Genomic DNA, 54,177 nt, shown 5'->3' with positions numbered 1-54,177 from the left:
GATCACGGCGCTCGGGACGGGCGTCGGCGACGAGTTCGACGCGGACGACGTGCGTTACGAGAAGATCATCTTCATGTGCGACGCCGACGTCGACGGCGCGCACATCCGGACGCTGCTCCTGACGCTGTTCTATCGCTACATGCGGCCGCTCGTCGAAGCGGGCTACGTGTACGCGGCGCAGCCGCCGCTGTACCGCATCCGGTACAACGGGAACACGTACGACGTGATGACCGAAGCGGAGCGCGAGCAGGTCGTCGAGGAGAAGTGTAACGGGAACCCGACGCAGGTCCAGCGGTTCAAGGGCCTCGGCGAGATGAACCCCAAGCAGCTCTGGGAGACGACGATGAACCCCGAGAACCGCGTGCTGAAGCAGATCACGATCGAGGACGCGGCGGCGGCGGACAAGATGTTCTCGGTGCTGATGGGTGACGCGGTCGGGCCGCGCAAGCAGTTCATCAAGGACCACGCGACCGAGGCGGAGTGGGTGGACATATGAGTTCCGAACCAGCAGACGACCCCGACATCGGTGCGGACCGCGTGAAGCACGTCCGCATCGAGGACGAGATGGAGCAGAGCTACATCGACTACGCGATGAGCGTCATCGCGGGCCGCGCGCTCCCGGACGTCCGCGACGGCCTGAAGCCCGTTCACAGGCGCATCCTGTACGCGATGCACGAGATGGGCGTCTCCAGCCGCTCCTCGCACCGGAAGAGTTCGAGCATCGTCGGGGAGACGATGGGTGACTATCACCCCCACGGCGACCAGGCGATCTACGACACCCTGGTGGGGATGGCCCAGGACTTCTCGATGCGGTATCCGCTCGTCGACGGTCAGGGGAACTTCGGGTCGATGGACGGCGACCCGGCGGCGGCGATGCGGTACACGGAGGCGCGGATGGCGCCGATCAGCGAGGAGCTCCTCGAGGACATCGAGAAGGACACCGTGGACTTCTCGTCGAACTACGACGACCGCCTGACGGAGCCGAGCGTGCTGCCGTCGGCGTACCCGAACCTCCTCGTGAACGGGAGTACGGGTATCGCGGTCGGGATGTCGACGAAGATCCCACCCCATAATCTCGGTGAGGTCATCGACGCGACGATCGAGCTCATCGAGAACCCCGACGCGGACGTGTCGGACCTCGTGGAGCACGTGAAGGGCCCGGACTTCCCGACGGGTGCGAACATCGTCGGGAAGAACGCGGTCCGGAAGGCGTACGCGACCGGCCGCGGCCGTCTTCGCGTTCGCGCGGAGTACGAGGTCGAGGAGTGGCAGAACGGCCGGGAGCGCATCATCGTCACCGAGCTGCCGTTCCAGGAGAACAAGGCGCGGATGGTCGAGCGCATCGCGAACGACGTCAACGACGGGAAGCTCGAGGGCATCACGGACCTCCGCGACGAGTCCGACCGGAACGGCGTCCGGGTCGTCATCGAACTGAAGCGCGGCGCGAACGCGGACGTCGTCGAGAACAAGCTCCTCGAGCATCACCTCGAGAAGACGTTCGGCGTCATCAACCTCGCGCTCGTCGACGGCCAACCGCAGGTATTGACGCTCAAGGAGACGCTCGAGCACTACGTCGAGCACCGCAAGGAGGTCGTGACGCGGCGCTCGCAGTTCGAGCTCGACGAGGCCGAGGACCGCGCGCACATCCTCGAAGGCCGCCTGAAGGCCCTGGAGAACGTGGACGACGTCGTCGACCGCATCCAGGACAGCGAGGACCGCGACAGCGCGAAGGCGAACCTCCGGGAGGCCTACGACTTCAGTGAAGCGCAGGCCGAGCACATCGTCCGGATGCAGCTCGGGTCGCTCACGTCGATGGAGCGCGCCGAGATCGAGGACGAGTACGAGGGCGTGATGGAGACCATCGAGTACCTCGAATCCGTCCTGGGGAGCGAGGAGAAGCTCCTCGAGGTCATCACCGACGAGCTCCGCGAGGTAAAGGACGAGTACGACGACGACCGGCGGACGAGCTTCGTCGAGGACACCGGGACGGTCACGCACGAGGACCTCATCCCGGAGGAGGAGGTCGTCGTGGTCGTCACGGAGGACGACTACGTCAAGCGGATGCCCGTCGACCAGTTCGACGCGCAGAACCGCGGCGGGAAGGGCATCATCGGCGCGGACGTCAAGGAGGGCGACCGCGTGTCGAAGGTGTTCCGGGCGAACACGCACGATTACGTGCTCGCGTTCACCAACCACGGTCAGGTCTACCGCCTCAAGACCTACGAGATTCCGGAGGTCTCCCGCACCGCACGTGGGAAGTCCGCGGTGAACCTCCTGAAGCTCGACGACGGCGAGGAGATCACCGCCGTCGTGACGACGGACGAGTTCGAGGACGACGAGTGCGTGACGATGGTCACGCGGAACGGGTACTGCAAGCGCACGACGGGCGAGGACTTCTCGAACATCCTCTCGACGGGTATCATCGCCGCGGACCTCGACGAGGACGACGCGCTCGTCGACGTGGAGGTCACGGACGGGTCGAAGGACCTCGTCATCGCGACCGAGGGCGGGATGACGATCCGGTTCGACGAGCAGGAGGTGCGGACGATGGGTCGGAACGCCCGCGGCGTGCGCGGCATCGACCTCGAGGACGACGACAAGGTCGCGGGCCTGGTCGCGACCGACCACGAGGACGACAAGAGCCTCCTGACCGTCACGGAGAACGGGTACGGGAAGCGCACGCGACTCGCGAACTACCGCCAGCAGGGCCGGTACGGGAAGGGCCTCATCGACATCAAGACGAACGACCGGAACGGTCGCGTGACGAGCGTGAAGGCGGTCGAAGACGACGACGACCTGGTCGTGATGAGCGACCAGGGCCAGATCATGATAACGCACGCGAGCGACGTGAGCCTCGTCGGTCGGAACACGATGGGCGTCACCATCATGGACCTCGACGACGGCGACAACGTCGCGAGCGTCGACGTCCTCCCGGCCGCGACCGGTGCGGCCGACGCCGTGGACGCTGCAGACGACTGACCGACCGGGAGTCCTCCCGGTGTCTTTTCGTGAACGCCTCGAGTAGGCAGCGGCATGGACGTACCCGAGCACCTCGGGCATCACGAGGCCGCGGAGGCCCTGCCGCTCGTGACGGAGTCGGCGGTGGTGACGGAGGTGGCGGCGATGGACGAGAACCGAACCGAAGCCGTCGAGGACGCGCTCGCGGCGCTGTTCGAGCGCAACGGCGTCGGCGACTGGTATCGGGACGCGACGCGCGACGACGACGAGGGCCTGCAGGGGTCGGACGTGGACTGGGACGGCGTCGAGGAGCGGGCCGCCGACGCCGGGTTCGCTGACGCGGATCTGGACGCGCTCGGGGACCTCGTCGCGCGCCACGAGCGCCCGTACCCGTCGCTGCTTCGGGTTCGCGTGCGCGTCGACGACGACGTCGAGTTCTCGTTCGCGCCCGGCCAGTACGCGACCGTGACGTTCGACGGGCACCCGCGGCCGTACTCCATCGCGAGCTCGCCGACCGCCGACGAACTCGAGTTCTGCATCCGCAGGGTCCCCGGCGGGACGCTCACGAGCGACGTCTTCCAGTACCTCGAGGTCGGCGATACTGTCACGGTTCGGGGCCCGAACGGCGAGATGGTACTCGACGACCCGAGCGAGCGCGACGTCGCGTTCCTCGCCACCGGCACGGGCGTCGCGCCGTTCAAGTCGATGGTGGACTACCTCTACGAGACCGGGCGGCACGTCGTCGACGGGCACGAGCGCGACGTCTGGCTGTTCCTCGGCGCCGCCTACGAGGACGACCTCGCGTACCGCGACGCGTTCCGCGCGCTCGACCGCGAGCACGACGGCTTCCACTTCGTGCCGACGCTCACGCGCGAACGCCACCTCGGCGAGTGGCGTGGCGAGACCGAGTACGTCCAGCGCGTCCTCCTCAAGTACGTCGCCGACGACGCCGTGGACGCGAGCGCGCTCCCCGACGGCCTGCGCGAGTACGCGACCGGGGAACCCGCGCTCGACGTCGACGCGCGTATCGACCCCGAGAACGTCGACGTGTACGCCTGTGGCGTCACCGCGATGGTCGAGCAACTCGTCGACGCGACGCGCGCAATCGGCGTCCCCGACGACCGAACGCAGTTCGAGGGGTTCGGGTAGCGCCAGCGCGACTCCGCCGGTGCGTCAGGCGCTTTCGTGTCACCCGAGTAGGGCTCCGGAGAGGACGTAAAGCGGTATCGCCGAGAACAGCGCGCCGAAGAGGAGCGACCCGACCCCGAGCTTGAGGTGCCGCCACTCGGCCTCGCCTTCGCCGGCGTCCGCGACGACGAACGGCGCGCCGAACAGGCTCCCGAATCGACCGCCGTCGTTCGCGTCCACGACCGTCGGCGACTCGCCGTCGACGGCCGTCGTCGGCTCCGCGCGTCCCGCCGCGTACGCGCTCTCGCCGGGGTCGAGGCGGCGCTCGGTGAACCGATGCCGGTCGCCGCCGATGGAGATGCCCGCGACGTCGAACGACGCGGTGTCGTGGTCGAGGTCGTCCTCCCGTGCGAGGAACGCCCGGACGCGCGCCGGCGGCTGCTCGTCGTTCCCGACGACGATCCGGTAGTCGCGGTCCACGGACAGGCCGGCTTCGGTCGGTTTCACGCCGACGGTCCCGGTCTCGTCGGTGACGAGGAACGGGACGGTCCGCGTTCCACTGGCTTTCGTCTGCCAGTTCGACCCGTCGTCGTCGGCGTGGTAGCGCTCCACCTCGAACTCGTAGGCGAGGCACTCCTCGCCGGAGAACGGCGCCTCGAGCGTCCGCGGCCCCGGCGCGGCCTCGCCCTCGACCTCGACGAGTCCGGAGCCGACGGCGTGCGCGTCCGTCGGCGTCATCGACTTCAACTGGACGTACGTCCGGAGGTTCGCGACGCCGTACGCGGCGACGCCGAGGCCGACGAGGAGGAACATGCTCAGGAACGCCAGCGGCAGCAGGTTCCCGCCCCCGAGCTGAACGAGCGGTGCGAACATACCACTACACTCACACGTCCCGTGGAAATATGTTGGGGCGGACCGACGACCGCCGACGCCAGCGCCCCCGTCGGGAACCACCACTACCGGTCGAATCCCGTCACTCCCGGCCGAGGATGCGCTTCCCGAGCGCGCTCGCGGCGAGCTCCGTCGCGAGGTGCGCGGTCTCGTTGTGCTCGTCGAGGATGGGGTTCACCTCGACGGCCTCCATCGACCGCAGCGAGTCGTGCTCGCGGTCGTGCTCCGCGACGATCTCCATCGCGCGATGCGCCTCGCGGTACGTGACGCCGCCGCGGACGGGCGTCCCGACGCCCGGCGCCTCGTTCGGGTCGAGCCAGTCCAGGTCGAGGCTGACGTGGACGCCATCGACGCCGTCGCTCGCGATCGCCATCGCGCGCTCGGTGATCTCGTCGATGCCGTGCTCGTCGATGTCGCTCATCGTGAACGCCGTCCCCGCCGAATCGCGGACGTCCGCAGCCTCCTGGTCGTCGACGCTCCGCAATCCGACCCAGACGACGTTCTCCGGGTTCAGGCGCGGGGCGGTCGCCCAGTCCACGCCCGCGAAGTCGCGGTGCCCGAGCGCCGCCGCGAGCGGCATCCCGTGGACGTTCCCGCTCGGGGACGTCGACGGCGCGTTCAGGTCCGCGTGCGCGTCGAACCACACCGTCCCGATGTCGGCGTCAGCCGCCGCACCGCGCAGCGACCCGATGGCGACGGAGTGGTCGCCGCCGACGACCAGCGGCGTCGCACCGCCCGCGATGGTCGCCTCGACCTCCTCGGCGAGCTCGTGACTCACGGCCTCGATCTCCTCGACGAACTTCGCGTTCCCCTCCTCTGGCACGCGCTTGTCCGCGTCCTGGGTCTCCGCCGGCGGCGCGGTCACGTCGCCGACGTCGGTACAGGACACGCCGGCGTCCTCCAGTTGGTCGGCCAGCCCAGCGTACCGGATCGCGGACGGCCCCATGTCCACGCCCCGTCGGTTCGCGCCGTAGTCCGTCGGTGCTCCGATGATACGCGCCTGCTTCGTCATGTCCAGCCGTACTCGCGGTCCCCGTATCAAACCCCTCGTTCCGCCCGGCCGACCAGCTAGGACTCGGGCTCCGACTCGAAGCCCGCGGGTGACGAAAACGCGCGTTTGACGTACCGAGCGTTTTTACCCACTCTCCGTGGTACGTGGCGGCATGACGACGGCAGGTCGCTACGAGGGGTGGGCGTACGCGCCGCTTCGGTTCGCGGTCTGGGTGCTCGCCGCCATCTACCTCGGACGCATCGGCTACGACAACACGCTCTACGACCTCGAACAGCTCACGGCGCTCCACGTCGTCGTGCGAACGCTCTCCATCGCGATCACGCTCGCGTTCGTCTACTGGAACGTGTTCATCGTCCCCGCGCAACTCCGCGGCATCATCTGGGCGACCGTCGCGCTCCTCGCCGGCGCCGTCCTCGTCTGGAAGTCCGTCATCGAGACCGGCGTCGAGTACCACGACGCCCGCGACCCCCTCAAGCGCCGAGCAGCACGCGACCAGGACGCCGACCCGCTCGACCTCGGCGGCCGCGTCGCCGGGAGACGACTCGGCGACACCACGGACGACGACTGACACGGTGGCCCCACGCCGTACGACAGGTCGACGACGCCACGACTAGCCAGTACGGCAGGTCGACGACCCCACCACTAGCCAGTACGGCACGTGTTTTTAGGGTCCGGGCGCGAACGCTCCCGTAGATGCCGCGCACGCACCAGTACGGCGGGTGGGAGTACGCACCGCTCCGACTCGCGGTGTGGATACTCGCCGCCGTCTACCTCGGTCGCGTCCACTACAACAACACGCTCTGGGACCTCAGACAGCTCTCCGCGGTCGAGTTCGCCGCCAAGACCCTCGCCATCGCGGTCGTCCTCGCGTTCGCGTACTGGAACGTCGCGCTCGCCGACCCCGACATGATGGCGATGATCTGGGGTGTCTCCTTGTTCTTCGCCGCGAAGGTCCTCCTCGTCGCCGGCGTCATCAGACTCGGCGGCGCGCTCGCGGACTACGAGGAACGAAAGGAACGACGCCGGTTCGAAGCCGCGACCGTCTCCAACGCCGACGACGATTGAGCGTCACGCGACGCCCACACCGAGACCTTCCGCGGTCAGTTCTCGAGATACGGCTCGCACACTAGCTCCATGCCCTCGCGGAACGACACCTCGGGCTCCCAGCCGGTCGCCTCGTGCATCTTCGAGTAGTCCGCCATCGTGTGCTGGACGAACACGCTCTCGTCGATGGGGTTCTCGACGTGCTCGGGTTCGACGTCCGCGCCGAGGACGTCGTTCAGCGCGTCGACGACCTCGTTCGCGGTGTACTGCTCGCCCGTCCCGAGGTTGTAGATGCCCGTGAGTTCGTGGTCGGCCGCCAGCTCGCAGCCACGGACGATGTCGGAGACGTGCGTGAGGTCACGCGAGTGCGTGCCGTCACCGTAGATGACGGGGGACTCGCCGTTCGCGATGTCGTCCGCGAACTGCGCGACGATGTTCGCGAACTCGCCCTTGTGCGCCTCCGCGCCCCGGTAGCCCTGGTACACCGAGAAGAACCGCATGCCGGCGCAGGACATCCCGTGGTAGTTCGAGAAGTACTCGGCGTACCGCTCGCGAGCGAGCTTCGACGCCTCGTAGCCCGTGTTCGCTTCGACGGCCATCGTCTCCGGGGACGGCTCCGTCCGGTTCCCGTAGATGGACGACGTCGTCGCGTACACGACCGTGTCACAGCCCGCCTGCCGGCACTGCTCGACCGTGTTCGCGAACCCCTCGACGTTCACGCGCAGCCCGCGGATGAGGTTCTCGCGGGAGTCCTCGTGCATCTTCAGCGACGACAACGCCGCGAGGTGGAAGCAGACGTCGACGTCCTCGACCGGGAGGTCGTCGTCGAGCACGCTCCGCTCGACGTACTCGACGTCGTCGTCGAGGTTCTCCGGCGTCCCGAGGTAGCCGTCGTCGAGCGCGACGACGTCGTTGTCCGCCGCGAGGTGATTCGCGAGGTTCGATCCGATGAAGCCTCCGCCGCCCGTCACGAGGACTCGTTTGTCTTGCATACCGGGAACCCCATTACGAACGGACAAATCATTGTCGTTCCGCGTGCACCGACGTGGGCCGCAAGCCGGCGTCGGGGTCCCCACGGTTTTAAGGCCGGACGTGACCTACGCGACGCTATGTCGTCGATCGAACTCACCCCGAGTCAGAAGAACATCCTGCAGGCGCTCATCAACCTGCACAGAGAGAAAGAAGACGCCATCAAGGGCGAGGACATCGCCACGCAGGTCGACCGGAACGCGGGCACCATCCGCAATCAGATGCAGTCCCTGAAAGCACTCCAGCTCGTCGAGGGCGTCCCCGGCCCCAAGGGCGGGTACAAGCCGACCGCGGCCGCCTACGAGGCCCTCGAGATCCAGCAGATGGACGAACCCGCGACGGTCCCGCTCACGCACGAAGGCGAGTCCATCGAGGACGTCATCGTCGACGAGATCGACCTGTCGTCGGTCCACCACCCCGAGCTGTGTCGCGCCGAGATCCACCTCCAGGGGTCGGTCCGGGACATCCACGAAGGCGACGCGGTGACGGTCGGCCCGACGCCGCTCTCGAAGCTCGTCATCGAGGGGACCGTCGACGGGAAGGACGACACGAACAACATCATCATCCTCCGCATCGACAACATGGTCGCGCCCGCGGAGGACCCCGAGCACTGACCGAGCCGTCGCTCGGCCGCGACGACACGAACCGCCCATAATCGGGGTGACAACGTATCGCACGACGACTCGCGTTTCAACACCTTTGTACCGGAGGGTTACTGACGAGACGATATGGCTACGAACGTCACCGTGCTCGGCGCCGGCTACGCAGGCGCTGGCGCGGTCAAGGAACTCCAGAAACGCGCCGGCTCCGACGTCTCCATCACGTGGGTCGCTGACGTCGACTATCACCTCGTTCTGCACGAGTCCCACCGTATCATCCGGGAGCCGTCGGTCGCGGAGAAGATCAAGATTCCCGTGCGCGAGATCGCCGACCACAGCACGGAGTTCGTTCGCGGCGAGGTCGTCGGCCTCGACGAGGACGCGCGCGAGGTCGAACTCGACGACGGTGACGTCATCGAGTACGACTACTGTCTCGTCGCACTCGGCAGCCAGACGGCGTTCTTCGGTATCGAGGGCCTCGAAGAGCACTCGCTCACGCTGAAGTCCGCGGACGACGCGCTCGCCATCCACGACGCCGTCAGCGACGCCGCGGCGGACGCGACGCGGAGCGACCCGGCGGACGTCATCGTCGGCGGCGCCGGGCTCTCGGGCATCCAGACCGCGGCGGAGATCGCGAAGTTCCGCGACGAGAAGCGCGCACCCATCGACATCCACCTCGTCGAAGGGCTGGACTCGATCTTCCCCGGGAACGACCCCGAGGTCCAGGGCGCACTGAAGAAGCGCCTCGAGGCACTCGACATCAACATCCTCACGGGCGAGTTCATCGGCGAGGTCGACGAGGAGACGGTCTACATCGGCGAGGACGCCGAGATGGAGTACGACGTCCTCCTCTGGACCGGTGGCATCACGGGCCGCGACGCGCTCGACGAGACCGACGTCGACAAGGAACACAACCGGTTCCAGACCGGACAGGACTTCCAGACGACCGACGACCGCGTGTTCGCCGTCGGCGACTCCGCGCTCATCGAGCAGCCCGGCGACGACCCGGCACCGCCGACCGCGCAGGCCGCGTGGGGCGCCGCCGACGTCGCCGCCGAGAACGTCGTTCGCGCCATCGAAGGCCGCCGCTTGACGTCGTGGGTGCACGAGGACAAGGGGACCGTCATCAGCGTCGGCGACAAGGCCGTCGCGCACGACGTCAAGGCGTTCGGCGTGAGCGCGCCGGTGACGACGTTCGGTGGCTTCCCCGCGAAGAACCTGAAGAAGGCGATCGCTGCACGCTGGATCGCGGACGTCGCCGGCTACGGCCGCGCCGCCTCCGCCTGGAGCATGCTCTAACGGACAGTCGAACGACGCTTCTTTCGCTTCTCTCTCGGACCGAGCGTTCAAGTACGGAGCCGCGGCCACGGTCGGCGTGCACTAGCCGTTCGCGACGCGAGGGCCGAGGCCGGAGCGCGACGACCCCTCGCGGCGACTCCCACGAGTAGAATCCGTCGACGACCACGATACTGTCGACGACCGTCGCCTGTTCGCCAAAAGACCCGCACTCGAATGGCGGTCAGTCGACCCGCACTCGAATGGCTGTCAGTCGACCCGCACTCGAATGGCTGTCAGTCGACCCGCACTCGAATGGCTGTCAGTCGACCCGCACTCGAATGGCCGTCAGTCGAGCGAGAGGCCGGGATGCCAGTGGTCGACGCCCGCCTCGGCCTTCGCTTCGTCCATCTTCCGGAGGAGCTTCACCGCGAGACTCGCGGTCTCCGCGGCGCGCGACTCGCCTTCCGTCCGGAACTCGCCGGTGACGCGGTTCGCGTACACCGAGCAGACCGCGCCTGCCCGGAGCCCGTACACGTTCGCGAGCGTGAGGATGGCGGCGGCCTCCATCTCGATGTTCTTCACGTTCGCGTCCTGGAGCTCCTCGACGAGCGAGTCCGCGCCCGCGGCCTCGAACCCCTCGAACCCCGGGCGGCCCTGGCCCGCGTAGAAGCTGTCCGCGCTCATCGTGAGCCCCGTATGGTAGTCGTAGTCGAGGCGTTCGGCGGCGGCGACGAGCGCCGCGACGACCTCGTGGTCCGCGACCGCCGGGTAGTCCTCGCGGACGTACTCGTCGCTCGTCCCCTCCTGGCGGACCGCGCCCGTCGTGATGACGAGGTCGCCGACGTCCATCTCCGGCTGGATAGCGCCACACGACCCGACGCGGATGTACGTCTCCACGCCGACGCGAGCGAGCTCCTCGACCGCGATAGCGGCGCTCGGCGACCCGATACCCGTCGACGTCACCGAAATCTCGGCGCCGTCGTAGTGCCCGGTTGCGGTCCGGTACTCGCGGTGGTACGCTCGCTCCTCGTGGTCGTCCCAGAGCGCGGTGATCTTGTCGACGCGCTCGGGGTTCCCCGGGAGGAGGACGGCGTCGCTCACGTCCTCCGGGCCGACCTCGACGTGGTACTGTACGTCCGCGTTCGGGTCCTCGCTGTCGCCAGTCATACCCTGCTCGTAGCGCGAGCCAGCGTAAAAGGCTACTGCGTCGGGCTGACCGGGACGTCGCCGTCTCCGGCGGCTTTCGAGGCAGCCACGGTTCGTCGGCGACTACTTGCCGAGGGTCTCCGGTCCGATGGTCTCCGGGAGCAGGTCGCCGAGGCGGTGCTCGCGGATGCCGTCCTCGCCGGCGTCACAGAGCACGCGGAAGTCCTCGTCGCAGAACTCGGCGAGCGTCTGCCGGCACATCCCGCACGGCGTCACCGCGTCGCGGTTCCCCGAGGACACCGCGACCACCGCGAACTCGCGGTGGCCGTCCTTGAGCGCTTCCGCGACGGCGACCTCCTCGGCGTGCAGACTGTTCGAGTAGTTCGCGTTCTCCAGGTTGCAGCCGACGTACACCTCGCCGTCGGCGGTCTCCAGTGCCGCGCCGACGCGGTACTCCGAGTACGGTACGTACGCCTCCGACTGAACGTCCCTGGCGGCTTCAATGAGTTCCTCGTCGTCCATGTCTCCATGGATTCCGTCCACGGGCAAGTAACCCATCGGTGTCCTGTGGCCGATTGGTGTCACGTTACCGCGGCCGACCCGTCGAAGTCGCTGGGTTTTCTGGCCGCGAAAACACCGACCGGGATTTAGGGGGTTCCTGGTACGAGTGTGGTGTATGCGCGAGAACTGGTATCGGCAAGTGCTGTTCGCCAGTATGGGGTTGTGGATCGGTGGCGTTGGCGTGCTCGCAGGTGGCGTCGGCGCGGTCAGCCTCGCGCTCGGCCCGTGGTGGGCGGGTGCCGCCATCGGACTCGGGTCCGGTGTCCTCGGCGGGTACCTCGGTGCCCGAGCGGCGTATCACCCCTCGCTCCACGAGCGGTTCCACGGACCGGTCGGGCTCGTCCTCTTCGCTGGGGTCCCGATAGCACTGCTCGTGGCCGTCCTCGCCGTCCTCGTTCTCGGGTCGACGCCGAGCGAGGGCGTGACGGCGGCGTTACTCGGGGGTGCCATCGTTGCGACCGTCGGCGGGTTCGTCGCGCTCCTCGCGAACCTCCCGCTGTGGAAGGCGAGGGTGCAGGAATCGTCGACGGTGTACGCGTCGTGGTCGGCGCGACAGCCGCCGACGCAGCGTCGGCGCACGAAGTACATGACAGGTGGATTCGCGGTGGTCGCGGTCGCCGCTGGTGCGGTCGCGTTCGTCGTCGGCGTCGAGTTCGAGACGATGTGGTGGACGGTGTTCGCGCCACTGACCGCGGTGCTCGCGAGCGTCGACAGCGAGCGAACCGTCGAGGTCAGGGACGCCGGTGTGCTCGTGGACTCGTCGCTGGTCGCGTGGGCGGATTTCGAGAGCTTCGAACTCACCGACGAGGCGCTCGTCCTCCATCGCGCGAGCCGCTACGTGGACCGCGCGCAGCGCTTCGACCGCGAGGACGTCGGCGACCTGGACGAGGCCGTCCGAGCGCTCGACCGGTTCCTCGACCGACGCGAGTCATGACGGGGGTCGACGAGTCGCGGCGCGAGCGCGTCGTCGGCGGACTCCTCGTTGCCTTCGCGGTCTGCGTGACCGCACCGCTCCCGGCGGTCGTCGGCGCGCCGCGGGATGGAACCGCACTCACCGCGGGTGTGGGCGTGGCGGTCGGCGTCGGGCTCGTCGTCGCCGCCGCCGTCCGACAGAGCGACGCACTCCTCGCGGCGCTCGCGGCACCGCGGTACCTCCTCATCCCCGGCGGGACGGTCGTCGCGTGGACTCTCAGGGCGTTCCTGCAGACGCCGCCCCTTCGAGCGACCGCGCTGGCGCCGTACGCGGTCGCGTTCGCGGGGTGCGCGCTCGGCGTGGCCGCGTGGGTGCTCGCCCGCGACGTCCACGACCGGCGGCGTCGCGAGACCGCCACGACCGCGGTGTCGTTCGAGGCACCGCTCGCGCCGCGCTCGCGGCGAGCGATGCGTCTCGGCGGCGTAGCCACCGTCTTCGGTGGTGCCGTCGCCGCCGTCGGCCTGAGCGTCGGCGACGACCCGACGTTCGCGTTCACGTACCTCCCGCTCTCGGCGACCGGCGTCGTGTTCTTCGCGCTCTCGCGGACCGACCGCGAGGTCCACGTCGCCGACGAGGCCCTGTTCGTGAACCGGAGTCGTCGCTCGTGGACTGACTTCGAGTCGGTGCGCGTCGAGGACGACGTGCTCGTCGTCGACGGCCGAGGCAGATGGACGGGGACGCTCCGGTTCGACGCGACCGAGATCGAAGACATCGACGGCGTCGTCGCCGCCATCCGCGAACGCGTCGACGCGTCCGGAACGCCACGAAACGGAGTCGGTGCTCAGTCGTCGCCCGATTCGTAGTGGTCGCCTGCGGCGTCGGGGATGCGGGTCTTCCCGACGAGTGCGAGGACGACGATGACGGCGACGAACGGCACCATCTGGACGAGCGACGGGGCGATGTTCAGTTCGCTGATCTGCTGGACGCGGAACTGGAGTGCGTTCAGGCCCGCGAACAGGAACGACGAGGCGAACGCGCCGATGGGGTTGTAGTTCCCCATGAGGTACGCGGTGATGCCGATCCAGCCGCGGCCGGAGACCATCGTCTGGCCGCTCCCGATGAACTGCCCGACCTGCCCGAGTGCGAGGCCGGCGCCGCCGACGCCCGAGAAGACGCCGGAGAGGAGGACGCTCGCGTACCGGACGCGAGTGACGTTCACGCCGGCGGTGTCGAGCGCTTTCGGGTTCTCGCCGCTCGCGCGCACCCACCGACCGAACGCGGTGCGGTTGAGGACGTACCACGACACGGGCACTGCGAGCAGCATCAGGTACACGGTCGGGTTCGAGTCGAACACGGCCGGCCCGAGGACGGGGATGTCGACGAGACCGGGGACGACCCAGTTGTTCAGGGTCGGCACTGCGGGAGAGTTCACGGAGTCCCAGACGATCTGGCTCGCGAACGGCGCGAACCCGAGTGCGACCAGCCAGACCGCGAGGCCGGCGATGATCTGGTCGGCCTCGTAGCGGATGGTGACGACCGCGAACAGGAGCGCGAGTAGCGTGCTCGCGAGCACGGCCGCGCCGAATCCGGCCCACGCGGCGGTCGACGGCTCGACCGACCCCTGGAGCGCCCACGCGACCGCGATGCTCGTGAACGCGGACGCGATGAGCAGTCCCTCGAGCCCGATGTTGATGACGCCGGACTTCTCCGCGAAGATACCGCCGAGTGCGGCGAACGCGATGGGGACCGACAGCCGGAGTGCGGCCGACAGCAGGCTCGTGTCGAGTTGGTCGACGAGCGCGACCACCCAGTCGACCGGGAACACGAACGCGAACACGACCAGCGCGAGCACGGTGACCGCTGCGCCGGCGGCACCCGCGACGTACACGTTCCGGTCAACCATCGTCCTCACCTCCGTCGGTCGCGACTGTTCTGTCGGCGTCGGGGCCGTACGGCGTGTAGCGGGCGAGCATCCGGAAGAACTCCGGCATCGCCACGAAGAGGATGACGAGCCCGCGGAGGACGCCGACGAGTTGCTTCGGGACGCCGAGACTGAAGTCGATGGAGAGACTCCCGGCCTTCATCACGCCGAACAACAGTGCCGCGGGGATGACTCCGAGCGGGTTGTTCCCGGCGAGGATGGAGACCGTGATGCCGTCGAACCCGAGCGCGGGCACGCCGGTCCGGTAGCGCGCCATCACCATCATGACGTAGACGGCGCCGCCGACGCCGGCGAGCGCGCCCGACAGCGTCATGCTGGAGACGACGAGGCGCTTCGGGTCGACGCCCGCGTAGTCCGCGGCCGCGGCCTGCAGGCCGCTCGTCCGGACGTCGTACCCGAACGCGGTGTTCGCGAGGACGTAGAACGTCCCGGCGACGAGCGCGAGGCCGAGCAGGAGGGCGATGATCGAGAACTGCGCGCCCTCGAAGAACGGCACGATGGGTTTCAGGCGGGCGGCCTCCGGGATGGCGACCGTCTGCACGCTCCCGCTCTCCGGGTCCTGATAGTACGTCGAGATGAGGAAGAACGCGAGATTTGTCGCGACGAAGTTCAGCATGATGGTCGTGATGACCTCGTTCGCCTCCGCGTACGCCTTGAGCGCGCCTGGGATGGCGGCGTAGAGGCCGCCGAAGACGGCGCCGACGAGCAGCGCGAACGGCACGAGGACGAGCGTCCCGAGAACGCCACCGGGTGCGAGCGGCGCGACGAAGACGAGCGCGAGCGCCGTCGCGAGCCCGCCGAGCACGAGCTGGCCCTGCGAGCCGATGTTGAACAGGCCCGCGCGGAACGCCACCGCGACAGACAGCCCCGTGAACAGCAGGAGCACGGTCTCCTTCATCACGAGCGCGACGTTGAACCCGCCGATGAACGGGTCGACGAACAGGAAGTAGTAGACGAGGAACGGGTTGTAGCACGACCCGAGGAACCCGCCGCTCGGACAGTCGACGACGAGCCCCGACAGGTAGACGAGGACGCTCCCGACGAGCACGCTCGCGAGGAACGCGGCGACGCTGATGAACACGCGCTCCTTCGCGCTCGCCGTGACGATCTTCGACGCCGCGGACTCCGACCACGACGGGATGTCGCCGTCGTCGACCTCGGTCGTCGTCGAGTCGGTCGTCTTCTCGCTGCCCGCGTCCGACTGGTCGTCGGTCATGCGTCGTCACCTCGCGCAGGCGCCGCGTCGACCGTGTCGACGCTCTCGCCACCCATGAGCAGCCCGAGCTCTTCCTCGGTCGTCGACTCGGGGTCGACGACGTCGACGAACTCGCCGTCGTGCACGACCGCGAGTCGGTCCGAGAGCGACTGGACCTCGTCGAGCTTCGAGGACACGAGGAGGATCGCCTTCCCGCGAGCGCGGAGGTCGAGCAGTTGCTCGTGGATGAACTCCACGCTCCCGATGTCGACGCCGCGCGTCGGATGCGAGGCGACGACGACCTCGGGATCCTGACTGAACTCGCGCCCGACGATGAACTTCTGCTGGTTCCCACCGGAGAGGCTCTTCGCGCTCGCACTCGGGTCCGGTGGTCGGACGTCGTACTCCTCGATGACGTCCGTGACGTGCCCGTACGTGCCCTCCCAGTCGATGCGACCGTTCGGCGCGAACGCCGGGTCGTGTTGCTTGCCCAGCAAGCCGTTCTCGACGAGGTCGTAGTCCATCACGAGCCCGCGCTCCTGGCGGTCCTCGGGGACGTACGCCATCCCGCGAGCGATGCGACTCCGTCGGGACGCGTGCGTGATGTCCTCGCCGTCGAACGCCACCGACCCCGCGGCTGGGGTTCTGAGTCCCGTGACGGCTTCGACGAGCTCCGACTGTCCGTTCCCGTCCACGCCAGCGATACCGAACACCTCGCCCTCGCGGACGTCGAAACTCACGCCGTCGACCGCGACGACGTCGCGCTCGTCACGCACCGTCAACTCGGACACCGCCAGCGCGGGCGACCCGGTCGACACCGACGGCTTGTCGACGTCGAGCAGGACTTCGCGACCGACCATCAGCTCCGCGAGCTCCTCGCGGTTCGTCGCGTTCGCGTCCACCGTCCCGACGTTCACGCCGTCCCGGAGGACGGTGATGTCGTCGGCCGCGTTCATCGCCTCGTCGAGCTTGTGCGAGATGAAGATGATCGTCTTCCCCTGCGACGTCAACTCCTCGAACACCGCGAACAGCTCCTCGACCTCCTGGGGCGTGAGGACCGCCGTCGGTTCGTCGAGGATGAGGACGTCCGCGCCACGGTACAGCGCCTTCAGTATCTCCACGCGCTGCTGCTCGCCGACGCTGATGTCCTCGATTGCCGCATCAGGGTCCACGTCGAACCCGTACTTCTCCGCGAGGTCGACGACCGCCTTCCGCGAGGCCAAGCGGTCGACCGCGAGCCCACCCCACTTCCGGGGTTCGTTCCCGAGGACGACGTTCTCCGTCACCGTCATCGGGTCGACGAGCATGAAGTGCTGGTGTATCATGCCGACGCCCGCGTCGATCGCGTCCCGCGGCGAATCGAAGTCCATCGCCTCGCCGTTCAATCGCACGACGCCCTCCGTCGGCTCGTAGAGCCCGTAGAGGACGTTCATCAGCGTGGTCTTCCCGGCGCCGTTCTCGCCGAGGAGCGCGTGCACCGAGCCCTCCTCGACGCGGAGGTCGACGTCGTCGTTCGCGACCACGCCCGGGAAGCGCTTCGTGATACTGTCGAGGTGGACCGCGAGCGAGCTCACGGCCGCCCACCTCCCGGGACCGCGCGCCCGTCACTACCCGGCCTGCCCGTCGTCGTGGATTCGGTCATGAAGAAATCGGTGAGAGCTAACCGCTCAGGCGTTTTCGGGGTCGGTCGGCACCGAGATGTCGCCGTTGACGATACCGGACTTGGACTCCTCGAGTGCGCTCTTGACCTCGCTCGGAATCTCCGAGCCGAGCGTCTGCCCGAGCACGGCTTCGACGCCGCCTTTCTCGAGACCGAGTGCACTCACTTCCCCGCCCGCGTGCTCGTCGTTCACGACGTTCTCGACGCTCGTGAGGACCGCGGTGTCGACGTGCTTGACCATGCTCGCGAGGATGACGTCCTTGTACTCCTTCGCGGACTTGGACTGGTCGGAGTCGACGCCGATCGCGTACCGGCCGCGTTCCTGCGCCGCGCCGAAGACGCCCGTGCCGGTCCCACCCGCGGCGTGGTAGACGACGTCCGCGCCGTTGTCGTACATCGAGAGCGCGATCTCCTTGCCCTTCGCGGGGTCGCTCCACGAGCCGGCGTACGCCGAGCGGACCTCGACGTCGCCCGCGTGCTTCGCACCCGCGATGAATCCGGCCTCGAACTTCTTGATGAGCGAGTTCTCCTTCCCGCCGACGAACCCGACCGTCGCCGCGTCCGTGTTCGTCGACGCGTCGGTCATCCCGTCACCGCTCGTCGAGAAGTCGCGCTGCGTGAGCAGGCCCGCGAGGTGCCCGACCTGGAACGACCCGAGCTGCTCCTTGAACACGTAGCTCGCGACGTTGTCCTTCTCGACGACGGAGTCGACGATCATGAACTGCTGGTCGGAGTACTGCTCGGCGTTCTCCGTGAGCGCTTCGGCCTGCGCGAACCCGATGGTGCAGATGAGGTCGTAGTTCGGGTTGTTCGAGTCGGCGAACTTCTTCTGGAGCGTCGGGAACTCGCTGTTCCCCGAGGGCTCGGCGCCCTGATAGTTGATGTCGTACTCTTCGATGGCCTGGTCGATGCCCTGCTTGGCCATGTCGTTGAACGCCTTGTCGCCGAGCCCGCCGAGGGCGTAGACGACGCCGACGTTCGTGCCACTACTTCCGGAGCCGCCGAGACTGGAGAGACAGCCAGCGGTTGTCGCAGCACCGATGCCAGCCGCACTCGCCAGGAACTTCCGCCTGTTCGAAGGCATTACGTCCAATTCATGCAGGATGCCGAATTAAACCCGTCGGAACGCAAGTCAATGGTTGCAACCCCTAACTATATATCCAACATGGCCGTAAGAACTTAATCCAATATGGATTAGAGCGTAAGTATATTAGGTTTCTGCGGTCTCGACCGCAGATTCGACGACTGCGCGTGCGCGTTCGACGAGTGCGTCGACGTCGTCGGCCTCCGCGTAGATGCGGACGTACGGCTCGGTCCCACTCGGCCGGACGAGCACCCACGACGCGTCCGGGCGGTCGACGCGAACGCCGTAGTCCGTGTCGACGTCGCCCTCTGGGAACGTCTCCGGGAGCGCGTCCGCGAGCGTTTCCATCGCAGCCTCCTTCGCTTCGTCGGGACAGGACACGCTGACCTTCCGGTACGGACGCTCCGTGATCGGGGCGCGAAGCGCATCCAGTCCACCCTCGGTGGCGACGAGCGCCGACAACACGCCCGCGCTCGTCACGCCGTCTATCCATCCACCGAACGCGGTGTGCACGTGCTTCCAGGGTTCCGCCGCGAACGCCACCTCGGTGTCCGAACCCCCAGCCTGACGTTCGCGAGCGATGCCCTCGTGGAGCGCGCCCAGTCGAACGCGCTCGGTGCGGCCACCCGCTGCCTCGACGCGCTCGTCGATCCGGCCGGACGCGTTCGGCGTCGTCACGACCACCGGGTCCGCGGCGTCGCTCGCCCGGACGTAATGCTCGGCGAGCATCGCCAGCACCGTATCCTCGTGTACCACGTCGCCCTCGGGCGTCAACACGACGATGCGGTCCGCGTCCCCGTCGTGCGCGAGCCCCAGGTCGACCTCGGACTCCGCGAGGAACGCGGAGAACTCCGTGAGCGTCTCCGGCGTCGGCTTCGACGGTCGCGCCGGGAAGTGCCCGTCGACGTTCGCGTTCGTCGCCCGGACGTCCGCACCCAGCGCCTCCAGGACCTGCGGCGTCCCGACGCTCGCCATCCCCGTCCCGCAATCCACGGCGACAGTCAACCCGTCCAGGGGCTCGGTCGCACCAGCAGCGACGGACTCCCGAACGAACTCGACCACCGCCTCCCGGTACGCTTCGAGGACGCTGCCCTCGCGTCCCGACCCGAACGCGTCCCAGTCGGCGAGCGCGGGGCCGTCCGCGACGCGCTCCTCGACGCGTTCCTCGGCCGCCCGGTCGTACTCCTCGCCGTCGACGAACAGCTTGATGCCGTTGTCCTCGGGCGGATTGTGACTCGCCGTCACCATCACGCCACGACGTCCCTGCGAGGCGAACGCGAGCGCCGGCGTCGGCACCTGCCCGACGCGTTCGACGTCCGCCCCCGCGCTCTCCAGGCCCGCCTCGATGGCGGCGGCGAGCGCCTCGCCGGTCTCCCGGCCGTCGCGACCGACGACGAACTCCGCGCCGTCGACCCCTGCTGCCTGCCCAACTCGCAGCGCCAGCTCAGGCGTGACCCGTGTCGCCACCGGGCCGCGGATACCAGCCGTCCCGAACAGTGTCATACCACTCGATTCCCGTCGCCAGCACTTAGATGATGGCATACGCACGTCGGACGACTCCCGTGGGTTTATACAGACGTACGCGCAAATCACCATCAATGCAACCGGCCGTGGGAGCGAGTTCGGGGGTCGTATGTACGCGGTAGCGGACGCGCTCCCGGTCTCCGAGGTTCGACCGGGCACGAACCTCCTCGTCATGGGGCCGCCGATGACCGGGAAGTACGACCTCCTCTGCGAGGTGCTCGCAGACGGACTCGAACAGGGGAACGCGGGACTGGTCGTCACCACCCAGCACAGCGCGGATCGACTCCGCGAGGACATCGGCAACCGCCTCCCCGAGGACGCCGACCCGCAGCTCGGTATCGTCGACTGCGTCTCCCAGGAACGCGGGATGGGCCAGGAGGAGCATCCGCTCACGCGGTACGTCTCCTCGCCCGGCGACTTCACGGGCATCGGGATGGCGTCCTCGAAGCTCCTCGAGCAGTTCGCGAACCAGGGCTACCAGACCCGGGTCGCGCTCGACTCCATCAGCCAGCTCCTGATGTACGCGGACGTCAAGACCGTGTTCCGGTTCCTCCACATCCTCACGGGCCGCATCAGTGCAGCGGACGCGCTCGGGTTCGGGACGCTCGACGCGGACGCGCACGACGACCAGACCGTCAACACCATCCGCCAGCTGTTCGACGGCCTCGTGGAGACGCGGACCGGCGAGCACGGCCGGGAACGCCGCGTGCTCGGCCTCCCGGACTCGCCGAGCGACTGGGAAGAGTTCTGACGGCGACCGCAGCCGCCCGGCGAACCTGTCTGCGCCGGTCGACCGGGATTCGGGGAATCGATTCGCTTTAGACGATGGCTCGGCGAATGCGAGGCATGCCTGTGGTCGCTACCGCGATCGACCGCATCGCCGTCGAACGGGCTCGTGGTTCGACGCGGCGATGCTGTCGCACCCCGCCCACCGTCGTCGACGAGACCGCCGGGGTCGTGAGCGTGCGCGACGGCGACCGCGCGTCGCGTGATGCGACGTGATTCGACGACTCCTCCGGCGCGTCCGCGCTGACGTGACCGCCGTTCACGACGCGGACCCGGCGGCGAAGTCGCAACTCGAGGTCCTCCTCTGTTACCCCGGCCTGCACGCTGTCTGGGCGCACGCCGTCACGAACGCGGTCTGGCGAGCGGGCTTCCGGCTGTCCGCACGCGCGCTCTCCCAGCTCGTCCGGTTCCTCACGGGCGTCGAGATCCATCCCGCGGCAACGGTCGGGCGACAGGTCGTCGTCGACCACGGGATGGGCGTCGTCGTCGGCGAGACCGCCGAAATCGGCGACCGCGTCCACATGTACCACGGCGTGACGCTCGGCGGGAACTCGCCCGACCCCGTCAAACGACACCCGACCGTCGAGGACGACGTCACCATCGGCGCGAACGCCACCATCCTCGGCGACGTCACCGTCGGCGAACGCGCGCGCGTCGGCGCCGGCGCCGTCGTCACCGACGACGTCCCACCCGGCGCAACGGTCGTCGGCGTTCCCGCCAAGCGCGTCGACGCTACTGACTCCTCGGATCACGACGGTACTGACTCCCGGGATAACGACGGTACCGGGAGCGAGGACGCGGGGAGCGACGACGAGACGACTCCCGACGACCGCGCCCCTGCCGACGACGACTGACCGAGTCGCAGCGAACGCCGTCGTGTACTGACCGACTCGCACCGCACGTCGTCTCGAACGCGCCGCTGACAGGGCCTCGATAGTCGAAGCGAAAAGGGTTCGTGGCTGCAGTCAGTCGTCGAGCAGGTGGCGTGCGATGATCTTCTTCTGTATCTCGCTGGTGCCCTCGTAGATGGTGAGGATCTTCGCGTCGCGGTAGAGGCGTTCGACCGGGAAGTCCGTCGTGTACCCGTAGCCGCCGTGGATCTGGACGGCCTCGTTCGCGACCTCGATGGCGTTCTCGCTCGAGAAGAGCTTCGCTTGGGACGCCGCCATCGCCGTCTCCTGGGGGTCGCCGCTCGCCTTCTTGCGCGCGGCGTCGTACGTGAGGAGGCGGCCGGCCTGGACCTTCGTCTGCATGTCCGCGAGCTTGTGGCGGATGGTCTGGATGTCGCTGATGGGTTGGTCGAACTGCTCGCGCTCCTGGCTGTACTCGAGCGCGGCGTCGAGTGCGGACTGGGCGAGCCCGACGGATTGCGCGCCGATGGCGATGCGGCCGCCCGTCAGGATGGAGAACGCGGCCGACAGTCCGCGACCCTCCTCGGTGAGCTGGTACTCCGCGGGGATGCGCGCGCCGTCGAACTCGAGGCTCGTCGTGTCGCTCGCCCGGAGCCCGAGTTTGTCCTCCTTCTTCCCGACGCTCACGCCGTCGACGTCCTTCGGGACGAGGAACTGCGTGACGCTCCCGGGGTCGTCGCGGTCGGTCTTCGCGAACAGGATGACGACGTCGCTGCGCTTCCCGTTCGTGATCCATTGCTTCGTGCCGTCGATGACGAACTCGTCACCGTCCCTGCGGGCGACCGTCGACATCTCCGCCGGATTCGAGCCCGCCTGCGGTTCGCTGAGCGCGAACGCGCCCACCGGACGGCCGGTCGCCATGTCCGGGAGCCACTCGTCCTTGACGTCCTCGCTCCCGAACTCCGCGATACACGACGTCGCGAGCCCGTGCACGGAGAGCGCGGTCGCGACCGACAGCATCCCGTACGCCAGCTCCTCGTTGATGAGCGCGTACGTCACCGGGTCAGCGTCGTACCCACCGTACTCCTCGGGGACGGTGAGGCCCGTGAGGTCCATGTCCGCGAGGTCGTCCCAGACGTCCTCCGGGAACGACTGCTCGGCGTCGCACTCCGCGGCGACCGGCCGGAGCTCCTCGACGGCGAACTCGCGGACGACGTCCCGCACCGCCTCCTGCTCGCTCGTGAAATCCATACGCTTCCTACGGACGGTCCCCGAAAAAATTGCCCGGTTCCGACGAGCGCGAGTCGGTCGCACGACCCGGTCGAGTCACTCGTCCCGGAACCACTCCACGACCCCCTCGGGGTCGACCGACAGGCCACCGCCCTGCGCGAACCGCGGACTCCCACCGCCGCCGCCACCGAACTCCTCGGTGACGCGTTCGACGACCCCACCCGCGTTCGACGACGCCGACTCGCTCGCGGCCGCGACGACGAACGTACTCCCGGCACGTCCGACGAGCACCACGACCGCCGCACGGTCGCCCGCCGCCTCGCGAACCATCGGCTCCACGTCGTTCGCGTCCACGCCCTCGACGGTCCCGACGAGCCACCGCTCGTCGTCGCGCTCCACGACCGGGAACTGCGAGAGTCGGGATTCGAGCAAGCGCCGTTGCGCCGCCGTGGCTTCCTCGCGGAGCGACGCCACCTCGTCCTGGAGCCGCGCGACCGCCTCGGGCACCTCGCCGGGGCCGACGTCGAGCGCACGGCCCGCCGCGAGCAACGCCGCCTTCTCGCTCCCGCGGCGCTCGATACCGCGCGGCCCGACCGCGAACTCGACCCTGGTCATCCCCTCGCCGGGATTCGACCGGCCGAGGACCGTGATGGGCCCTATCTCGCGCGTGTTCCGGACGTGCGTCCCCCCGCACGCCGCGACGTCGAACGGACGCCCTGACGGTTCGCCGGCCGCCGCCTCCGCCCCGCCGACCGTGACGACGCGCACCTCCGCGTCCTCGCCGAACACGCCCTCTTCGGTCTTCTCGTTGAACACGATACCGTCGCGTTCGCGCGCCGCGTCGGCCGACAGCGTCTCCCACGTCACGTCCCGGGACTCCCAGACCGCCTGGTTCGCGCGTCGCTCCAACGTCACCAGGACGTCGTCGTCGACGTCCGTCGACGTCTCGAAGTCAACGCGAACCCGGTCCGCGTCGCTCGAATCGACTCCCTCACTCCCGTCGACGCTCCCACGCCAGCCGACCGCCTCCGCGCTCGACCGGTCCGCGGCCGCCCGGATGTCGAACCCACCGTACCCGAGGTCCGCCATGCACGTCCGCGCCGCCCCGTACAGGACGTGACTCGCGGTGTGCGCTCGCATACAGTACATCCGTCGCTGCCAGTCCACGCGACACAGCACCGACCGACCGGCGTCGAACGCAGGCGATTCGTCGAGCGAATGCACGACCACCCCCTCGTCGTCGACCTGGACGTCCACGACGCGACTGTCACCGATACGCCCGCGGTCCGCCGGCTGCCCGCCGCTCTCCGCGTAAAAGTACGTCTCCTCGAGTACCACGTCTCGTCCGTCGACGCGCTCGACCGTCGCCTCGAAACTCGTCGTGTACGGTTGCGCAGCAGCACGCTGTACGGTCATCACCGATAACAGACTCCCGGCGCCAGCAAAAGCACTTCGCCGGCACCCCCCGATGGTCGCGCCTACTGCTCGGAGATCTCGACGTCGAGGTAGTCCTCGATGGCGGCGATGAGGCCACCGCCGATACCGGCCTGGGTCGCGCGACCCTGCTCGATGGCGATGATGTCCGCCTCCGTCGCACCGAGCTCCTCGGCGAACTCCTCGCGCTGGAGGCCGCGTTCCTGGCGCGCCTCCGTCACGGTCTTCCCGTAGTCGTTGTGGAGGTACGGCAACTGGTCGTCGTCGTAGTTCGTGCCCTCCTCCTCCCAGTGTCCGGAGTCACCGTCCCAGACGTCGTTGGCTTTCGCGGCGTTCTGGACCGCGCGACGCTTCCGGTCGCGGTCACCACCGCCACCACTGCCGCCAGCGCCGCTACTGGAGCCGTCGTTCGAGGATCGCTTCGTCTCGGTGTCGTCGTGGGGGGCACAGGACGCGCACACGTTCAGTCGCGCGCCAGCGACGTTCGCCATGCTGAGGTTCTCGCTCGCCGCGCCGCAGAGCTCGCACGTGTCGCCGTCGCCGCCACCCGACGAACCACCCGTCGAGTACTTCGCCATACCTCTCTCTTCCACACCACACCATTTCAACCCCGCGCTTCGCGCGACCACCGTCACGCCGCGAGCGCGCCCCGTGCACCGTCGCGTTGCCCTTCCGGCGGCGAGCCCGCCGGCGGCGTGCGAACCCCAGTCACTGCCGGTGGAAAAGAAAGGGCTTTTATTGGTCCCCCGGGAACGAAGGAGTGCAGCAAGATACCGCGAGCGTGGGTAGCCAAGCCAGGCCAACGGCGCAGCGTTGAGGGCGCTGTCCTGTAGAGGTCCGCCGGTTCAAATCCGGTCCCACGCATCGCACCACGCGGCCACAACCGGCCGCACCTCGAATGCGATGCGGGTGCTCTCCCTCGTGGACAGCACCCACGCACATTCCTTTCCGACGCAACGCTCGACCAGCGAAGCGTCGACGGTTCGTGTAGTCGTCGGAGGTCCGAGGAGTGCTGCGTGCCGTCGTCCGATGTCCGCGTCGGTCCCGACGGTCAGCGATCGGTCGGGCGGAGGTGATGGGCGGCGAGTGCGGTCGTCCCGACGCCGACGACGACGACGAACGCAGGGTAGCGCCCCATGGGTGGGAGGAACGTCCCGAGCGGCGTGTACGCGAGGAAGTGCAGGGCGACGTAGCCGGGGTCGGCGCCGAACGGGAGCCATCTGGCGAGGGGGGCGACGGGGAGTTCGTGAACGGCGGTGAACGCGACGGTGAGTACGGCGAACGCTGCGAGGATGCGGGCGTAGCGTGCGTGGTCGGCGGTGCCGTCGAGCAGGCGCTTCGCCATCACGCCGTACGCGCCGATGAATGGTGCGTAGAGGAGGTCGCCGTAGAGGTTACCGAACAGGTCCGCGCCGCCGGCGTACCCGAGGACCTGCGTGAGAAACCAGAGCGTCTGCAGGATTCCGTACGCACCGGCGGCGGTCGCGAGGGCGAGGAACGTCCCGACGCGCGTGGGGGCGCCGTCGGTCCTGGTCGTCGACCCGGTCGTGGTGGCGCTGCCGTCTCGTCCCGTCGACGTCGCAGGTTCGCGCCCGTCGATCTCGGCGCCGTCGCCGCTCGTAGCGGTCGTCGTCCCGCTGCAGTCGTCGCAGTACGTCGCGAAGCCCTCGACCGGGCCGCCGCAGTCCGCGCACTCGCCCATACGAATCAGTTGGATGATTGGTTGAAAAAAGCATCGCTGCTGCTGTATGATGCGTCGATGCGTCCGTGTGGCCGGTTACGCGTGCGTCGCGCCGTCAGGCCAATGCGTCTCGCTGGAGTGCGGTGCCGGCCCCGAAGGAGACGGCGGCGCCGACGACGCCGACCGCGAGCATCTGCCACTCCGTCCAGAGCACTGTCGGCGCGAGGTGGAACGCGAGGACGTTCAGGACGACGTACGCGGGGTCCATGACGGTTGGAAGCCACCTGACCACTGGGTTCGGGAGGGCCGTGACGAGCGTTCCGAATCCGACGCTCGCGACGGCGAGCACGCGCAGGACGCGGCCGTAGCGTGCACGGTCGGCCGTCCCGTCGAACAGGCGCTTCGCCATGATTGCGAACGACACGAGCAGCGTGACGTTCACGGCCTGCACCGCGATGAACCCCAGGGTGTCCGGCGACCACCCGACTGCGACCGCCTGCGGGAGGTACAGGAGGGTCTGTACCGTCTGGAAGCCGCCGAGGAGCGCGCCCGCCGCGAGCAGGACGGCGACGGCACGCGACGTCGGCGACGACACGCGGTCGTCGACCGATGCGGTGCTCGTCGCCGTCGCAGCGTCGTCGTCTCGGTTCGCGCAGTCGTCGCAGTACGTGGTCGCACCGCGAACCGACGCGCCACAGGCGACGCACTCGTCCATATCGATGCCTCGGGATGCCGTCCGCAAAAACTCTCTGTCGGCGACTCTCGACCGCGGGTGGACTGGCGCCGCCGACGACGAACGCGACGGTCCGGAGCCCCTTCGTCGCGAGTGCGCCGTGTAAACGTCCGTATCCGACCCACGCGAGCGCCGCGCGGGCCGCCGCGCCGACGCGGGCCGCTGGCGTGACGGGAGACGGCAAGCCGTAAGCCGACGGAGTCCTCAGACCCGGGTATGGAACGGCGTGTTCGTCGGAACCTCCGCGAGGTCACTGCGGTCCTCTCGCTCGTGTCGCTCGCGCTCGTGTTCGCCGCGGCCCGGCAGGCCATCCCCGGCTCGGTCCTGCCGGGCGCACCAGCGTGGCTGCTTTCCGCGATTCCGCACGTGAACGCGGGCATCAGTCTCGCCGCCATCGCGTGCATCGTCCTCGGCGTCCGCGAGGCGCGCGCGAAGCGCTTCGAGACCCACCGCAAGTACATGCTCGCCGCGTTCGGGTTGTTCGTCGCGTTCCTCGCGCTCTACCTCTGGAAGGTCGCGCTCAAGGGACCCCAATCGTTCCCGGGAACGGGCGTCGTCGAGCTCGCGTACCTCGGCGTGCTCGCGGTCCACATGATACTCGCCATCGTCTGCATCCCGCTACTGTACTACGTGCTCCTGCTCGCGTGGACGCATCCCGTGAGCGAACTCCCGGAGACGAGCCACAAGCGCGTCGCGAAGGTGGCGGCGCCGCTCTGGCTCGTCTCGTTCGTCCTCGGGAACGTCGTCTACGTCCTCCTCTACCTCGTCCCCGCCGGCTTCTACGGGTGAGCGCGGGTTCGCTGGCGGTTGCGGCGGTTCGCTGGCGGTTGCGGCGGTTCGCTGGCGACCGCGAGCGACCGGGTCACTCCCGTTGTGCTCGCCAGTCGTCGGCGGTCGTCGCGTAGACGTGCGAGTCGACGAACTCGCCGTCGACGAACGCCCCCTCCGGGATGGTGCCGACCCGGTCGAGACCGATGGACTGGAGGAGTGCGTTCGACGCCTCGTTCGTCTCGTAGGCCTCCGCACGCACCGAGTGCATGCGCTTCTCGTCGAACAGGTACTCGATGAACGTCGCCGTCGCGTCCGACCCGTAGCCTTCGCCGTGGGCGTCCGCGGCGATCCACGCGGAGAGGATGGCGTGGCCGTTCCGATCCGCGATCCAGACCGTGCTCACGACGCCGACCGGGTCGCCGTCGGCGACGACGAGGAGCGTGATGCCGTCGCCGCCGTTCACCTCCTCCTCGATCCACTCCTCGTGATGCTGTCGTCCCCGCGGGTCCGCCACGCCGAGTGACTGCCGGACCGCCGGGTCGTTGACGGCCTCGGTGAGGAACGCGGCGTCCTCGCTCTCGACCGTACACAACTCTACCACGTCGCCTTCGAGAAAGGTCGCACCGGGCATACCGGAACCGACCCGACCGCTCGATATAAATCGCCGACAAGGTGCGCTAGCACGCCTCACCCGACGAGTCGGCGCGCTCGCCAGTCGCCGACGGTGACGCTCAGTGCGCTCGCCAGTCGCCGACGGTGACCGCGTACACGAGCGTGTCGTGGTATTCGCCGTCGACGAACACCCACTCCGGGAGACAGCCGACCTCGCGGAATCCGACGCGTTCGAGCGTCCGCCGGGACGCGTCGTTGAACGCGAACGCGGTCGCCTGGAGCGTGTGCAACCGCTGGTGGTCGAACAGGTACCGCATCAAGGTCCGGGTCGCGTCCGGCCCGTAGCCGTTCCCCTGCTCGTCGCTCGCGATCCAGCACCCGAGCGTCGCGTGGCCGTTCGAGCGGTTCACCTCGAATGCCGTGACCGACCCGACCGGTCGCCCGTCGCCGGCGACGAGGAACTGGAGGACGTCCTCGCCCGACGTCACCTCCTCGTACCACTCCTCGCTCTCCGGTTCGTGGACGGGTCCGTGGACGCCGAGTGACACCCAGACCCCGGGGTCGTTCACGCCCTCGTGGAGGAACTCGAGCGCGTCCTCGTCGAGCGTCCGCAGTTCGACGACGTCACCCCGGAGGAAGACCGGTGAACTCATGCGAGGAGTACGTCGACCGAGGAGATAATCTAGCACGACGCCGCCGAGCACCGGCCGACAGCGACTCTGCGGGCGCGCCGGTCAGTCGTCGGCCGGTGCGTCCGCGCCCTCGATGACGGGACGGGCGACGTCGCGGTCCGTGGTCTCGCCCTCGATGTCGTAGGGGTACTCGCCGGTGACGCACCCCAGGCAGAGGTCGGCGCGGGAGGCGTCGAGCGCGTCACAGACCGCGTCGATGGAGAGATAGGACAGTGAATCCGCTTCGATTGCCTCGCGGATGTCCTCCGTGCTCTGGCCGGCGGCGATGAGCTCGTCGCGCGTCGCCATGTCGATGCCCATGTAGCACGGCGCGACGATCGGTGGTGCGCCGATGCGCATGTGGACCTCCTCCGCGCCGCAGTCCTTCAGGAGCTCCACGAGCTGCGTGGACGTCGTCCCGCGGACGATGGAGTCGTCGATGATGGTGACGGTCTTCCCCTCCACCGTCGACTTGATGGGGTTGAGCTTCAGGCGGACGGCGCGCTCGCGCTCGTCCTGCGTCGGCATGATGAACGTCCGGCCGACGTACCGGTTCTTCATCAGGCCCTCCGCGAACTCCGTCTCGGCGCCGTCCTCGCTCGCCGCCTCCGCGTACCCCGACGCGAACGCACGCCCCGAGTCGGGTACCGGCATCACGACGTCGGTCTCGATACCGGACTCGTGCCAGAGGTTCCGGCCGAGCTGCCGGCGGACCTCGTACACGAGGGAGTCGTCGATGACGCTGTCGGGGCGCGCGAAGTACACGTGCTCGAAGAAGCAGTGCGCGCTGTTTTCCTGGTCGACGAGCTGGTAGGAGTCGAAGTCGCTCCCGTCCTCGTGGAGCACCACGAGCTCGCCGGGTTGGACGTCGCGGACGAGTTCGCCGTCGAGCGTGTCGATGGCCGCCGACTCGGACGCGAGGATGTAGCCGTCGTCGAGTTCGCCGATGCACAGCGGTCGGTTCCCTTCGGGGTCGCGGACGCCGAGGACGGTGTCGTCGTGCATGATGGTCAGCGAGTACGACCCGTGGATGCGTCCCATCGTGCGCTTGACGGCGCGCACGAGGTCCTCCTCGAGGAGGTTCCGCGCGAGGTCGTGCGCGATGACCTCGGTGTCGCCGTCGCTCGTGAACGCGTGCCCGAGCCCGGCGAGTTCGTCCCGAATCTCGTCGGCGTTCACGAGGTTCCCGTTGTGCGACAGGGCGAGCGATCCGCTCTTGAACGACACGGTGAACGGCTGCGCGCAGGACTTGTCGACGCTCCCCGCGGTCGGATACCGGACGTGCCCGATGCCGGCCGCGCCCGTGAGCGACTCGACGTCGTCCTGGGTGAACGCGTCCCCGACGAGCCCCATCTCGACGTGGTCGTGCTGCTGGAACCCGTCGTGCGTGACGATGCCCGCGGACTCTTGGCCGCGATGCTGGAGCGCGTACAGCGAGTAGTAGAGCGGTCGTGCGGCCGCCCGGTCGTCGAGCGCGACGCCCACGACGCCGCACTTCTCGGTCGGCCCGTCGGAATCGGGGGTGGCTCCCCGCCCGTCTGTCATGAGAGACAGTCGGGCGTCACCCACCAAAAAAGGACGTGATTGTGGTCTAAACCGCTCCCCACCACCGAGAAGTATGCACGGTCGTGCGTATTCCGGTTGGTCGCTGGATGCGTCCGTCGCACGCCACCGGAGCACCCCCAGGTCACGGCGTCGCCACTCGACGGACGTTGACGCTCGAACGGCAGCGAGACCGGCTCCCGGAGTCGGGAGTTCCGTCGCCACGAGACGTGAACGGTCGCGGGCGCTATCGCTACGAGAACTGAACGGTCGAGAGACCGGAAACCCGGTCGAGAAGGGTCGTCGTTATTCGCCAGCCTTCGACTGCCACTCGTAGTCCCGTCGCTTCGCGGACTTCCCGAACCCACACGACGAGCACTCCTTCTTCTTGGTGTGGTAGGACTTCTCGCCGCAGCGGCGGCACTTCGTGTGCGTCTTCGTGTTCTTCTTGCCTTGAGAGGGGGTTCCTGCGCCAGTCATGGAGTTATCGAGACGACGTTGTCGCCACGGATAATCGTTGTGTTGTCGTCCGACTCGATGACCAGGTTCATGTGCTGGTCGTACCCCGTCAGGGTGCCCTCGTACGTCTCGCCGTCCTTCAGTCGCACCGAGACCGTCTTCCCGACGGAAGCGTCGAGCACGTCGAGGGGCCGTCCACTGTCGTCGTCCATACACCATCGGGGTCGTAGCGGTTCCTTAAACGTACCGGGTCGGCGCCGTCAAGAGGCCTGCACTCACCGTGGTCGGGCGCGGTCAGACGTCGACCGCGAAGCTCTCGCGGTCCTCGACGGTCGCCGCGAACGCCGCGAGCAGGTCCGCGACGCCCTCCACGTCGGTCGTGTCCACGACCTCGACGGGCGTGTGCATGTACCGGTTCGGGACGCTCACGTTCAGCGACGGCACGCCGCCGCTGGAGACGTAGAACTCGTCGGTGTCCGTCCCGGTGAAGCTCCCGGCGGCCTGCAGCTGGACGTCGATGTCGGCGTCCGCGGCGGCCTTCCGCGCGAGCTGGGAGACCACCGGGTGGTTCGCGCTGCCGCGGCCGACCACGGGGCCGTCGCCGAGCGCGACGTCGCCCGTCTTCTCCGTCGGCGACTTCGGGTAGTCGCCCGCGTGCGTGACGTCCACGACGAGCGCCGCGTCGACGTCCAGGCGGTCGGTCACCATCATCGCACCCTTCTTCCCGAGTTCCTCCTGCACGGTACTGACGGCGTACACGGTGACGTCGACGTCCGCTTCGGCCGCACGACGAAGTCCCTCGATGGCGGTGTACGTCCCGACGCGGTTGTCCATCCCGCGCGCCGCGACCTTGTCCCCGACGAGGTCCTCGACGGTCGACGAGAACGTGATCGGGTCGCCGACCTCGACGAGTTCCGCCGCCTCCTCGCGGTCCTCGGCACCGACGTCGACGACCTGCTCCGATATCTCGTCGTACTCGTCCTTCGACGGGTCGCGGAGGTGGATGGCGACCTGCCCGACCACGCCCGGGACGACCCCGTCGCTCCCGTGAACCGTGACGTGCTGGCCCTTCGAGACCGTGCGGTCGCTCCCGCCGATGCGACCGAGGTGCACGAACCCGTCGTCGTCGATGCGACGGACGATGAACCCGATCTCGTCGCCGTGCCCGGCGAACGCTATCGTCGGGCCGTCGGCGTCCTCGTTGTACGCCGCGATGGCGTTCCCGTACGCGTCCGTTCGCACGTCGTCGGCGTACTGCTTCGCGTACTCCACCCACACGCGCTGGCCGCGCGTCTCGTACCCCGACGGACTCGGCGTCTCCAGCAGTTCCGTGAGGAACTCCCAGCGTTCGCTATCCATGCCAGACGGGTTCGTGGGCGGGGACTTAAGACTCGGGAATCCGCGGGCCGGCTTGCCGGCACCGCTCGTCGCCCGCACCCAGATTCCGCACCGACCTCTCAACTTGCAACCAGCACGTCGACCCCGAGGCATGAGCACGTCGGAACCGATAAGTGACGACTCCGCGAAGTATAGCCCATGGCAGACAAGAAGTTCACCATCTTCGAGCTCCACTTCGACGGTGACCTGAAACTCGGCCCGACGTTCGGCGCGGACCCGAGCCCGGACGTCGAGGCGACCGACGGCGGCACTTCGGTGCCCGACGACGACGCCACCGACGCAGCTGCGACGCCCGCGGTCGACGTCGACCCCGAGGCCGAAGACGCGGAGGGCGGGAGCAAGGCACCGGTGAAGGGCGCCATCCTCGGCGTGCTCGCGCTCGTCCTGCTCGCCGTCGCGGCGCGCGTCCTCATGGGCGGGGACGACGACGTTGACGACGTCGAGATGGTCGACCTCGACGACGTCGACGCGGTCGAGGACTGAGCGAGCACGCCATCCCCGAGAGACTGAAAGCGTTTACGTCTCCACGCCTTACGGCTTCGGCATGAACCTGTTTCGGAGCGTTCAGGCGGTCGCGTCCGCGTCCGGCGAGGGCGCTATCGACTGGACGGCCGTCGCCGACGCGGCGAAGGCAGCGACCGACCCCGGCGACGTCGCGCTCACCGACGCACAGCGAACGGGGTACGCGACCGACGTCCGCGACGCCCGCGACCGCGTGCGGAGGGTCGCGAGCATCGACTTCGACGTCCCAGACACCATCGAGATACAGCACCGCCACCACTGGGTGGACGCGAACGTCGACACGTTCCGGCGCGTCCTCGCACCGCTCGAGGCCGAGGGGATGACGGCGTTCCCCGGCGTCGCCCGCACCGTCAACACGGGGACGATGGCGGTGATGCTGACGTTCCTCGCGAAGAACGTCCTCGGCCAGTACGACCCGCTCCTGCTCGCGGGCGACGACGACCCCGACCACGCGCTGTACTTCGTGCACCCGAACATCGAGCGCGTCGCCGACAGCCTCGACGTCGACACGCCGCGATTCCGCCGCTGGATCGCGTTCCACGAGGTCACGCACGCCGCGGAGTTCGGCGCCGCCCCGTGGCTCTCGGGGTACCTCGAGGACCGCGTCGAGTCCGGCCTCCAGGACCTCTCCGCGGGCGGCATCTCCTCGCAGGAGTTCCAGGAGATGAACGCCGCGATGACCGTCGTCGAGGGGTACGCGGAGCTCCTGATGGATCACGCGTTCGACGACGAGTACGCGGATCTCCGCCGGAAGGTCGACGAACGCCGCGGCGGCCGCGGGCCGCTCGCGCAACTCGCGCGCCGGCTGCTCGGCCTCGGCCTGAAACGCCAGCAGTACGAGCGCGGGAAGGCGTTCTTCGAGCACGTCACGGACGCACGCGGTCTCGACGCCGCCGGCCGCGTCTGGGACGGTCCCGAGAACCTGCCGACCGACGACGAGATCGACGACCCGGACGCGTGGCTCTCGCGACTCGGGCTCTGAGCGAAGGCACGTCGTCGAAGCGGTCGCAGTAAGTGGAAGCGGTCGCGGTCAGTTGAATCGGTCGCGTTTCTCGTAGCCGTCGTCGCTCCCGCGGTCGTTCCGGGAGGAGCCGTCGCGGTACGCCCAGACCATGTAGTACCAGAGCGCGAGGCCGAGTGCGCCCCCGCCGAGCGCGCCCCCGGCGACGACGAGTGCGCCGGCGTCCGCGTAGAGTGCGACGAGTGCGCCCGACCCGCCGACGAGCAGGACGACGAACGCCTGGAGGCGACTCATGCCGGCGACGCGGTCGGACTCCGTGAGCGATGGCCCAACCATCAGACTGCGGTCGGGGCGCTCACGTGCAGTTCCAGGAACAGCCACTCGTCGTCGTGCTCGACGAGCGTCCCGCTCCAGCGCGTCTCGAACTCGTGGCGGGCCGCCGCGTCTTCGTCCCGGGTCGCCGCCCCGCCGTCGTTCCGGGCGGCCGCCCGGTCGTCGTCCGCCGGCGTTCGCGTCCACGCGAGCGAGACGTCGTCGTGGAACGACGCCCAGTCCTCGCGCTCGACGACCGACGGCCCATCGCTTCCCACCGTCCAGTCCGTCGTCGTCCGCGTCTGCTCGCGTAACGCCTCCGCGACCGCGTCGTACCCGTCGTACGTCGTCGAGATAGCGGCCTTCCACGTGTCGGGGGACTCGCGGAAGTACGGGTAGAGCGGTTCGCCGCGACGCAACGCCTCGTAGTAGTCCAGAACAGCGTCCTCGGCGCTCATAGCCGACTCCAGGACTGGTATCGGTATCAAACCCTCGCTTCCGGGAGGCCACGAGGCGACCGCGTCCCGGGCGCGAGCCCCGGCCGACCCCTACATGAAGCCCTTGTCGACCTCGTCGGTCTCCACGAGCTCGTCGAGCTCCTTGTTGAGGACGTCTTCGGCTTCCTCGAACGTCGACGCGAGCTCGTCAAGGCCGTCCGGGCGGTCGTACTGGTCGTACTCCATCGGGCCGAACGCCGGCGAATCGAGCGTCTCCATGACGTCGTCGAAGAAGTCGCCGGGGGTCGTCGGCGCGTCCGCGTGCGCTTTCACGACCTCCTCCAACTCGGTCGCCTTCTCCTTCGCTTCGTCCTCGTCGATGTCCTCGCTGTGTCCCTGGACGGCGAACCGACCCGAGCCCTCCGTCGGGAGGAACTCGCCGATCTCGTCGTCGAGGTTCCGGGCGACCTGCGACCCGACGCCCTTCACCTCGAAGGGGTTCTTCGCGTACGTCTTCAACTGGTACATCCCGCTGTCGGGATGCCCGAGGTAGAGGTCCTCCCCGAGGCCGTTCGCGCGGTCACCGGCGACCGCACGCCAGCCGTCCGGGTCCACGTTCGACTCAACCACGTCCTCGACGATGTCATCCCAGTCGCGAACCCGCATACGCCGCCGTAGTGCTCGCGGCGGCAAGATTGTGTCGGTCCGGCCGGTTCCGGAACCGGCGGTGCTGTCGGTCGCGGGTCCATTCAGTCCAGTCCTTCCCGTGCCAGCGCGGCCCCGATGGCGATACCCATCCCCATCCCGATAGCCAGTCCGAGCGCGATGTCGTCCATCGCCACGCCGATGGCCGTCCCGACCCCTGCACCGAGAGCGATACCGACGGCGAATCCGCGTGGGTCAAGTTCCTCGTCGTCTTCCACCTGGTCACTCATCTACAAGGCAGGTTCACGCCGCGCTGACGTAAATCGTCGGACGGACGAGAGACGCGGCCGTCGTGGCAGGACGATTCCCCTCCGCCGGTGCGAGGTCCGTCGGCGAGGTCACTCGCGTCACGCGCACGCGATGGTCGCCCACCCGTAGTCCGGGGGGTCCTCGCCGCCGTCGGCGGCCGAGCGTTCGACGCGCGTCGCGGTGACGTGGTACCACGCGGCGTAGTAGAGGTCGGCGAGGACGGTCGTCTCCGAGTCACCGGCGCGTTCGGCGGACTCGCTCGCGTCGAGACTCACCTCGACGGACGCGTACGCGCCGTCGTCTGCCGGCTGGGATTCTGCGGTCGCGTAGTCGACGCCTTGAACGTTCCAGCCGTCGGCCTCGGCGCGGTCGCGCGCGTACGCCTCCTCGACGAACTCGGCGAGGTCGCGGGCCGCAGCCTCGGTCGGGTCCCCGGGGACTTCGACGTCGACCAGACCGAGCGAATCGTCGACGGTACAGGTTGCCGTCGTGGTGTCCGCGCTGGTCGACGCTGGGGTAGATGACTCGGTGTCGGTCGGTTGGGCGGAATCGAGCGTGCCGACGCACCCGGCGGTCGCGGTGGTCGTCGCAGCGAGCGTGGCGAGGAGGGCGCGCCGTTGCATACCCTGCGGATTCACCCCCCCAGTACAAGTGTCTTCTCCCGCGCACATCCGTGGAACCGACATCCCTAACCGGGTCGCTCGCGTCGCGTTCGAGTGTGACTGACGCGGACCGCGACGCGATCGAGGGGACCATCACGGCGGTCGGCGACGCCAAGGAGGTGTCGACGCAGTACGGCAAGTCCGACCTCGCGGAGCTGACGGTGGAGACCGCGACGGGCGAGGAGCAGGTGACGTGCTGGGGGAAGTGGACGGAGACGACCGAAGTGGCCGAGCCCGGGATGCGCGTGCGGGTGACGAACCCCGAGGAGCGCGAGTACCAGGGGGAGACGCAGTACTCGACCACTGGCGACTCGTACGTCGTCCTGGAGCCGCAGTTCCTCGTGGACGTGACCGACGTCCGCGAGTACGTGCAGTGCCCGCGGATGTACTACCTGAACAAGCTCTCGAGTGCGCCCCTGAAGTACCCGGTCATCAAGGGGACGATCGTGCACGAGGTGTTCGGCGACCTCCTCCGTGGCGTGGACTTCGACGACGCCGTCGACGACCGCGTCGAGGAGGCCGGGCTCGACCTCGGGCTGCTCGGGATGGACGCCGACGAGGTCCGCGAGGAGGTCGCGGAGAACGCGCGCGCCATCGACGCGTGGCTCTCGCAGGGGAAGCTCTCGGGCGACGACGAGTGGCGCTCGGAGATGACCTTGATATCGGAGACGTTCGGCATCAAGGGGCGCGCGGACGCGGTCCGGAACGGGATGCCGGTCGAACTGAAGACGGGGAAGAACCTGAAGCGCGACCCGCGGTTCGAGGACAAGATACAGGCCGCGTCGTACGCGCTCCTCCTCCGCGAGCGCGGCGTGGAGGTGGATACGGCGACGCTGCTGTACACGAAGAACGCGGCGCTCGACCGGTCGGAGTTCTCCGGGGACTTCTCGCCGGCGAAGGAGTTCTCGGTCGGCGACGGCCTCATGAAGTACGTCGTCCGAGCCAGGAACGCGATCGCGGCGTTCGAGTACGACGTCTCGGTGCCGACGGGCTACGAGGCCGACGCGGTGTGCGAGTACTGCTTCGAACAGGACACGTGCCGAGTCGTCGCGGGTCGGCTCGACCAGGAGTCGAAGGCGGGGCAGATCGGGCGCAAACTCCCCGAGGACGAACTCGAATACTACGAGGAGACCTACAGGGCCATCGAGGAGGAGCGCGTGGAGACGCACAAGGAGTACGCGAAGCTCTGGGAGCAGACGCCAGCCGAGCGCGCGGACGACGACCGCGCGCTCGTCGACCTCGCGTTCGAGCGCAAACGCGAGCGCGCCGACGGCCGCTGGGAACTGCGCGCGCGCCGCACCTCGCCGGCGGTGTCGAAGCTCCGCGAGGACGACCTCGTGCTCGCGAGCGACGGCGACCCCGTCCAGGGCGACGCCGAACTCGCGTACATCGAGCGACTCGACGACGACGAGGTCGTCGTCTCCGCCGCCGAGCCCGTCGAGGTGTGTCGACTCGACGTCTATCCGAGCGAGCTGTCGGTCGCGCGGATGCAGGTCGCGCTCCACGACGCGCTCTTGAAGGGCGACCCCGACCGGAAGGACGTCCTGTTCGGTCGCAGGGAGCCCGAGTTCGACGCCGAGCGGGCGCTCGACCCCGAGCGCGACCCCGGCGAGAGCGGCGAGTCGATGACCGAGGCCGAGCCGGAGACGTTCGTGGACAACAACGCGGCGCAGGACGAGGCGGTGCGGAAGGCCGTCACGGCGGAGGACGTCGCCCTCGTCCATGGGCCGCCCGGAACGGGGAAGACGTACACCATCGGGCAGGCGGTGCGGGCGATGGTCGCCCGCGGCGAGCGCGTCTTGCTGTCGGCGTTCACGAACCGCGCGGTCGACAACGCGCTCGAAGCGCTCGAAGAACAGGGGTTCACCGACTTCGTGCGCGTTGGCACCGAGTCCGGTATCCGCGACGACATGCTCGACTACCGCCTCGAGACGCGCGGCGACCCCGACGAGTGCGCGGCGCGCCTCCAGGACGCGCAGGTCGTCGCGGCGACGACCGCGACCTGCGGCTCCCGGGTGATGCGCGAGCAGTCCTTCGACGCGGCGCTCGTCGACGAGGCCGGCCAGCTCACGGAGCCGGACGCACTCGCGGCGGTGAACCTCGCGGAGCGGTTCGTGCTCGTCGGCGACCACCAACAGCTCCCGCCCGTCGTCCGAGCGGAGAACGAACTCCAGGAGTCGCTGTTCCAGCGGCTCGTGGAACGCTACCCGGACGCGGGCGTGATGCTCGACAAGCAGTACCGGATGAGTCAACGCATCCAGGCGTTCGCGTCCGCGGAGTTCTACGACGGCGAACTCCGGCCGGCGACGGGCGAGATCGCCGGCCAGCATCCCCGCCAGCTCGTCGACCTCGACGACCTCCCCGAGGAACTCCGTGACGGCGTGACGTTCCTCGACGTCCCGGGTGACGGGGGCCGGAACACGGACGCGGTCGAGGCGGACCGCGTCGCCGACGTCGTCTCGTCGTACCTCGCGGCGGGCGTGGCCCCCGGGGACGTGGGCGTCATCGCGCCGTTCAGGGCGCAGGTCGCGGAGATAACGCGACGCGTCCCCGAATCCGTGACGGTGGACACCGTCGACCGCTTCCAGGGCTCCTCGAAGGAGGTCATCGTGGTCTCGTTCGTCGCCTCCGGTGACCTGGAATCGCCGATATTCGAGGACTACCGGCGCGTGAACGTGGCGTTGACGCGAGCGAAGCGCGCGCTCGTCCTCGTCGGTGACGCGGACGCGCTCCGCACGGACCCGGTGTACGGTCGGATGGTCGACTGGGCGGGACCAGACTGACCGCTCGACGCCCGCGACGGGGTCGTCCGGCTCGTCGGGACTCGAGACGTCGGGTACGGGTGGTCGGAAACGGGACCCCGCGGCCCAGTCGCTCCTTATTTTCGGGACGCATCCCGAATCTGTGCGGTCCTTTTATCACCGTGTCGCGAGAAACCACTACTATGGCAAGTGATAACGCGACACACGAGGAGCCGGCGATCGAGGACGGCGCCGCGGAGGACGCGTTCTCGACGCCCGAAGCGAACGAACTCGAGCGCGCGGCCGGTGGCATCGCCGGCGGCATCGTCGGCACGATGCTCATGACTGGCGTGCTCTTCATCGTGAACGCCACCCTCACGCCCGGCATCGACGTGTTCGGGACGCTCGCGGAGCTCGCCGGCGTCGGGGACGCGCCCGCGGTCGGGCTCGCGCTGTTCTTCGGCGCCGGCATGTTCGCGTGGCCGCTCCTGTTCGTCACCCTCGGCGCGTACCTCCCCGGTGCCACCCGCCCCCAGCAGGGCATCGTGTTCGCCGCCGTCCTCTGGACGGGGTTCATCACCGCGTTCTACACGCGGTACGCCGGGTTCGACCTCCTCGTCTTCGTCGTGTTCTCCATCGTCACCCACCTCGCGTACGGCTGGGTGCTCGGGTTCGTCTCCGCGCGCCTCACCGGCCAGTACGAAGCGCCCGAACTCGCGGTCTGACCCGGGCCCGCCGCGCTTTTCTCCGCTCGCCGCGACCGTGACCGCATGGACCTGCCACTCGGCGACGGCACCGTCTCGGTATCGTTCGACGCCGTCGACGCGACCGTCGCGCGCGCCCCGGGTGCGGACGCCGTGGACGTCCCGGCCGCGACCCAGAACGCGCTCGCCGACCCGCACGGGCCGCGACTCCGCGACCGCGCGAGCGCCGACGACGACGTCGCTACCGTCGTCACCGACGGCACGCGCGCCGTCCCCACCGACGTCCTCCTCGACGGCCTGCTCGCGGAACTGGACGCTACCGGCGTCGCACGCGACCAGGTGACGGTCGTCGTCGGCCTCGGCCTCCACCGCCCGATGACCGACGCCGAACTCGACGAGATGCTCGGCGAGCACGCCGACCTCGCAACCAACCACGACCCCGAGAACGTCGTCGCGGTCGGCGAGGTCGACGGCGTCCCCATCGAACTGAACCGCACGGTCGCCGACGCGGACCTCGTCGCCGCGACCGGGGTCGTCGAACCCCACCAGTACGCCGGGTTCTCCGGGGGCGCGAAGACGGTCGTCGTCGGCGCCGGCAGCGACTCACAGATCGGGTACACGCACGGCCCCGACCTCCTCGGCCGCGACGGCGTCCGCCTCGGGCGCGTCGACGGCAATCCCTTCCGCGAGTTCCTCGACAGCGCTGGCGACCTCGCCGGCCCGGACTTCTGCGTGAACGTCACGAAAGGTCCACAGGGCGTCCTCGGCGTCGCCGCCGGCGACCCACGCGCGGTCGTCCGCGACCTCGCCGCGACCGCACGCGACGCGCTCTCCGTGCCCATCCCGGACGACGAATCGTACGACGCCGTGGTCGCGGGCGTCGGTGCCCCGAAGGACGCGAACCTCTACCAGGCCAGCAGGGCGGCGACGTACGTCGCGCTCGGCGACCGCAACCCGCTCGCCGACCCCAGGACAGACGCGGCCGACGACGAGAACGACCGCGGTTCCGACGCCGGACGCGGCCGCATCGTCGTCCCAGCCGAACTCCCGGAGGGCGCTGGCGACGGCACCGGCGAGCAGCGGTTCTTCGACTGGCTCTCGAACGCCACCGACGCGGACGCGCTCTACCGCGAGATGAGGGCGGGCTACGAGCCGGGCGCGCAGCGCGCGTTCGTCGTCGCGCGCGTCCTCCGCGACCACGCCGTCCACGTCACGAATAGCCAGCACCCCGACGTCGTCGACGACTGCCTCATGCACGCCGCCGACAGCGTCGAGGACGCACTCGAATCGGAGAGCGACGTGCTCGTCGTCCCCGACGCGCTGAACACGCTCCTCGTCCGCGACCGCTGAAGCGCAGGGCACGCTACGGGACGTACGTGTCGAGCACCTCCCAGTTGGTCGGGTTCCTGACCGTCTCGTCCTCCTGCCAGCGAACCTCCACGACGGTCGCGTCCGCGGGCACCGTCGCCGTCACGGCGTCGCCCGCGGTCACCGTCTCGTACGCGTCGGCGAACTGCGCGTCGAGCGCCACGTCGTCCCCCTCGACCTCCGCGAGGAGGCGAACGCGCGCCGCCGGGAACGACTCGCCGCCGTCGTGGACGGTCGTCAACGCCCGCGTCCCCTCGTCGTACGAGAAGTCGAACGAAGCGCGCGGCGCCGGCCACCCGTACGCGAGGAAGTCGAGGCGCTTCGTCGGCGTCGACCCCGTGACGATGGCTGCATCGCCGTGCCGACCGGTCTCCAGGTCCTCGTACGTCTGGAACGCCGCACGCTCCCGACAGGTCCGGAGGAACGCGTCCGGGTCCGGCGACGACGGGAACAGCGCGATGGCCCGAAGGTCCGTCGTCCGCTCGCCGACCGCGAACGCCTCCGCGCTCCCGACCACCTCTGGGAGGTACGCGAACCGCGTCGAGAACCGCGCCACCGTCGGGTCGTTGCTCAACTCGGCGACCAGGGCGATGCGCTCGGCGGCCGTCGTCTCGGTCGCCATCGCCGACGGGCGCTCCGAGAGCAGTCGGACGGCTCGGCGCTCCAGTCGGTCGCGTGACTCCCTGACGGTCGACTCCCCGACACCGCTCGCGTGCATCGACAACAGGACGTCGTCGGCGACCACCTGGAGGACGTCGTCGCCGCGAACGCGGCTCCGATACCCGTTCGCGTCCATCGGCTCGAACGTCTCCCAGACGTCGTCGGCTCGCAGTGCCGCGCCCTCGTCGCGGAGGCGCGCGACTGCGTACCGGTCGGCTCTGACGGTCACGACGACGTCGCGGACGACCGACGGGTCGAGCAGCGGGACCGACGACACCCATTCTCGGAGGGTCGGGAACCGGTCGACGTGCTCGCTGAGCGACGCGAGGTCCACGTAGCGCGCGTGCTGGAGCTCCAGGTCCGGCGTCACACCGGCCGCCTGCAGCCAGTCGTCGGTCACGACGCGAGCCGCGAACGACGGCGGGTCGACCGCCCCCCAGTCGAGGACGCCGTTCGTACAGCCGGCGAGTGCCGACGTCGACGCGACCGCCCCGGCGGCGTGGAGGGCTCGGCGACGCGAGAGCTGTCGCATGCGAGACGCCCGTCTCGCCGGCGACAAGTGTCTTGGGCCGCCGAGCGCGCATCGGCGAAACACTTTAACGTGCCAGAGTTGACACGATTCCCATGGCGTACTCCCGCACGAAACCACCGTGGCACTCGCTCGGGTCGGCACTGGCGTGGACCTTCGGCGGCCTCATCTTCGTCTGGCTCGGTCTCGTCGAGGGGTCGTCCGCCGGAACGTACGCGTTCGGCATCGGACTCCTCATGCTCGCACTCGGGAGCATCTCCCTCGTCGGATTGTACGGGACGGACCTCGTCGTCGAATGCAGGGACCTGAAGGAGCGCGCTTTCGGCGAGCGACGCTCCAAGTACGAGCCCTGAGGCGACCACGAGTCAGTAGTCCTGCCACCGATAGCGACGACCGCCCGTCTCACCCGCCAGCCGTCGGTTCCGCCGCCTCGTCGTCGCCCTCTATCTCGTCGACGACGCGCCGGTGGAACTCCTGGAGGACCGCGGACTCGTCCTCGGCGAGCACGACGTCGCTCGCCATCAACGTCGCCAACCCGAACGCGCGCGGCGACGGCGACTCCACGCGCGTCCGCGACACCTCGACGTCACCCTGCTGGACGTCGCGCGCGAACGCCACGATGCCGTCCACGTGCAACTTGTCCTCGAGGATCTCGCGGTACGTCTCCTCGACGACCGCGAACGACTCCAGGTCCTCCGCGAACGACAACAGCATCTCGCTCGCGACCTGCTGTTGCTTCGCGGACTTCTCGTAGCCCTTGTACCGCTTCAGTATCATCAGCGCTCGCGTCGCATCGATCCGGAAGTACCGCTGGAGGAGGTCCGTCCCCTGGACCGCCTCCCGGAGCGTCGACCTGACCGCGTCGGGGTCGAGGTCCTCGACGATGCCGACCACGTCCACCTTCCGGTTCAGCGGGAGCTTCAGCGTGAACCCGTCGTCCGCCACCGCGACCGTGACGTTCGCGTTCGCCTCCTGCGCGATTCGGTACGCCAGGAGCCTGGAGAGCCCGTCGTTGAACCGCCGGCCGTAGTTCGAGTGCACGTAGTAGTGGCGTTCGTACGCGTCCCGGTCACGGGCCTCCTCGATAGCGAGCCGACTCGGCGTGCTCACGCTCTCCGCGCCCGCGTACCGCACCTGCTCGTCGTACATCCGACTGAGTGCGCGCACCGCGTGCTCGTCTATCGGCATCTCGCGCAACCAGTGCCGGACCGCGGGCGTCCCGCCGCGCTCGTACTTCTCGAGGAGCGTCTCCTGGAACGCGAGCACCTCGCAGCCGAGGTCGTACGCGAGCGGCAGGCGCTCGCTGAACCACGACGGCACCGTTGGGGAGGCAGTCGTTCGATCCACGTACACCTTCGACCCGCGCCGGTACTTGTACTCGAAGTTCGACCCGCCGAGCACGAACACGTCACCCGGCTCCAGCGTGTCGAGGTAGGACTCGTCGAGCTGGCCCACCCACTCGTCGCCGCTGCGCGTGAAGACGTCGCACGCGAACGAGTCCGGGATCGTCCCGACGTTCGTCATGTAGATGACCCGCGCCAGCCGCCCGCGCTTCCCCATCAGGACCTCCCCCGGCTCGTACTCGTCGTAGTGATACTCGCCACCGGGTTCGTCGTTCCCGTCGCGCCACACCTTCGCGTACACGTTCTTGTCCTCCAGGCCCTCGTAGTCCGCCGTGAGGTACCGCACGAGCTGTTCCCAGTCGTCGTCGCCGTAGTGCCGGTAGGGGTACGCGCTCCGGAGGATTCGCTTCACGTCGGCCTCCGGCCGTATCTCCGCGATCGCCATCCCGTAGACGTGCTGGGCGGCGACGTCCTGGCAGCGCTCCGGGACGTTCACCGAGTCCACGAACCCCTCGGTCGCCTTCTTCACCATCACCGCGCACTCGACGAGCTCGTCGCGGTCGAGCGCCACCACGCGGCCCGTGACGGTCTCACCGACCCTGTGCCCGGCGCGACCGACGCGCTGGAGCATCGCCGCGACCGACTTCGGACTCCCGACCTGGACCACGAGGTCGACGTGCGGCATGTCGATACCGAGCTCCAGGCTCGTCGACGACGTCACGACGTCCAACTCGCCGTCCTTCAACTTCCGCTCGACGTCCTGGCGGACGTCCTTCGAGAGGCTGCCGTGGTGGCACGCCGAGTTCGCCTCGTCGTACGCGTCGTACCTGTCGCGGAGGTTGTGAAGGACGCGTTCGGCGCCCGAGCGCGTGTTCGTGAACACGAGCGTGTTCGTCGCCCCCTGCACGTGCTCGTGGAGCGAGTCGTAGAACTCGCCGGTGACGACGTCCCGCGGCGTGTGCACGAGGTCGTCGGTCGGACACTCCAGTTGGAGGTCGAACTCGCGAGCGAACCGCGCGTCCACGATCTCGTAGTCGCGGGGCTCGCGCTCGCCCGTCATCGCACTCCCCGACCCGGTCGCTGACTCGCCGTCCTCGTCGCTGTCGTCATCGTGCCCGTCCATGGGCTCGTACCCGACGAGGAACTTCGCCATCTGACTCAGGGGCTCGATGGTCGCCGAGCACCCGATGCGCGTCGGCGACCCGTTCGCGAGCGCCTCCAGTCGCTCCAGACTCACCGAGAGATGCGTCCCGCGCTTGCTCTCGGCGAGCGAGTGGATCTCGTCGACGACGACGTACTCCACCGTCCGCAGCTTCTCGCGGAACTTCGGCGAGTTCAGGAGTATCGCGAGCGTCTCCGGCGTCGTGTTCAAGATGTGAGGCGTCTCCCGCAGCATCTTCTGGCGGTCCGCGTCGCTCGTGTCCCCGTGCCGTATCGCGTGCCGTATCTCGCCGACGTCCTCCCCGCGGTCCTCGGCGATGTCCGTGATGCCCTCCAGTGGCTCCGTCAGGTTCCGGTGGATGTCGTTCGCGAGCGACTTCAGCGGCGACACGTACAGGCAGTACACCGAGTTATCCAGGCCGTCCTCGTGCTCGCGTTCGCGCTCGAACAGCGCGTCGATGATGGCCGTGAACGACGCGAGCGTCTTCCCGCTCCCCGTCGGCGCGCACACCAGCGCGTTCTCGCCCTCGGAGACGAGCGGAATCGCCTCCTTCTGTGGGGGCGTGAAGAACCCGCCATTCTCCGGGACGAACTCGCCGAACTGCTCGACCCACCACTGCCGGACCGACGGCGACAGCGACTCAAGGACGTCCGCGTCGTCCACGTCGCTCGCGTCGACGTCGACGCCGGCCTCGGACTCCAGCAGGTCGAACGCGTCCATTGATGCGGGGGTCGGGGCCACACGTACAAGAACGTGATGACGACGGCGGCGCTGGGCTGCGAGCGACGGTTGCGCACCCGAGCTGGTTCGACGCCGACGCCACGGCTGCGGCGAACTGACGGGGTCAGTACCGCGAGAACAGGTCGAACTCGCTCGTCGGCACCGACGCCTCGAGGACGACTCGCCCGTCGCCGGCGCTGACGGCGACGTCGTCGTAGGGCTCGTAGTCGCGATAGGCGAACCGGCGCTCCTTGAACGTGTCCGGGTCGAGGTCGTCGCCGAGCCCGACCGCCCGATGCTCGGTCCGGTCCGCACCGACCGTGAACCCCTCGCCGACCGCCTTCAGTCCGATCTCGAGGTTGGTGCGGCGCGGCCAGAGTCGCGCGATGGTCTGCTCGCCGAGCGCGTCCACCAGCCGGTCCGCGCGCGAGAGCGCCGTGGTGCTCGTCTCGAGCGCGGCCTCCTCGCTGGCGGCGAGCATCTCGGCGTGGGCGGCGACGTCCTCGACCGGCGACGACTCGTCGCCACCGTACCGGTCCACGTTCGCGGCGACGCCGTCGCCGACGACCGTCACGCCGTTCTCGTCCGCGTGCCCGTAGAACCCCTCGACGCCGTCGACTGGCGCGTACGCGTCGCTCTCCGAGGCGGCGTCGGCCAACTCGTCCGCGTCCGCGAACGTGCTGACCCTCACGCTGCCGGGCATGAGGGTGAACGTCTGCCGGTGGATGGGGACGTCGAGCCCGGGGATGCGAAGCCCCGCGGCGTCGCGGATCCACTCCGGGAGGTCGCCCTCGAGGTCCCTGAACGCCGCGTGATTCCACGTCCGCACGGTTTTGAGCCGGTACCCGTCGGGGGCTGCCGCCGACGCGTCGACGTCGAACCAGCCGGGGTGTGCGACGGTCGACCGGTACTCGCCGCCGCCGCCGTCGCCGCCGCTCCCCGAACCGATCCCGCCGATGCTGGCGCACCCCGCGGTCGCGGTGGTCGCCATCGCTGCACCGAGCGCTGCCGTCGAACGCAGGACGTCGCGCCGCGTCGTCTCTTCCATACGAGAGGTTCGAACACGAACGCATAAATACTTGTTTTTCTGATAGTATCGATGTGCCGGTCCGACGCGTCCATCGCATGCCATCCCGACCCACCCCAGGACTGGATTGAACATGCTTATAAGGTGGGCCCAGCAACTCACCAGGTACACCCTACGCGGGGTTGATGATGCTCCTAGCCCCACAGGACGAGGGCCGTCCCGCACCCAGCCGGTCGGCCCAAGCGGACACCCGGTCCGCGAACGGCAGGGGAGCGCGAGCCCACGCGTAGACAAGGTGAACAACCATGCCAGTTTACGTCAACAAAGAAGTCCCAGCCGACCTCCAAGACGACGCCCTCGAGGCGCTCGAGGTCGCACGAGACACAGGTAGCGTAAAGAAAGGAACGAACGAGACGACCAAGGCCGTCGAGCGAGGGAACGCCTCCATCGTGTACGTGGCCGAGGACGTCCAGCCCGAGGAGATCGTCATGCACCTCCCCGAGCTCGCCGACGAGAAGGGTATCCCGGTCGTGTTCGTGGAGACCCAGGACGACGTCGGGCACGCCGCCGGCCTCGAGGTCGGCAGCGCTGCCGCAGCCGTCGTCGACGCCGGCGACGCCTCGGATCAGGTCGACGACATCGCCTCGAAGCTCGAGGACCTCTGATAGGCCATGAGCGCAGAAGAAACAGAGAGCGGCTCCACGCCCGCGGAAGTTATCGAGATCGTCGGCAAGACCGGCATGCACGGTGAAGCCATGCAGGTCAAGTGCCGCATCCGCGAAGGCGAGAATCAGGGTCGCATCATCACGCGAAACTGCCTCGGTCCGGTCCGCGAGGGCGACGTTCTCCAGTTGCGAGAGACCGCCCGCGAGGCCGACTCCATCGGAGGCCAATAATGCCCCAGACTCGAGCCTGTGACTACTGTGGGGACGACATCGAGCCCGGTACCGGGACGATGTTCGTTCGCACGGACGGTACGACGATTCACTACTGTAGCGCGAAGTGCGAGAAGAACGCCGACCTCGGCCGCGAACCCCGCGACCTGGAGTGGACGGACGAGGGTCGCGCGAACAAAGAGGTGTCCGAGGAATGACCGACCGCGAGCGGACGTTCGTGATGGTCAAGCCCGACGCGTTCGCGCGCGGGCTCGTCGGCACCGTCATCTCGCGTCTCGAGGACCGCGGCCTGAAGCTCGTCGGCATGAAGGTCGAGGTGCTCGACGAGGAGACGGCCCACGAGCACTACGCCGAGCACACGGACAAGCCGTTCTTCGACGACCTCGTCGACTTCATCACGTCGGGTCCGGTCGTCCCGATGGTGTGGGAGGGCGAGGACGCGACGCGGCAGGTCCGACAGATGATCGGTGCGACGGACCCGCTCGAAGCGGACGCGGGCACCATCCGCGGTGACTACGCGCTCGACCTCGGTCGGAACGTCGTGCACGCGGCGGACCACGAGGACGAGGGCGCGAACGAGCGCGAGATCTCGATCCACTTCGACGACGACGACCTCGTGTCCTACGAGGGACACGACGAGACCTGGCTGTACGAGTAACCAGCCGGTTCGCGCGCTTCTCACTCGATTCCACGACCCGATAGCGACGGGTGTGGTCGCTGTCTCTGCGAGTTGATTCGGTAGGGACGGGTGTGGTGGCGGTCGCGCGTTCGGTGTCAGTCGTCTGCGGGGGCGTCGACGCGCGTGCCGATGCGGCGGTCGAGGAAGTCCTCGAGGAGGCGGAACATCCGGAGTTTCTGGTCCTGGTCGCTGGAGGCGTGGCCTTCCTCGCCGAGTTCCTCGTACTCGTAGTCGCCGTCCTCGCCCGCGTCGTAGCCGGCGTCGTCGAGGGCGTCCCGGAAGATGCGTGCCTGGGAGACGGGGACGCGGCGGTCGTTGACGCCGTGGACGAGGAACATCGGGGCGTCGACGTTCTCGACGTACTCGACCGGGGAGCGTTCGCGGTAGAGGGCGGGGTTGTCCTCGGGCGTGCCGAGGTACTTCTCCATGAGTTCGGTCTTGAAGTGCGGCATCGTGTTCTCGTACATGTCCTCGAGGTCGGTGAGTCCGATCCAGGCGACGCTGGCGTCGTAGAGGTCGGGGTACTGGACGGCCTGCCAGTACGCGCTGTAGCCGCCGTAGCTCCCGCCGAAGACGACGACGTGGTCGTCGTCGAGCCAGTCGCGTTCGTCGAGGACGTGCTCGGCGGCGGTCGCGACGTCGCCCTGTTCGGCGCCGCCCCAGTCGTCGATGAGTTCCTCGACGAACTCGCGGCCGCGGCCCGTGCTCCCGCGGTAATTCACCTTCAGTACCGAGAAGCCCATCGACGCCAGGACTTGCGTGTAGAGGTCGAACGATTTGGTGTCGCGATGTCGGGGGCCGCCGTGGGGGTTGACGATGAGCGGCGACGGGCGTTCGCCGGAGTCGTAGAGGAGCGCGCCGATGTCGAAGGTCTCGTAGGGGTCGTGGGGGACCGCCTCCTGGGTGGTTTCGGGGATGCCGTCGGATTCGACGGTGAGGTACTCGGCGTCCGCGAAGTCGTCGGGCTCGAACGGGCCGTACTCTGGTTCGACGAGCGTCTCCGTCTCGCCGCTGTCGAGGTCGTACGCGAGCAGTTCCGACCGCGTCGTCGGAGTGGTGTGCGTGACGGTCACGCGGTCCGCGGCGATGCTGGCGTCGCCCGCCATCCCGAAGCCGGCGACGCCGTCGGGGAGGTCGAACTCCTCGCTCTCGCCGGTGTCGACGTCGTAGACGACCGGCATCGTGACGGCGTCGCGGTCGCGAGTCGCGACGATGCGCTCGCCGTCCTCCGTGAAGAACTGGCCGCTTTCCTCGAACTCGCCGCTACCGTACCACGTCACGTCGTCGGTGTCGAGGTCGTAGACGCCGACGCGGGCGAGGTCAGGGGTGTTGTCGGTGACGAGCAGTCGGTCGCCGTCCGGCCCCCAGTCGACGGGTGAGGCTTCCGCGCCGACGTCGCCGATCTCGAGGTTCCGGGCGTTCGATCCGTCGACGTCGTCGTCGGCCCCTGGCCGACTGCCCGTGGCGCTCTGCGCCACGCTGGCGACGTAGACGTCCTTGTTGTCGTAGTCGTCGGTCTCGTTCGTCGAGTACGCGATGCGGTCGCCGTCGGGGGAGAGCTCCGACCCCCAGACGGCGCGGTCGTAGTCGGTGAGCTTCGTGGTCTCGCCGCTCGCGAGGTCGTGCCGGTAGACGTTCATCTGGCCGTCGCGGGAGGACCCGACGAGGAGGGTCTCGCCGTCGTCGCCGATGTCGTGGAGCATCACCTGGCCGTCCATCTCGACGACGGGTTCCACGTCGCCGTCGCGCGTGATGCGGTGGACGTCGTTCTGTTCGTCGCCGTTCTCGTCGAGGTGGAAGTAGATGCTGTCGCCGTCGGCGGCCCACTCGACGAACCAGCGGGCGTTCCGCGGGACCTCGCCGTCGCTCCACTGCTCGCGGTCGCCGGTCTCCAGGTCGAGGACGTGGAGTTCGTTCCGGCCGGTGTCGTCGTAGTAGAACGCGACCTCGGTCCCGTCCGGGGAGACCGTCGGGTGCGCGAGCGTCGGCAGGCTGGCGAGTGCTTCGAGGACGTCCGTGTCTGCTGGCGCCTCCATGCGACAGTCGTGTCGTGTCACCCACATAAGGACTTGCAGAAGAATTCTTCAGTCCCACCGTCCTCGAGCGGTCGCCTCGAACGGGTGGCTTGCTCGGGAACGCCCTCGCCGGGGTGTGAAACTATTTGTGCGTGGCCTGTTCACGTCCACGTCATGGTTTCGGAGACGACGCGTCGCGCGCTGCTGTCCGCCGTGTTGGGCGCCGGCGTCGGAGGGATGGCGCTGACCGACGCACGCGAGTTCCTCGCGGACTTCGCACCGCTGTCCGGGTCGACGTGGGACGCCGACGGTCGCGAGGTCGACCGCGAGGTCGACTCGCCGTACGGGCCGGCGACGGTCCGCTACGACGACCACGGCGTCCCGCACGTGACCGCGAGCGACGAACGCGCGGCGTACTACGCGGTCGGGTACGTGCAGGCGAGCGACCGCCTCTTCGAGATGGACCTCCTCCGGCGCGTGATGCGCGGCGAGCTCTCGGCCGTGTTCGGCGACGTCGCCATCGACTCCGACCGGTTCAACCGCCAGATGGACTTCGCGCGCGCCGCCGAGGTGACGTGGGACGCCGCGAAGGACGGTCCTGCGGCACCTGCGAGCGAGGCGTTCGTCGACGGCGTGAACGCGTACCGCGAGGACGCCGGCCGCCCCGTCGAGTTCGAGCTCCTCGATTACGACGCGGACCCGTGGACGCCCGTGGACTCCATCCTCGCCCAGAAACAGATCTCGTGGGGGCTCACGGGGAGCTTCGCGACGCTCCGCCGTGCCGCGGTCGCGGACGCCTTCGACCGCGAGACCGCGGAGACGCTCTACCCGCTCCCCGACGCCGACAACCACGACGCGCCCATCCTCCGGCCGGGCGACCGCGAACCGAACCCGCCCGGCGGCGAGACCGCCGCCGCGAGCGCGGCGACTCGGGCCGCCACGGGCGCCGGGTCGGGCGACCCCGTCGACCCCGGCCTCGTCTCCTGGTTGGAGGCCTTCGAGTCCGAGGACGGCGTCGGCTCGAACTCGTGGGTCGTCTCGGGCGACTACACCGACTCGGGCGACCCCGTGGTCGCGAACGACCCGCACCTCGACCTGCGCGTCCCGCCGGTCTGGTACGAGCAGCACGTCGTCGTCGACGGCGAGCGCGACGTCCGCGGCGTCACGTTCCCCGGCGTGCCGTTCACGATAATCGGGCGGAACGACACGGGCGCGTGGGGGTTCACGAACGCCGGATACGACGTCATCGACTTCTACACGTACGACACCCGGAACGACGGGCGCGAGTACCGGTACGGCGACGAGTGGCGCGAGTTCGAGACGCGCGAGGAGACCATCCCGGTCGCCGACGGCGAGGACGAGACGGTCGAAGTGGCGAAGAGCGTCCACGGCGCGGTGCTCTCCCGCGGCAGCGGCGGCGATTCGCTGCCGGGAACGAGCGGGCGCGTCGGCGTCCAGTGGACGGGGCTGTCCGCGGCGCGCACCATCGAGTCCATCTACGACGTCGGGCGCTCGGAGGGCGTCGACGACGTGCTCGACGCGCTCCGGAAGTTCGACGAGCCGACGCAGAACTTCGTGTACGCCGACCGCGACGGCCGGACGCTCTACTACACGACCGGACGGGTCCCCATCCGTCGCACGGACGGTGACCCCGTTCCCGCGACCCGGCCGTTCGACGGCTCCGCAATGGAGGGCGAGTGGCGGGGGTTCGAGCCGTACGGCGAGACGGACTGGGCGAACGCGGACACCATCCCCTTCGAGGCGATGCCCCACAGCGTCGACCCGGGGTATCTCGCGACCGCGAACCAGCGCGTCACCGACGACCCGCCGGCGCACCTCTCGGAGGGGTATTCCTCGCCGTTCCGCGGCGCGCGCATCTACGAGCGCCTCGACGAACGCGCCGCGAGCGACGAGCCGATGACGGCGGAATTCCTCCGGGACGTCCAGTTGGACGCGGTCGACCGGCGCGTCGACCACCTGCGACCGCTCCTGGAGGACGCACGCGGCGACGTCTCCGGCGACGCGCGCGAGGAGCTCGACGCGATGCTGGCGTGGGACGGCGAGATGACCACCGACAGACGCGAACCGCTCGTGTTCGCGTTCTGGGCGCGCGAACTCGGCGAGCGCGCGTTCGCGGGCCGGTTCGAGAACGCCGACCTGGACGTCGGGACGCCCAACGACTGGGTGCTCGGGCGGCTCCCCGCGGACAGCGAGTGGTTCGTGCCCGAGGGCGCGAGCGACCCGGACCGCGGCGCGGTCGCGGCGGCCGCACTCCAGGACGCGCTCGACGCCATCGACGACGAGGGCTACGAGACGTACGGCGACTACAACCGCACCGCGCTCACGCATCCCTTCGAGCGCGAGTTCCTGAACTATCCCGCGTACCCGACCGACGGGTCGCCGACCGCAGTGAACAACTTCCGGCGGGAATCGATGGTCGGCTCCTCGTGGCGCCAGGTCGTCCCCGTCGGCGACGACGCACCCCCAGCGGAAGCGGTCCTCCCGGGCGGGAACGACGGCGACCCGCTGTCCGCGCACTACGCGGACCAGCTCGACGACTGGGCCGCCGGGCGGTTCCGCGAGTTCGGGCTGGACGCGCCCAGCGGCGTGGACGTGCGGTTCACTGCGGACGACGACGCTGGGAACAGCGTCGACGCCGGAGGTGACGACGCATGACGGACCTCGCGACGGAACTCGGCGCGACGCTGTCGAACCCGCGCCGCGTCGGCCTGACCGCGCTCGCCGTGGTGGTCGGCGTCGCGCTCGCGAGCGTCCACTGGCTCGGCCTCGTCGCCGGCGGCGCACTCGTTGCGCTCCCGCAGCGCTCGCTCCCGCGCGGCCTCCTCGCCGGCTTCCTCTTCGGTGGCGTCGTGCTCTCCGTGTTCCTCGTCGACCTCGCCGCCGCCGGCGCCGCCGGCGGCTTCCTTCGGTTCGGCCTGCTGCGGGACGTCGCCGTCGCGATGAGTCTCGGCCTCCCGACGTTCGGCGCGTTGGCGAGAGGACTGCGGTGAACGACGGTTGCAGTGCCGCCGAACTCGGCGCGCTCGCCCGCGGCCTGCGCTGACCGTCGACTCAGGCCGTCAGCGAAAAACCTATCAGAAACTATCGCGTTTCGGCGAGCATGATCGAGCGACGGGTGCGGGACGTCCGACGCGACGGACTCGTCATCGCTGTCGGACTCGTCGCGCTCGCGGCGGTCGTGGCGCTGGTACCCGCCGACGCTCCCGCACTCCATGTCCGCGCCCTCCGCGAGTTCCTGATCGGGATCACGCTCGGAACCACGCTCTCCGGCGTCTTCCGCGCGAAGCCCCGTCCGGCCGTCAGGTCGACGCTCGCACTGGGCGTCGGGTTCGCGCTCGCCGTCGTGGTCGACCTGGTCTGACCGGTGACGCCGCACGACCCCGCAGGCGCGAGACGCACTCCCATACTGGGGGAAGACACTTGCGCGACCCGTGCGCCAGCGACGGTATGACAGAGGACTATCGCGCGACGAACCGCGCGAACTGGGACGAGCGCGTCGCGGTCCATCCGGAGACCGACTACTACGACGTGGAAGGATTCCTCGCGGGTGACTCCAGTCTCTACCCGATGGAGCGCGAAGAGCTCGCGGACGTCGTCGACGCCGACACCACCCTCCTGCACCCGATGTGTCACTTCGGGCTGGACACGCTCTCGTGGGCCAGGGAGTGCCAGTCGGTCGTCGGCGTCGACTTCTCGCCCGCCGCCGTCGAGAAGGCGCGCGACCTCGCCGACCAGGCCGGCATCGAGAACGCCGAGTTCGTCGAAGGCGACGTCCTGGAACTCGCCCTCGACCGCGAGTTCGACGTCGTCTTCACGACGTTCGGCGTCCTCGGCTGGCTCGACGACGTCGACGCGCTCGCCGAAACCGTCGCCGCTCACCTCGCGCCAGGCGGCACGTACTACCTCGCGGACATCCACCCGTTCACCGAACCGTTCCACGACGTCGACGCCGACGGCTGCCAGTTCGGCGACTGGGGGTTCTCGTACTTCCACGACGACCCCATCCGCATCGACGCAGACGGCTCCTACGCCGACCCCGAGGAGTCGTTCGAGCACACCGAGACCGTCCAGTTCGTCCACACCATGGGCGACGTCGTCACCGCACTCTGCGACGCCGGCCTCGAAATCGAGTTCCTGCACGACCACGCGTGGGCGGACTTCCCGATGTACGACGGGATGGACCGCGACGACGACGGCCGCTGGTGGCTCCCCGACGACGTCCCCGTCGAGTTACCACTCACGTTCTCGCTGCGCGCGGAAAAACCAGCGTAGTCGACTCCGTTCGCGACGTCAGTCGTCCGCCTTCGCGGGCGCGGCGTCGACCGTGATCTC

The 54,177-nt window shown here is 68.9% G+C and carries 57 protein-coding genes, 1 tRNA gene and 1 pseudogene (2 of these 59 only partly in view); 28 read left to right on the top strand and 31 right to left on the bottom strand.

The window, feature by feature from the left end; genetic code table 11:
• The 3 genes in view from gyrB to ACZ48X_RS05465 are tightly spaced (at most 54 nt apart) and all read left to right on the top strand, a layout consistent with a single transcriptional unit that may run on beyond the window.
• Window positions 1–496, top strand: partial view of a DNA topoisomerase (ATP-hydrolyzing) subunit B gene (gene gyrB, locus ACZ48X_RS05475; RefSeq protein WP_336350109.1) — the final stretch only. It extends 1,430 nt beyond the left edge of the window; 496 of the gene's 1,926 nt are visible here — the last part of the coding sequence; its start codon lies off the left edge, out of view; it ends in the stop codon at window positions 494–496.
• A complete protein-coding gene (gene gyrA / locus ACZ48X_RS05470; protein WP_336350110.1) occupies window positions 493–2,979 on the top strand; it encodes a DNA gyrase subunit A in 2,487 nt (828 codons plus the stop codon). The genes gyrB and gyrA overlap by 4 nt, the downstream gene beginning before the upstream one ends.
• 54 nt (window positions 2,980–3,033) lie before the next feature.
• On the top strand, window positions 3,034–4,107 hold the full coding sequence (locus ACZ48X_RS05465; protein WP_336350111.1) for a ferredoxin--NADP reductase: 1,074 nt from the start codon (window positions 3,034–3,036) through the stop codon (window positions 4,105–4,107).
• A 39-nt stretch (window positions 4,108–4,146) separates the two neighbouring features.
• Here ACZ48X_RS05465 and ACZ48X_RS05460 read toward each other — a convergent pair whose 3' ends face one another.
• Both ACZ48X_RS05460 and rocF read right to left on the bottom strand, forming a co-directional pair.
• Window positions 4,147–4,959: a GIDE domain-containing protein gene (locus ACZ48X_RS05460; protein WP_336350112.1), complete on the bottom strand. Its 813-nt coding sequence runs from the start codon at window positions 4,957–4,959 to the stop codon at window positions 4,147–4,149.
• Between the two features lie 100 nt (window positions 4,960–5,059).
• Window positions 5,060–5,989: an arginase gene (rocF, locus tag ACZ48X_RS05455; RefSeq protein ID WP_336350113.1), complete on the bottom strand. Its 930-nt coding sequence runs from the start codon at window positions 5,987–5,989 to the stop codon at window positions 5,060–5,062.
• A gap of 151 nt (window positions 5,990–6,140) precedes the next feature.
• On the opposite strand from rocF, the gene ACZ48X_RS05450 reads away from it, so the two are divergent.
• Together ACZ48X_RS05450 and ACZ48X_RS05445 are read left to right on the top strand one after the other, a co-directional pair.
• Entirely contained in the window at window positions 6,141–6,557 is a 417-nt protein-coding gene (locus ACZ48X_RS05450; protein WP_336350114.1) for a hypothetical protein, read from the top strand.
• 125 nt (window positions 6,558–6,682) lie between these two features.
• Window positions 6,683–7,054 carry a hypothetical protein gene (locus tag ACZ48X_RS05445; RefSeq protein WP_336350115.1) on the top strand — a complete coding sequence of 124 codons (372 nt, stop codon included), beginning with the start codon at window positions 6,683–6,685 and terminating at the stop codon, window positions 7,052–7,054.
• 35 nt (window positions 7,055–7,089) lie between these two features.
• Here ACZ48X_RS05445 and ACZ48X_RS05440 read toward each other — a convergent pair whose 3' ends face one another.
• Complete coding sequence (locus ACZ48X_RS05440; protein WP_336350116.1) at window positions 7,090–8,025, bottom strand: NAD-dependent epimerase/dehydratase family protein; 936 nt, start codon at window positions 8,023–8,025, stop codon at window positions 7,090–7,092.
• A gap of 117 nt (window positions 8,026–8,142) precedes the next feature.
• Here ACZ48X_RS05440 and ACZ48X_RS05435 point away from each other — a divergent pair, with 117 nt between their 5' ends.
• Entirely contained in the window at window positions 8,143–8,676 is a 534-nt protein-coding gene (locus ACZ48X_RS05435) for an HTH domain-containing protein (protein ID WP_336350117.1), read from the top strand.
• A 114-nt stretch (window positions 8,677–8,790) separates the two neighbouring features.
• A complete protein-coding gene (locus ACZ48X_RS05430; protein ID WP_336350118.1) occupies window positions 8,791–9,960 on the top strand; it encodes an NAD(P)/FAD-dependent oxidoreductase in 1,170 nt (389 codons plus the stop codon).
• A gap of 324 nt (window positions 9,961–10,284) precedes the next feature.
• On the opposite strand, the gene ACZ48X_RS05425 is transcribed toward ACZ48X_RS05430, so the two are convergent.
• Together ACZ48X_RS05425 and cdd are read right to left on the bottom strand one after the other, a co-directional pair.
• A complete protein-coding gene (locus ACZ48X_RS05425) occupies window positions 10,285–11,106 on the bottom strand; it encodes a nucleoside phosphorylase (protein ID WP_336350119.1) in 822 nt (273 codons plus the stop codon).
• A gap of 102 nt (window positions 11,107–11,208) precedes the next feature.
• On the bottom strand, window positions 11,209–11,607 hold the full coding sequence (gene cdd / locus ACZ48X_RS05420) for a cytidine deaminase (protein ID WP_336350120.1): 399 nt from the start codon (window positions 11,605–11,607) through the stop codon (window positions 11,209–11,211).
• A gap of 154 nt (window positions 11,608–11,761) precedes the next feature.
• On the opposite strand from cdd, the gene ACZ48X_RS05415 reads away from it, so the two are divergent.
• Window positions 11,762–12,580: a hypothetical protein gene (locus ACZ48X_RS05415; protein ID WP_336350121.1), complete on the top strand. Its 819-nt coding sequence runs from the start codon at window positions 11,762–11,764 to the stop codon at window positions 12,578–12,580.
• On the top strand, window positions 12,577–13,422 hold the full coding sequence (locus ACZ48X_RS05410; RefSeq protein WP_336350122.1) for a hypothetical protein: 846 nt from the start codon (window positions 12,577–12,579) through the stop codon (window positions 13,420–13,422). The genes ACZ48X_RS05415 and ACZ48X_RS05410 overlap by 4 nt, the downstream gene beginning before the upstream one ends.
• Here ACZ48X_RS05410 and ACZ48X_RS05405 read toward each other — a convergent pair.
• The 5 genes from ACZ48X_RS05405 to ACZ48X_RS05385 form a co-directional block, all read right to left on the bottom strand.
• Window positions 13,401–14,462 (bottom strand): ABC transporter permease, encoded by a 1,062-nt coding sequence (locus ACZ48X_RS05405; protein ID WP_336350123.1) that lies wholly within the window; start codon window positions 14,460–14,462, stop codon window positions 13,401–13,403. The two genes, ACZ48X_RS05410 and ACZ48X_RS05405, sit on opposite strands and share 22 nt — an antisense overlap.
• Complete coding sequence (locus tag ACZ48X_RS05400; protein WP_336350124.1) at window positions 14,455–15,717, bottom strand: ABC transporter permease; 1,263 nt, start codon at window positions 15,715–15,717, stop codon at window positions 14,455–14,457. The genes ACZ48X_RS05405 and ACZ48X_RS05400 overlap by 8 nt, the downstream gene beginning before the upstream one ends.
• A complete protein-coding gene (locus tag ACZ48X_RS05395) occupies window positions 15,714–17,270 on the bottom strand; it encodes an ABC transporter ATP-binding protein (protein ID WP_336350125.1) in 1,557 nt (518 codons plus the stop codon). The genes ACZ48X_RS05400 and ACZ48X_RS05395 overlap by 4 nt, the downstream gene beginning before the upstream one ends.
• Before the next feature lie 93 nt (window positions 17,271–17,363).
• Window positions 17,364–18,440, bottom strand: coding sequence for a BMP family lipoprotein (locus tag ACZ48X_RS05390; RefSeq protein ID WP_336350126.1), 1,077 nt, complete (start codon window positions 18,438–18,440; stop codon window positions 17,364–17,366).
• 126 nt (window positions 18,441–18,566) lie between these two features.
• Window positions 18,567–19,943: a phosphohexomutase domain-containing protein gene (locus ACZ48X_RS05385; protein WP_336350127.1), complete on the bottom strand. Its 1,377-nt coding sequence runs from the start codon at window positions 19,941–19,943 to the stop codon at window positions 18,567–18,569.
• 130 nt (window positions 19,944–20,073) lie between these two features.
• On the opposite strand from ACZ48X_RS05385, the gene ACZ48X_RS05380 reads away from it, so the two are divergent.
• The 3 genes and pseudogenes from ACZ48X_RS05380 to cysE form a co-directional block, all read left to right on the top strand.
• Window positions 20,074–20,715, top strand: coding sequence for an RAD55 family ATPase (locus ACZ48X_RS05380; RefSeq protein ID WP_336350128.1), 642 nt, complete (start codon window positions 20,074–20,076; stop codon window positions 20,713–20,715).
• A 95-nt stretch (window positions 20,716–20,810) separates the two neighbouring features.
• Entirely contained in the window at window positions 20,811–20,966 is a 156-nt protein-coding gene (locus tag ACZ48X_RS05375; protein WP_336350129.1) for a hypothetical protein, read from the top strand.
• Window positions 20,966–21,481: pseudogene (gene cysE / locus ACZ48X_RS05370) on the top strand (serine O-acetyltransferase); the annotation flags it as partial. The gene ACZ48X_RS05375 and the pseudogene cysE, both read left to right, overlap by 1 nt.
• Window positions 21,482–21,715: 234 nt before the next feature.
• Here cysE and ACZ48X_RS05365 read toward each other — a convergent pair.
• The 3 genes from ACZ48X_RS05365 to ACZ48X_RS05355 form a co-directional block, all read right to left on the bottom strand.
• Entirely contained in the window at window positions 21,716–22,852 is a 1,137-nt protein-coding gene (locus ACZ48X_RS05365; protein WP_336350130.1) for an acyl-CoA dehydrogenase family protein, read from the bottom strand.
• 75 nt (window positions 22,853–22,927) lie between these two features.
• Entirely contained in the window at window positions 22,928–24,247 is a 1,320-nt protein-coding gene (locus ACZ48X_RS05360; protein ID WP_336350131.1) for an alanyl-tRNA editing protein, read from the bottom strand.
• Between the two features lie 62 nt (window positions 24,248–24,309).
• Window positions 24,310–24,843 (bottom strand): helix-turn-helix domain-containing protein, encoded by a 534-nt coding sequence (locus ACZ48X_RS05355; protein WP_336350132.1) that lies wholly within the window; start codon window positions 24,841–24,843, stop codon window positions 24,310–24,312.
• Between the two features lie 201 nt (window positions 24,844–25,044).
• Here ACZ48X_RS05355 and ACZ48X_RS05350 point away from each other — a divergent pair.
• Window positions 25,045–25,129: transfer RNA gene (locus ACZ48X_RS05350), tRNA-Leu, on the top strand.
• A gap of 187 nt (window positions 25,130–25,316) precedes the next feature.
• Here ACZ48X_RS05350 and ACZ48X_RS05345 read toward each other — a convergent pair.
• Together ACZ48X_RS05345 and ACZ48X_RS05340 are read right to left on the bottom strand one after the other, a co-directional pair.
• Window positions 25,317–25,967: a hypothetical protein gene (locus ACZ48X_RS05345; RefSeq protein ID WP_336350133.1), complete on the bottom strand. Its 651-nt coding sequence runs from the start codon at window positions 25,965–25,967 to the stop codon at window positions 25,317–25,319.
• Window positions 25,968–26,061: 94 nt separating this feature from the next.
• A complete protein-coding gene (locus ACZ48X_RS05340; RefSeq protein ID WP_336350134.1) occupies window positions 26,062–26,661 on the bottom strand; it encodes a hypothetical protein in 600 nt (199 codons plus the stop codon).
• A gap of 234 nt (window positions 26,662–26,895) precedes the next feature.
• Between ACZ48X_RS05340 and ACZ48X_RS05335 the strand changes: the two genes are divergently transcribed.
• Window positions 26,896–27,468, top strand: a complete 573-nt coding sequence (locus ACZ48X_RS05335; protein ID WP_336350135.1) for a DUF420 domain-containing protein — start codon at window positions 26,896–26,898, stop codon at window positions 27,466–27,468.
• A gap of 73 nt (window positions 27,469–27,541) precedes the next feature.
• Here ACZ48X_RS05335 and ACZ48X_RS05330 read toward each other — a convergent pair whose 3' ends face one another.
• The 6 genes from ACZ48X_RS05330 to ACZ48X_RS05305 all read right to left on the bottom strand — a co-directional run bounded on the left by ACZ48X_RS05330 (window position 27,542) and on the right by ACZ48X_RS05305 (window position 32,093).
• Complete coding sequence (locus ACZ48X_RS05330) at window positions 27,542–28,081, bottom strand: GNAT family N-acetyltransferase (RefSeq protein ID WP_336350136.1); 540 nt, start codon at window positions 28,079–28,081, stop codon at window positions 27,542–27,544.
• Window positions 28,082–28,181: 100 nt separating this feature from the next.
• Window positions 28,182–28,715, bottom strand: coding sequence for a GNAT family N-acetyltransferase (locus ACZ48X_RS05325; protein ID WP_336350137.1), 534 nt, complete (start codon window positions 28,713–28,715; stop codon window positions 28,182–28,184).
• Between the two features lie 81 nt (window positions 28,716–28,796).
• Window positions 28,797–30,278, bottom strand: a complete 1,482-nt coding sequence (gene purF / locus ACZ48X_RS05320; protein ID WP_336350138.1) for an amidophosphoribosyltransferase — start codon at window positions 30,276–30,278, stop codon at window positions 28,797–28,799.
• A gap of 303 nt (window positions 30,279–30,581) precedes the next feature.
• Entirely contained in the window at window positions 30,582–30,755 is a 174-nt protein-coding gene (locus ACZ48X_RS05315) for a 50S ribosomal protein L37e (RefSeq protein WP_227131278.1), read from the bottom strand.
• Complete coding sequence (locus ACZ48X_RS05310) at window positions 30,752–30,946, bottom strand: LSM domain-containing protein (RefSeq protein ID WP_336350139.1); 195 nt, start codon at window positions 30,944–30,946, stop codon at window positions 30,752–30,754. Before ACZ48X_RS05310 ends, ACZ48X_RS05315 begins: the two co-directional genes overlap by 4 nt.
• An 82-nt stretch (window positions 30,947–31,028) precedes the next feature.
• Window positions 31,029–32,093, bottom strand: coding sequence for a M20/M25/M40 family metallo-hydrolase (locus ACZ48X_RS05305; protein WP_336350140.1), 1,065 nt, complete (start codon window positions 32,091–32,093; stop codon window positions 31,029–31,031).
• Window positions 32,094–32,270: 177 nt separating this feature from the next.
• On the opposite strand from ACZ48X_RS05305, the gene ACZ48X_RS05300 reads away from it, so the two are divergent.
• Window positions 32,271–32,615 carry a hypothetical protein gene (locus ACZ48X_RS05300; protein ID WP_336350141.1) on the top strand — a complete coding sequence of 115 codons (345 nt, stop codon included), beginning with the start codon at window positions 32,271–32,273 and terminating at the stop codon, window positions 32,613–32,615.
• 61 nt (window positions 32,616–32,676) lie between these two features.
• Window positions 32,677–33,636 (top strand): zinc-dependent metalloprotease, encoded by a 960-nt coding sequence (locus ACZ48X_RS05295; RefSeq protein ID WP_336350142.1) that lies wholly within the window; start codon window positions 32,677–32,679, stop codon window positions 33,634–33,636.
• 48 nt (window positions 33,637–33,684) lie between these two features.
• Here the strand turns inward: ACZ48X_RS05295 and ACZ48X_RS05290 are convergent, their stop codons facing one another.
• From ACZ48X_RS05290 to ACZ48X_RS05270, 5 genes are all read right to left on the bottom strand, one after another.
• A complete protein-coding gene (locus ACZ48X_RS05290; protein ID WP_336350143.1) occupies window positions 33,685–33,951 on the bottom strand; it encodes a hypothetical protein in 267 nt (88 codons plus the stop codon).
• Window positions 33,951–34,385, bottom strand: coding sequence for a hypothetical protein (locus ACZ48X_RS05285; protein WP_336350144.1), 435 nt, complete (start codon window positions 34,383–34,385; stop codon window positions 33,951–33,953). Before ACZ48X_RS05285 ends, ACZ48X_RS05290 begins: the two co-directional genes overlap by 1 nt.
• Window positions 34,386–34,475: 90 nt before the next feature.
• On the bottom strand, window positions 34,476–35,030 hold the full coding sequence (locus ACZ48X_RS05280) for a hypothetical protein (protein WP_336350145.1): 555 nt from the start codon (window positions 35,028–35,030) through the stop codon (window positions 34,476–34,478).
• 83 nt (window positions 35,031–35,113) lie between these two features.
• On the bottom strand, window positions 35,114–35,299 hold the full coding sequence (locus tag ACZ48X_RS05275; protein ID WP_336350146.1) for a glycine zipper domain-containing protein: 186 nt from the start codon (window positions 35,297–35,299) through the stop codon (window positions 35,114–35,116).
• Between the two features lie 117 nt (window positions 35,300–35,416).
• The gene (locus ACZ48X_RS05270) at window positions 35,417–35,941 is read right to left on the bottom strand and encodes a hypothetical protein (RefSeq protein ID WP_336350147.1); all 525 of its coding nucleotides are present in this window, start codon (window positions 35,939–35,941) and stop codon (window positions 35,417–35,419) included.
• Window positions 35,942–36,060: 119 nt separating this feature from the next.
• Here ACZ48X_RS05270 and ACZ48X_RS05265 point away from each other — a divergent pair, with 119 nt between their 5' ends.
• The 3 genes from ACZ48X_RS05265 to ACZ48X_RS05255 all read left to right on the top strand — a co-directional run bounded on the left by ACZ48X_RS05265 (window position 36,061) and on the right by ACZ48X_RS05255 (window position 40,775).
• Entirely contained in the window at window positions 36,061–38,763 is a 2,703-nt protein-coding gene (locus tag ACZ48X_RS05265; protein WP_379762525.1) for an AAA domain-containing protein, read from the top strand.
• Window positions 38,764–38,924: 161 nt separating this feature from the next.
• Window positions 38,925–39,446, top strand: a complete 522-nt coding sequence (locus ACZ48X_RS05260; protein ID WP_336350149.1) for a DUF6789 family protein — start codon at window positions 38,925–38,927, stop codon at window positions 39,444–39,446.
• A gap of 45 nt (window positions 39,447–39,491) precedes the next feature.
• A complete protein-coding gene (locus ACZ48X_RS05255; protein WP_336350150.1) occupies window positions 39,492–40,775 on the top strand; it encodes a lactate racemase domain-containing protein in 1,284 nt (427 codons plus the stop codon).
• A gap of 13 nt (window positions 40,776–40,788) precedes the next feature.
• Here the strand turns inward: ACZ48X_RS05255 and ACZ48X_RS05250 are convergent, their stop codons facing one another.
• Window positions 40,789–41,985: a hypothetical protein gene (locus ACZ48X_RS05250; RefSeq protein ID WP_336350151.1), complete on the bottom strand. Its 1,197-nt coding sequence runs from the start codon at window positions 41,983–41,985 to the stop codon at window positions 40,789–40,791.
• A gap of 92 nt (window positions 41,986–42,077) precedes the next feature.
• Between ACZ48X_RS05250 and ACZ48X_RS05245 the strand changes: the two genes are divergently transcribed.
• Entirely contained in the window at window positions 42,078–42,335 is a 258-nt protein-coding gene (locus ACZ48X_RS05245; protein WP_336350152.1) for a hypothetical protein, read from the top strand.
• Window positions 42,336–42,384: 49 nt separating this feature from the next.
• Here the strand turns inward: ACZ48X_RS05245 and ACZ48X_RS05240 are convergent, their stop codons facing one another.
• Both ACZ48X_RS05240 and ACZ48X_RS05235 read right to left on the bottom strand, forming a co-directional pair.
• Window positions 42,385–45,207, bottom strand: coding sequence for an ATP-dependent helicase (locus ACZ48X_RS05240; protein ID WP_336350153.1), 2,823 nt, complete (start codon window positions 45,205–45,207; stop codon window positions 42,385–42,387).
• 124 nt (window positions 45,208–45,331) lie between these two features.
• Window positions 45,332–46,255 carry a hypothetical protein gene (locus ACZ48X_RS05235; RefSeq protein WP_336350154.1) on the bottom strand — a complete coding sequence of 308 codons (924 nt, stop codon included), beginning with the start codon at window positions 46,253–46,255 and terminating at the stop codon, window positions 45,332–45,334.
• Between the two features lie 284 nt (window positions 46,256–46,539).
• Between ACZ48X_RS05235 and rpl7ae the strand changes: the two genes are divergently transcribed.
• From rpl7ae to ndk, 4 genes are read left to right on the top strand one after another with little or no spacing between them, the layout of a single operon-like run.
• Window positions 46,540–46,899: a 50S ribosomal protein L7Ae gene (rpl7ae, locus tag ACZ48X_RS05230; RefSeq protein ID WP_227131261.1), complete on the top strand. Its 360-nt coding sequence runs from the start codon at window positions 46,540–46,542 to the stop codon at window positions 46,897–46,899.
• A 6-nt stretch (window positions 46,900–46,905) separates the two neighbouring features.
• A complete protein-coding gene (locus tag ACZ48X_RS05225; protein ID WP_166036990.1) occupies window positions 46,906–47,130 on the top strand; it encodes a 30S ribosomal protein S28e in 225 nt (74 codons plus the stop codon).
• Window positions 47,130–47,327 (top strand): 50S ribosomal protein L24e, encoded by a 198-nt coding sequence (locus ACZ48X_RS05220; RefSeq protein WP_336350155.1) that lies wholly within the window; start codon window positions 47,130–47,132, stop codon window positions 47,325–47,327. The genes ACZ48X_RS05225 and ACZ48X_RS05220 overlap by 1 nt, the downstream gene beginning before the upstream one ends.
• Window positions 47,324–47,788, top strand: a complete 465-nt coding sequence (gene ndk / locus ACZ48X_RS05215; RefSeq protein ID WP_336350156.1) for a nucleoside-diphosphate kinase — start codon at window positions 47,324–47,326, stop codon at window positions 47,786–47,788. Before ACZ48X_RS05220 ends, ndk begins: the two co-directional genes overlap by 4 nt.
• 116 nt (window positions 47,789–47,904) lie before the next feature.
• On the opposite strand, the gene ACZ48X_RS05210 is transcribed toward ndk, so the two are convergent.
• Window positions 47,905–49,845 (bottom strand): S9 family peptidase, encoded by a 1,941-nt coding sequence (locus tag ACZ48X_RS05210; protein WP_336350157.1) that lies wholly within the window; start codon window positions 49,843–49,845, stop codon window positions 47,905–47,907.
• A gap of 153 nt (window positions 49,846–49,998) precedes the next feature.
• Here ACZ48X_RS05210 and ACZ48X_RS05205 point away from each other — a divergent pair, with 153 nt between their 5' ends.
• The 4 genes from ACZ48X_RS05205 (at window position 49,999) to ACZ48X_RS05190 (ending at window position 54,117) form a co-directional block, all read left to right on the top strand.
• Entirely contained in the window at window positions 49,999–52,500 is a 2,502-nt protein-coding gene (locus ACZ48X_RS05205) for a penicillin acylase family protein (RefSeq protein WP_336350158.1), read from the top strand.
• Window positions 52,497–52,835, top strand: a complete 339-nt coding sequence (locus ACZ48X_RS05200) for a hypothetical protein (RefSeq protein ID WP_336350159.1) — start codon at window positions 52,497–52,499, stop codon at window positions 52,833–52,835. The genes ACZ48X_RS05205 and ACZ48X_RS05200 overlap by 4 nt, the downstream gene beginning before the upstream one ends.
• 110 nt (window positions 52,836–52,945) lie before the next feature.
• Window positions 52,946–53,206: a hypothetical protein gene (locus tag ACZ48X_RS05195; RefSeq protein ID WP_336350160.1), complete on the top strand. Its 261-nt coding sequence runs from the start codon at window positions 52,946–52,948 to the stop codon at window positions 53,204–53,206.
• 86 nt (window positions 53,207–53,292) lie between these two features.
• Window positions 53,293–54,117, top strand: coding sequence for a class I SAM-dependent methyltransferase (locus tag ACZ48X_RS05190; RefSeq protein WP_336350161.1), 825 nt, complete (start codon window positions 53,293–53,295; stop codon window positions 54,115–54,117).
• An 18-nt stretch (window positions 54,118–54,135) separates the two neighbouring features.
• Here the strand turns inward: ACZ48X_RS05190 and ACZ48X_RS05185 are convergent, their stop codons facing one another.
• Window positions 54,136–54,177, bottom strand: the end of a protein-coding gene (locus tag ACZ48X_RS05185; protein WP_336350162.1) for a methionine synthase. The gene runs 1,101 nt beyond the window's last position; only the last 42 of its 1,143 coding nucleotides appear in the window; its start codon lies beyond the right edge, outside the window; the stop codon is at window positions 54,136–54,138.

It is taken from the genome of Halorubellus litoreus, assembly GCF_055378595.1.
This window is presented reverse-complemented; position numbering and strand designations above follow the sequence as displayed.

Excerpts from the sequence above, each read along its gene's own strand:
- ACZ48X_RS05245 (WP_336350152.1), top strand. The coding sequence starts at position 42,078 with ATGGCGTACTCCCGCACGAAACCACCGTGGCACTCGCTCGGGTCGGCA.
- ACZ48X_RS05260 (WP_336350149.1), top strand. The coding sequence starts at position 38,925 with ATGGCAAGTGATAACGCGACACACGAGGAGCCGGCGATCGAGGACGGC.
- ACZ48X_RS05295 (WP_336350142.1), top strand. The coding sequence starts at position 32,677 with ATGAACCTGTTTCGGAGCGTTCAGGCGGTCGCGTCCGCGTCCGGCGAG.
- ACZ48X_RS05440 (WP_336350116.1), bottom strand. The coding sequence starts at position 8,025 with ATGCAAGACAAACGAGTCCTCGTGACGGGCGGCGGAGGCTTCATCGGA.
- ACZ48X_RS05315 (WP_227131278.1), bottom strand. The coding sequence starts at position 30,755 with ATGACTGGCGCAGGAACCCCCTCTCAAGGCAAGAAGAACACGAAGACG.
- ACZ48X_RS05285 (WP_336350144.1), bottom strand. The coding sequence starts at position 34,385 with ATGAGCGCCGAGGACGCTGTTCTGGACTACTACGAGGCGTTGCGTCGC.
- ACZ48X_RS05445 (WP_336350115.1), top strand. The coding sequence starts at position 6,683 with ATGCCGCGCACGCACCAGTACGGCGGGTGGGAGTACGCACCGCTCCGA.
- ACZ48X_RS05465 (WP_336350111.1), top strand. The coding sequence starts at position 3,034 with ATGGACGTACCCGAGCACCTCGGGCATCACGAGGCCGCGGAGGCCCTG.
- ACZ48X_RS05450 (WP_336350114.1), top strand. The coding sequence starts at position 6,141 with ATGACGACGGCAGGTCGCTACGAGGGGTGGGCGTACGCGCCGCTTCGG.
- ACZ48X_RS05280 (WP_336350145.1), bottom strand. The coding sequence starts at position 35,030 with ATGCGGGTTCGCGACTGGGATGACATCGTCGAGGACGTGGTTGAGTCG.
- ACZ48X_RS05330 (WP_336350136.1), bottom strand. The coding sequence starts at position 28,081 with ATGCCCGGTGCGACCTTTCTCGAAGGCGACGTGGTAGAGTTGTGTACG.
- gyrA (WP_336350110.1), top strand. The coding sequence starts at position 493 with ATGAGTTCCGAACCAGCAGACGACCCCGACATCGGTGCGGACCGCGTG.
- ACZ48X_RS05275 (WP_336350146.1), bottom strand. The coding sequence starts at position 35,299 with ATGAGTGACCAGGTGGAAGACGACGAGGAACTTGACCCACGCGGATTC.
- rocF (WP_336350113.1), bottom strand. The coding sequence starts at position 5,989 with ATGACGAAGCAGGCGCGTATCATCGGAGCACCGACGGACTACGGCGCG.
- ACZ48X_RS05435 (WP_336350117.1), top strand. The coding sequence starts at position 8,143 with ATGTCGTCGATCGAACTCACCCCGAGTCAGAAGAACATCCTGCAGGCG.
- ACZ48X_RS05240 (WP_336350153.1), bottom strand. The coding sequence starts at position 45,207 with ATGGACGCGTTCGACCTGCTGGAGTCCGAGGCCGGCGTCGACGTCGAC.
- ACZ48X_RS05335 (WP_336350135.1), top strand. The coding sequence starts at position 26,896 with ATGGAACGGCGTGTTCGTCGGAACCTCCGCGAGGTCACTGCGGTCCTC.
- ACZ48X_RS05190 (WP_336350161.1), top strand. The coding sequence starts at position 53,293 with ATGACAGAGGACTATCGCGCGACGAACCGCGCGAACTGGGACGAGCGC.
- ACZ48X_RS05200 (WP_336350159.1), top strand. The coding sequence starts at position 52,497 with ATGACGGACCTCGCGACGGAACTCGGCGCGACGCTGTCGAACCCGCGC.
- ACZ48X_RS05325 (WP_336350137.1), bottom strand. The coding sequence starts at position 28,715 with ATGAGTTCACCGGTCTTCCTCCGGGGTGACGTCGTCGAACTGCGGACG.
- ACZ48X_RS05340 (WP_336350134.1), bottom strand. The coding sequence starts at position 26,661 with ATGGACGAGTGCGTCGCCTGTGGCGCGTCGGTTCGCGGTGCGACCACG.
- ACZ48X_RS05345 (WP_336350133.1), bottom strand. The coding sequence starts at position 25,967 with ATGGGCGAGTGCGCGGACTGCGGCGGCCCGGTCGAGGGCTTCGCGACG.
- ACZ48X_RS05405 (WP_336350123.1), bottom strand. The coding sequence starts at position 14,462 with ATGGTTGACCGGAACGTGTACGTCGCGGGTGCCGCCGGCGCAGCGGTC.
- ACZ48X_RS05195 (WP_336350160.1), top strand. The coding sequence starts at position 52,946 with ATGATCGAGCGACGGGTGCGGGACGTCCGACGCGACGGACTCGTCATC.
- ACZ48X_RS05270 (WP_336350147.1), bottom strand. The coding sequence starts at position 35,941 with ATGCAACGGCGCGCCCTCCTCGCCACGCTCGCTGCGACGACCACCGCG.
- ACZ48X_RS05415 (WP_336350121.1), top strand. The coding sequence starts at position 11,762 with ATGCGCGAGAACTGGTATCGGCAAGTGCTGTTCGCCAGTATGGGGTTG.
- ACZ48X_RS05290 (WP_336350143.1), bottom strand. The coding sequence starts at position 33,951 with ATGGTTGGGCCATCGCTCACGGAGTCCGACCGCGTCGCCGGCATGAGT.
- ACZ48X_RS05400 (WP_336350124.1), bottom strand. The coding sequence starts at position 15,717 with ATGACCGACGACCAGTCGGACGCGGGCAGCGAGAAGACGACCGACTCG.
- ACZ48X_RS05305 (WP_336350140.1), bottom strand. The coding sequence starts at position 32,093 with ATGGATAGCGAACGCTGGGAGTTCCTCACGGAACTGCTGGAGACGCCG.
- cdd (WP_336350120.1), bottom strand. The coding sequence starts at position 11,607 with ATGGACGACGAGGAACTCATTGAAGCCGCCAGGGACGTTCAGTCGGAG.
- ACZ48X_RS05380 (WP_336350128.1), top strand. The coding sequence starts at position 20,074 with ATGTACGCGGTAGCGGACGCGCTCCCGGTCTCCGAGGTTCGACCGGGC.
- purF (WP_336350138.1), bottom strand. The coding sequence starts at position 30,278 with ATGACAGACGGGCGGGGAGCCACCCCCGATTCCGACGGGCCGACCGAG.
- ndk (WP_336350156.1), top strand. The coding sequence starts at position 47,324 with ATGACCGACCGCGAGCGGACGTTCGTGATGGTCAAGCCCGACGCGTTC.
- ACZ48X_RS05385 (WP_336350127.1), bottom strand. The coding sequence starts at position 19,943 with ATGACACTGTTCGGGACGGCTGGTATCCGCGGCCCGGTGGCGACACGG.
- rpl7ae (WP_227131261.1), top strand. The coding sequence starts at position 46,540 with ATGCCAGTTTACGTCAACAAAGAAGTCCCAGCCGACCTCCAAGACGAC.
- ACZ48X_RS05300 (WP_336350141.1), top strand. The coding sequence starts at position 32,271 with ATGGCAGACAAGAAGTTCACCATCTTCGAGCTCCACTTCGACGGTGAC.
- ACZ48X_RS05390 (WP_336350126.1), bottom strand. The coding sequence starts at position 18,440 with ATGCCTTCGAACAGGCGGAAGTTCCTGGCGAGTGCGGCTGGCATCGGT.
- ACZ48X_RS05425 (WP_336350119.1), bottom strand. The coding sequence starts at position 11,106 with ATGACTGGCGACAGCGAGGACCCGAACGCGGACGTACAGTACCACGTC.
- ACZ48X_RS05205 (WP_336350158.1), top strand. The coding sequence starts at position 49,999 with ATGGTTTCGGAGACGACGCGTCGCGCGCTGCTGTCCGCCGTGTTGGGC.
- ACZ48X_RS05310 (WP_336350139.1), bottom strand. The coding sequence starts at position 30,946 with ATGGACGACGACAGTGGACGGCCCCTCGACGTGCTCGACGCTTCCGTC.
- ACZ48X_RS05360 (WP_336350131.1), bottom strand. The coding sequence starts at position 24,247 with ATGACCGTACAGCGTGCTGCTGCGCAACCGTACACGACGAGTTTCGAG.
- ACZ48X_RS05410 (WP_336350122.1), top strand. The coding sequence starts at position 12,577 with ATGACGGGGGTCGACGAGTCGCGGCGCGAGCGCGTCGTCGGCGGACTC.
- ACZ48X_RS05235 (WP_336350154.1), bottom strand. The coding sequence starts at position 46,255 with ATGGAAGAGACGACGCGGCGCGACGTCCTGCGTTCGACGGCAGCGCTC.
- ACZ48X_RS05460 (WP_336350112.1), bottom strand. The coding sequence starts at position 4,959 with ATGTTCGCACCGCTCGTTCAGCTCGGGGGCGGGAACCTGCTGCCGCTG.
- ACZ48X_RS05375 (WP_336350129.1), top strand. The coding sequence starts at position 20,811 with ATGCCTGTGGTCGCTACCGCGATCGACCGCATCGCCGTCGAACGGGCT.
- ACZ48X_RS05430 (WP_336350118.1), top strand. The coding sequence starts at position 8,791 with ATGGCTACGAACGTCACCGTGCTCGGCGCCGGCTACGCAGGCGCTGGC.
- ACZ48X_RS05255 (WP_336350150.1), top strand. The coding sequence starts at position 39,492 with ATGGACCTGCCACTCGGCGACGGCACCGTCTCGGTATCGTTCGACGCC.
- ACZ48X_RS05250 (WP_336350151.1), bottom strand. The coding sequence starts at position 41,985 with ATGCGACAGCTCTCGCGTCGCCGAGCCCTCCACGCCGCCGGGGCGGTC.
- ACZ48X_RS05210 (WP_336350157.1), bottom strand. The coding sequence starts at position 49,845 with ATGGAGGCGCCAGCAGACACGGACGTCCTCGAAGCACTCGCCAGCCTG.
- ACZ48X_RS05220 (WP_336350155.1), top strand. The coding sequence starts at position 47,130 with ATGCCCCAGACTCGAGCCTGTGACTACTGTGGGGACGACATCGAGCCC.
- ACZ48X_RS05355 (WP_336350132.1), bottom strand. The coding sequence starts at position 24,843 with ATGGCGAAGTACTCGACGGGTGGTTCGTCGGGTGGCGGCGACGGCGAC.
- ACZ48X_RS05365 (WP_336350130.1), bottom strand. The coding sequence starts at position 22,852 with ATGGATTTCACGAGCGAGCAGGAGGCGGTGCGGGACGTCGTCCGCGAG.
- ACZ48X_RS05225 (WP_166036990.1), top strand. The coding sequence starts at position 46,906 with ATGAGCGCAGAAGAAACAGAGAGCGGCTCCACGCCCGCGGAAGTTATC.